The organism is Sphaerisporangium sp. B11E5, from assembly GCF_039871875.1.
Classification (GTDB): Bacteria; Actinomycetota; Actinomycetes; order Streptosporangiales; family Streptosporangiaceae; genus Sphaerisporangium.
This window is the reverse complement of record NZ_JBDPMD010000006.1, coordinates 57672-115342: the sequence shown is the minus strand read 5'-3', so window position 1 is coordinate 115342 and position 57671 is coordinate 57672. Positions and strand designations below refer to the sequence as shown.

Below are 57671 nucleotides of genomic sequence, written 5' to 3'. Positions count from 1 at the left end.
TCCGAGGTGCCCACCGACGACGATCCCGGCCACTACACCTCGCTGGACGCGGCGGCGTTCAGCCCAGACGGCCGCCTGCTCGTCACCGCCAAGGACGGCGCGATCCTGCTGTGGGACGTCACCGACGCCGCCCGCCCCGCCCGGCTGAAGCGCGAGCTGCCCCACGGCGACATCGTGCACTCGCTGGCGTTCACCCCCGGCGGCCGTGTCCTCGCCGCCGCGGGCAACGACGGGCGGATCCCGCTGTGGGACCTCACCGACCCGGCGAGGCCCGTGCGCCTCGGCCGCCCGCTGCGGCACACCGGCGCCGTCTACTCGGTGGCGTTCCGCCCGGACGGCCGCCTGCTGGCGGGCGCCGGCAACGACGGCGCGGTGCTGCTGTGGGACACCACCGACGCCCGCCGCCCGGTCAGGACAGGACCCCGGCTCACGCAGAACGGCTCGGTCCTGTCGGTCGCGTTCAGCCCCGACGGCCACACGCTGGCCGGCGGTGGGCTGGAACGCACGGTGGCCCTGTGGGACGTCACCCGGCCCGCGGAGGCCGACCTCACCGCCCAGCCGCTCACCGGTCACACCGACGACGTCCGCACCGTGGTCTTCAGCCCCGACGGGCGCACGCTGGCCACCGCGGGCGACGACCGCACCCTACGGCTGTGGAACGTCACCGATCCCTACTCGCCCGCCGCCCTCGGACGGCCGCTCACCGGTCACACCGACGATGTGGTCTCGATCGCGTTCGGCTCCGGGGGGCACGATGTCGTCAGCGGCAGCGCGGACAAGACGGTGCGGCTGTGGGACCTCCCGGACCAGCGGCAGCCCGGCGCCGCCGCATCGGACCTGGCCTTCGCGTCGGGCGGACGTGTGGTCGTCGTCGCGGCCGGCGACGTGGTGGAGCTGTGGGACGCCGCGGGCCCCGGCCGCGGGAGACCGCTCGGCCGGGTGAAGGCGCCGGACCACATCGCCGCCCTGTCGCTCGGTCCGGACGGCCGGCTGCTGGCCGGCACCGGGGGCGGCTCCCTCACCGGCGAGGACTCGCTGTGGCTCTGGGACGTGTCGGATCCGGCGCGCCCGCGACCACTCAACCGGCCGCGTCCCGAGCGTCACACGAGCAGCTCGGCGTACTACACGGTGGCGATGCGGCCGGACGGCCGCTTCGCGGCCAACGCCGACTCAGGCGGCTTCATTCGCCTGTGGGACGTCGGCGATCCCGTCCGCCCCTCCGTACCGGGCCGTGCGCTCGGGAACGGCGGCACCACCATCGACGAGGTGGCCTTCCGCCCCGACGGCCGTGTCCTCGCCGCCGCGGACAACGAAGTGGCGCTCTGGGACGTGCGCGATCCGGCGAAGGGACGGCGCGTCGCCCGGATCGACCGCGGCATCGTGAACGCGGTGGCGTTCAGCCCTGACGGCCGCACCCTCGCCGGAGGCGGCGGGGAACGCACGGTGCTGCTGTGGGACGTCGCCGATCCGGCCAGGCCGCGTGCGCTCGGCACGCCGCTCCCCGGGCACACCGACAGCGTCGGCACGGTCGCGTTCAGCCCGGACGGGCGCACGCTCGCCACCGGCGCCGCCGACGCCACGATCCGGCTCTGGGACCTCACCGACCGGTCCCGGCCCGTCCCGCTCGGCGGCCCGCTCACCGGGCACACCGGCCTGGTCCACGCGGTGGCGTTCAGCCCTGACGGGCGCACCTTGGCCAGCACCAGCACGGACGGGACGCTGCGGCTCTGGCCGCTGGACGAGCGGGTGTCCGCCGGCCGGATCTGCGCCGTCAACGGGAACGCCTACACCCGGGCGGAGTGGCGGCGGCACGTCGGGGACGAGATCCCGTACCGGCCGCCGTGCCCGTGACCGGTGCCGTCACGGGGTCAGGCCGACTCCCTGACCACCAGGCGGTGCGGCATGATCACCGGGGTGCCCGGGGCGCCGGTGAACAGGCTGAGCAGCAGCTCGGCCGTGGCGGCGGCCTGGTCCTCCATGGGGCTGCGGATCGTGGTCAGGGGTGGGGCGGTGTACAGGGCGGCCTCGATGTCGTCGAAGCCGACGACCGCCACGTCGTCGGGGACGCGGCGGCCGGCTTCGCGCAGGGCCCTCAGGGCGCCGATGGCCATGAGGTCGTTGGCGGCGAAGACGGCGTCCAGGGCGGGGTCGTCCTCCAGGAGCTGGCGCATGCCCTCGTAGCCGGAGACGCGGGTGAAGTCGCCGATCGCCACGATGGAGCGGCGGCCGGTGTCGCGCAGGGTCTCGCGGTAGCCGGTGAGGCGGTCCTGGGAGGCGATCATGTCCAGGGGGCCGGTGATGGTGGCGATGCGGCGGCGGCCCTGGTCCAGCAGGTACCGCACGGCCACGGAGGCGCCGCCGGTGTTGTCGTTGTCGACGTAGGGCAGGCCGCCGCTGGAGCGGCCGAAGGCCACCATGGGGAAGCCCATGCGGGCCAGGGAGGCGGGCAGCGGGTCGGCGCCGTGCATCGAGACGAGCATGACGCCGGCGACGTGGCCGGCGGCGACGAACTGCTCCACCCGCAGGCGGCTCTCCGCCGAGCCGGCGAGCATGAGGGTGACCTGCATGCCCGCCGACTCCAGCACCCGGCTCACCGTGCGGACCACCGCAGAGAACATGGGGTCGTCGGAGCTGAGCCCTTTCGGTGGGTCCGACACGATGACGGCGACCGCGTTGGTGCGCTGGGTGGCGAGGCTGCGGGCCGCGCCGTTCGGCACGTAGCCGAGCTCGCGGACCGCCCTGATCACCAGCTCGCGGATGGCGGGGGTGACCGTGGTCTCCCCGTTCACCACCCGCGACACGCTGGACTTCGACACCCCCGCCCGCGCGGCGACCGCCGCCAAGGTGGGTCGTTTCATACCAATCCGTTCTCCCGCACGACGTCGCGGTACCACAGGGCGCTGTCCTTCAGGATCCGCCGCTGCGTGGCGAAGTCGATGTGCACGATACCGAACCTGCGGTGGTACCCCTCGGCCCACTCGAAATTGTCCAGCAGGGACCACACCAGGTACCCCCTGACGTCCGCCCCCGCCTCCACGGCGGCGTGCACGGCCCGCAGGTGCGAGTCGAGGTACGCGGTGCGCTCGGCGTCGTGCACCCGGGGACCCGTCTCGCCCGGGGTGACGACGTCGTCGAACGCGGCGCCGTTCTCGGTGACCATCAGGCCGGCCTCGGGGTAGTCCGCGGACAGCCGCACCAGCAGCCGGGACAGCCCGGAGGGCACGATGGGCCAGCCCATGGCGGTGGTGGCGGCGTCGGCGGAGGCGAACTCGATGTCCTCGGTGCCGGGGAAGGCCGGGTTGGACGGCTGCCCGGGGCCGGACCGCACGACGCACGGGTTGTAGTAGTTGACGCCGATCACGTCCGCGGGCTGGTGGATGTCGCGCAGGTCGGTGTCGTGGATGTGGCCGAGCCCGGCGTACCGCTCGACGATGCGCAGCACCTCCTCGGGATAGGCGCCGCGCTGCACGGGGTCGAGGATCTGCCGGTTGAGCAGGCAGTCCACGCGGTGCACGGCCTCGGCGTCGGCCTCCGACACCTCGGCGGCGGGGTCGGTCACCTGCTCGGGGGTGATCACCGGCGAGGAGTTGATCACGAGCATGACCTCGCGGGCGCCCGCCGGGCGCAGCACCTGGGTGGCGAGGCCGTGGCCGAGCAGGAAGTGGTGCGCGGCGCGCAGGGCCTGCGCCGGGTCGGTGCGGCCGGGCGCGTGCACGCCGGTGCCGTACCCGAGGAACGCCGTCACCCACGGCTCGTTCAGCGTGGTCCAGTGCGCCACCCGGTCACCGAGGCGGGCGTGCACGGCCGCGGCGTACTCGGCGAAGCGGTACGCGGTGTCGCGGGAGGTCCAGCCGCCCCGGTCCTCCAGCGCCTGCGGCAGGTCCCAGTGGTACAGGGTGGCGTACGGCGTGATGCTCTCGTCGAGCAGGCTGTCGACCAGCCGGTCGTAGAAGTCCAGCCCGCGGGGGTTGATCGGCCCGGCGCCGTCCGGCTGGATCCGGGGCCACGCGACGGAGAACCGGTAGGCGGCCAGGCCGAGGTCCGCCATCAGCAGCACGTCGTCGGCGTAGCGGTGGTAGTGGTCGCAGGCGACGTCGCCGGTGTGGCCGAAGGCGACCTTCCCCGGAGTGTGCGAGAAGCTGTCCCAGATGGAGACGCCGCGGCCGTCGTCCCTGGCCGCGCCCTCGATCTGGTAGGACGCCGTGGCGGCGCCCCAGACGAAACCTTGGGGGAAGACCGCCGGCCCCTCCGTCAGATATGAAGGCAGGGTCCCCCGAGTGGTGACGGTCATGGTCATCCCTTCACAGCTCCTTGCATGATTCCTCCGATGACCTGCTTTCCCAGCAGGGCGAACACGAGCACCAGCGGCAGGGTGCCGAGGGCGGTGCCCGCCAGGCTGAGCGCGTAGTCGCTCACATATCCTGCCGCGAGCGTCGAGAGCGCCACCTGCACGGTCGGGTTCTCCGGGGTCAGCGCGACGAGCGGCCAGAAATAGTCGTTCCACGCCGACATGAACGTCAGCATGCCGAGTACCGCGGCGGCCGGCCGCGCGGTGGGCAGCACCACGTGCCAGAACAGGCCCCAGGTCGAGCAGCCGTCCACCCGGCCGGCCTCCAGCAGCTCGGTCGGCAGGGCCCGCGACAGGTACTGCGTCATGAAGAACACGCCGAAGGCGTTGATCAGCGCGGGCACGATGAGCGCGTACATCGAGCCGGTCCACTCCAGCTTCACCATGAGCATGTACAGCGGGATGATGCCGAGCTGGGTCGGCACCATCATCGTGGCCACGGTGACCACCAGCAGGATCTTGTTGCCGCGGAAACGCAGCTTGGCGAACGCGAACCCCGCCATGGTGGAGAAGAACATCACCGACAGCGCGACGCTGCCGGCGACGAACACCGAGTTGAGCAGCGCGAGCGCGAACGGCACGGTGTCGAACACCCGGCCGATGTTGGCGATCAGGTTGCCGCCGGGGATCAGCGGGGGCGGCACCTCGGCGAGCGCCGCGTTGTCGCGGGAGGCGACCACCACGCTGTAGTAGAGGGGCAGGGCCGAGAAGAACGCCACCGCGAGCAGTGTCAGGTACGTGAGCGTGCGGGCCAGGCCGGGGTGGGTGCGCGGCATCACGTCAGGCTTCCTCTCGCTCGGCGGGTGAGCAGGTAGTTGACGCCGGCCGCGACCACGATGAACACGAACATCATCCAGGAGATCGCCGAGGCGTAGCCGAAGTCGAGCTTGGTGAAGTTCTCGTAGATGAACAGCGAGAGCGTCTGGTACTGCCGGTCGGGGCCGCCGGTGAGGCTGTAGACGCCGAACAGCAGGGGCTCGGCGAGCACCTGCATGGCCCCGATGGTCGAGGTGATGACCACGAACACGACGGTGGGGCGGATCATCGGGATGGTGATCTTGCGGAGCTGGGTGAAGCCGGTCGCGCCGTCGATGGTGGCGGCCTCGTACAGCTCGCGTGGCACCGCCTGCATCGCCGCGAGGAAGATGAGCGCGTTGTACCCGGTCCACCGCCACATGATCATGACGGAGATGGCGACGTGCGACGACGCGGTGCCGGCGTTCCAGTCGATGGTGCCCACGCCGAACCACGACAACACCCAGTTGATGAGGCCGAAGTCGCGGCCGAAGAGCTGGCTGAAGATGACGACCACCGCGACGACGCTCGTGACGTTGGGCAGCAGCAGGGTGACCCGGAAGATCGTCTGCGCCCTCAGCGGCCGGTTCAGCAGGTGGGCCAGCCAGATGGCCAGCGCGAGCTGGGGTGCCGTGGACAGGACGCCGATGGACAGGGTGTTGAACGTGGCGTTCCAGAAGTAGTCGTCACCGAGCAGGGCGGTGAAGTTGTCCAGCCCGATGAAGGTGTGCACGTCGGACAGCAGCGTCCAGTCGTGCAGGCTCACCCACGCGGTGTACAGCAGGGGGAACAGGCCGAATGCGCAGAACAGCAGCAGGTACGGCGTGACGTAGGCGTACGGGGACGCCTTGACGTCGAGCCGGTGCGCGAGGTGGCGCCACCTCGCGCGGTCCCGGTGCCGGGGGGCCGGGGGGCGGGACGGGGTCACCGCCAGGGGGGCGCGGGTCGCCATGGCGACCTCCTTTCCGCGAGTCCGCGCGCCAGGGCTACTTGATCCGGCCCAGATCCTTGAGCACCTGCTGCCACGCTTCCTCGGGCGCCTGACTGCCCTGCTCGATGCGCTGCAGGCCGTTGCCGAACGCGGTGAGCACGTCACCGGCCTTCGGGCCGACGTGCTGCGGCTTGAGGGCCTTGGCGGCGTCGGTGAAGATCTTGCCGGTGGGGGCGTCGTTGAAGAACGGGTTGACGAACGACGTGATGGTCGGGTCGTCGTACAGCGCCGGGATGGACGGCAGGGCGCCGGCGTCGGTGAACAGCTTGAGCTGGGTGTCCTTGTTGGTGAGCAGGTCGATCAGCTCGGCGGCCTCCTTGGGGTGCTTGCCCTGCTTGGGGGCCATCAGGTGCGTGCCGCCCTGGTTGCCGCCACCGCCGCCGGGCACCGCCGCGACGTCCCACTTGCCGGAGGTCGTGGGCGCGGCGTCCTTGATGCTGCCGGTCTTCCACGAGGGGCAGATGATGGTGGCGAACGAGCCCTTGGTGAGGCCGGTGTTCCACGGCGGGCTGAACGCGGCGAGCTTCGCCGACTGGTCGGCCTGGATCATCGCGACCGACAGGTCCCACGCCTTGCGCACGTCGGGGTTGGTGCCGGCGACGAGGTTGTTCTGCTGGTCGTAGAAGCCGACCGGCGCCTGGTCGACCATGGCGCGGAAGTTCTCCCCCGGGCCGTCGAACCACTTGGCGCCGGAGACCTTGGCGGCGGTGAACTTCTTGCCCGCCTCCATGTACGCCTCCCACGTGGGCCACAGCGCGGAGACCTCGCCGCGCTCGGTCGGCAGGCCGGCCTTCTTGAACAGGTCGGTGCGGTAGCACATGGCGAGGCCGCCGATGTCGGTGCCGAGGCCGAGCAGCTTGGAGCCGTCGGAGGACAGGCCCTGCCGCCACTTCCAGTCCAGGTAGTCGGGTTGCCGCTTGGCGAGGCCGAACTGGTGGAGGTCGTGGAACTTGTCGGCGAGCGGGGTGAAGGTGGCGATGTATCCGGCCTCCACCGCGATCACGTCGGCGGCGCCGGAACCGGTGGCGAGCTGCGTGGTGAGGTTGGTGTGGTGGTCGTTGAACTGCGCGCGGCGTTCGACGATGTCGACGTTGGGGTGCGTCTTCTTGAACTCCTGGTACAGCGGCGCGAAGTGGAAGTCGCTGAACAGCGCGACGGTGAGCTTGATCTTCTCGGCCGGCTGGGAAGCACCCGGCGAGGCGCCGGCGTCCGTACCGCCTCCGCAGGCCGACGCACCAAGAACCAGAACGGTGGCGAGCAGAGGGGTGACCAGCCCGGGGCGAAGCTTGCCCATAGACCCTCCCTGGGGGGCAATCACTATGATCTTGGAGGGAGCGCTCCCCGAGAAGGGTCTTCCTCGGTCCGCGGGCGTGTCAACAGCCGATGGGGTAACGATCGCCGTTACCTGATCTTCGGAACGCGACGTCACCAGGGAGCGGTCCCTCCGCTTCGCTGCGGTTTCACCTGGTAATACACGGGATCTGATCGCACCCGAGAGACACTGAGAGCGCTCTCAAAAAGTTTCGTGAATTGCGCGCCGATGTGCTGCCTGTTTCCGCCGGATGAACCGAGGGCTTGACAGGAGGCCGCAAGGAGGCGCACTCTCAAGGCTCCGGGAGCGCTCTCTCACCTCTCCCGCATCCCGGACGGGAGGCGCCGCGGTCCGCCCTCACACCCTGTCGGCGGCCCGCGCCGCGCCTGCGGGCTGAGATTCGCGGCCGTCCGCGTACAACGACAGCGCGCACTTTTAGAGTCACCTGCCCGGCCTCACGGAGGACTTCCGCCGACACCTCCAGATGCCGCACCCCCGTTCGGGAGTGTGGCTCCAGCCGTCGGGACACTGACCGGGAAAAATCTTCTCGCGCCCATGAACGGGTCTCGCTCCGCTCTCTGACCGCACTCCAGGCGTTTGTGCGTGAGCGCTGGAAGCCATCTGGCTCGCCGCCCCACACGACCATCCGAAAAGCGCCAATCAACCATGAACTTCACCTTCCACGCTTTTCGTGGTAGCGACACCTCATTCTCATGACTGCGCTCCCTTCACTCCCGGGATCCACCTTTCGCAGCCGACTCATCGAGCGCGTCACCGTGACGCTCCGATGACCCGCAACGAGGAGCACCTCCCACACTGCCAATGAGATTTTGGCTTTCCCTGCCGATCAACGGAGCGGTCGGGCATCATGAAGGCCCGAAGTGTGAGGATTTTCCATGGACGCCACGACCCTTTCTCTCCTTCCCGAGCGCCCCGTGGTCCGCGATGACGCCATCAGCGAAGTCGATCTAGTGGTAGAGGTCTCCTGTCAGTCGGCGGAAACGCGAGAAGAGCCCGCCGGGCCGATGAATCTCTGCCTGGTCATCGACCGCAGCGGAAGCATGTCGGGAGACAAACTCGACACGGCGAAAGCAAGCTGCGCCAACATCTTCCGCCGCCTCGGCGCGAACGATCAACTGACGGTGGTGACCTTCGACGACGTCGCCGAGGTGATCGTCAATCCGCAGACGCCAAGAGACCAGGTCACGCAGAGAATCTCCGCCATCTTTGCCCGCGGTATGACGAACCTGTCGTTGGGCTGGTATCAGGGTCTGCTTGAACTGCAGACCCACGTGGGCACAACGCACTACAGCCGGCTCTTCCTGCTGTCCGACGGGCAGGCCAACAGAGGTGAGTCCAAACGGGCCGTGTTCGCCGACACGGCGGCCAAGGCTCGCGACGTCGGGATCACCGCCTCCACGATCGGTATCGGCGCCGACTACCAGGAAGATCTTCTCGAGGCGATCGCCTCGGCCTCCGGCGGCCGCTTCTGGAACATCTCGGAAGCCGATATCGAAGACATCATCGAGGAGGAATTCAAAGGAGCCCTCACCGTCCTGCTCGATCGACCGCGGGTGACCCTGTCATTGCCTGACGGGGTTCGGGTCAGTAGGGAACTCAACAATCTGCAGAAGGTGGGTGGCCAGCGCTATCAGCTCCGGCCGCTCCAGGGCAATGACATCTTCAACTTCGCCCTCCGGGTGGAGATCGACCCCGAACGATTCCCGGCGCGGGAGTTCACCCTCACGTGCACACTCCACGACGGGCAACGCGAGATCTGTTCGACCACGACGCAGCTCACGTTCGGCTCCAGCGATGAGGTCGCGGCCAGCCCGGTCCATCCGCTTGTCCGCAGCACCATCGAGCAGTTCGAGGTGACGACGGCCGATGAGACCATGCTCGCCGAGATGGAGGCGGGAAACATCACGAAGCTGCGGCAGATGCTCACCGCCGAGATCGCCAGAATGCAACCTCTTCAACAAACCTGGCGGAATATGCACGACGCCGATGAGGCCGACCAATGGGGAATAGGACACACGCGTGCAGGCTGGGAAGTCATGAACATCAGGCACCATTATAGGAGCAAGTCGGTGTTGGGCGAGATCATAGCGATGATCGAGCCTTATGCCGATGAGCCCGAGGTGCGCTTATACCTGTCCATGGCCCGCAAGAACGCGATGCGGGAAGGCCAGCGGATGAAATCACGGCGCCTGGAACCGCTCCAATGGGACGCCGAAACACCGCTCATCCTCGAAGCCATCGCCCTCGCCGACACGCTTATCGCCAAGCATCCGGATGACCACGTCCGGCTTGAAGAATTCCGTGAGCGACTCCGTGAGCACCTGGAAAACTCCTGAGTCCCGCGGCTGGTCGTTCACCGAACGCCTGATCACCGGCTACGGAGCCGGCATCGGTGAGTTCGGCTCGTCCTACGCGCTGGACACGGGCACGGGGCCATTGCTCAACGGCCGTATCAGCGCCAACCTGCGGCTCATCCGAAACCGGGGCGTCGGTGCCGGGCTTGTGTGCCGCGCTGACGACAGCTGGAACTTCGTCGCCTTCTACACCGCCCCCGAGGAGGCCGACTCCCCGGCAACCTTCGCGCGCTTCGGCGTCTACAACGAAGGTGCGCTGACCTCGGTCGTGAATCTGGACGAGCCGATCGTACTGGGGACCGGCTACAACCGTTTTTCCCTGGAGTTCTTCTCCGGGCAACTGCGCGGCGAGATCAAGACCAAGGACGGCCACTACGAACTTCTCACCACGTGTGTGGCCCAGCCCTTCCCGGGTCATGCGGGGCTGCTCCGGCTGTACGGCACCGGGCTCATGGCCACCGATGTGATCGTACAGCGCACCACGATTCCCCTGACACAGGAGGCCGTCGCAGCGGAACCTGTCGCCACGCAGTACGACTTCGACGTCTTCCTCTGCCACTCAGGCACCGACAAGGACCTCGTCCGCCTGATCGCCAAGGCTTTCGCGGCCAACGACATCAGGTACTGGCTGGACGAAGAGCAGTTGACGTACGGAGACGGGGTGGCCACGAAGATCGCTGATGGCTTGCAACGCACACGTTACGTCGTGCCTTGCATCAGCGCGAACTTGGCGAAGTCCGGTTGGGCCAGGGCCGAGTACAACGCGATACTCAACGCCGAATTCAGTGGCGACACGGCACGGATCGTCATTCCTCTGGTACTAGACGAGTCGGACGCCGAGAATGTCCCCATCCTTCTGCGGGACAAGAAACGCGCCTTCTACGCGAACAAAACGGAGTTCGAACACTTCCTGCGCTTTCTGACCCAGAGAACGCCGGCATAGCGCTCGACGGACGGCCTCACCCTCCGGTACCTCGTCCTCCGAGAAGCATCGGAACGGTGTACAGCGGCCCGGGGAGGCAGGTTGAAGCCTGCGGGAGAGGGATGCCATTGACATACCGGGCCCGATACGGTGAACCTAAGCGAGGACGGAGAGCGCTCTCCGAGGTTCGGGAGGATGACCGGGTGATCGACGACGAGCTCGACGACATGGTACGCAAGCTGGACCTCGATCAGAAGGTTCGGCTGCTGACCGGGGCGACCGCCTGGCGGACCCACGCCGAGCCGGACATCGGGCTGCGGCCCGTCGTGACGTCCGACGGGCCGGTCGGGGTGCGGGGGCAGGGGTGGGACGAGCGGAGTACCTCGTTGAACCTGCCGTCCCCCAGTGGGGTGGCGGCCACCTGGGATCTTCATCTGGTGCGGCGGCTCGGTGAGCTGCTGGCGGGGGAGGCGCGGCGCAAGGGGGTGGACGTGCTGCTGGCGCCCACCGTCAACCTGCATCGGTCTCCGCTCGGGGGGCGGCACTTCGAGTGTTTCTCCGAGGATCCGGTGCTCACGGCGCTCGTCGGGGCCGCGTACGTCCAGGGGGTGCAGTCGCGTGGGGTCGCGGCCACCGCCAAGCACTACGTCGCCAACGACTCCGAGACCGAGCGCATGACGCTGGACGCGCGGGTGGACGAGCGCACGCTCCGCGAGCTCTACCTGCCGCCGTTCGAGGCCGCCGTCGCGGCCGGGGTCTGGGTCGTGATGGCGGCTTACAACGGGGTCAACGGGGCCACCATGACCGAGAACCCGCTGCTCGCCGAGCCGCTGAAGGGTGAGTGGGGGTTCGACGGGCTCGTGGTGTCCGACTGGGGGGCGCTGCGCTCCGCCGTCGCGGCGGGGCGTGCGCCGCAGGACCTCGCCATGCCGGGGCCGGACGGGGCCTGGGGTGCCGCGCTCGCCGAGGCCGTGCGGTCCGGGGAGGTGCCCGAGGAGGCCGTGGACGAGAAGGTGCGCCGCCTGCTCAGGCTCGCCGCCCGCGTCGGCGCCCTCTCCCCCGCTCAGCAGACCGCCGGGGACGACAGCCGCGCTCCCCTTCTCCCCGCCACCGCTACCGGCGCGCTGGCGGGGGTGACGCCGATCAGCGACGAGGAGGCCGAGCGTGGCAGGGTGCTGCTGCGCGAGGCCGTGGCCGCGAGCGCGGTGCTGCTGCGCAACGAGAGTGGCCTGTTGCCGCTGGACCCGGGGCGGCTGCGCCGGGTCGCGGTGATCGGGCCGAACGCCGCGTCGCCGCGGGTGCAGGGCGGCGGCAGCGCGGGGGTGTACCCCGTGTCGGTGACGTCACCGCTGGACGGGGTCACCGCGGCGCTCGCGGGGCGGGCCGAGGTGACGCACGCGGCGGGGGTCCACACCAGCGGCCATCCGGCGCCGCTGGACCTCGGCAACGCCAGGAACCCCGAGAACGGCGAGCCGGGTGTGCTGGTGCGCCTGCTCGACGGGGACGGCGCCGAGGTGCACGCCGAGCACCGGTTCACCGGCAACGTGCTGGAGCCCGCCCTGGTGCGGGGCATGCGCACCGTCGAGGTCCGCGCGCTGCTGTGCCCGTCCGTCACGGGGCGGTGGCGGGTCGGCGCGGCCGGCTGGGGGCGGGTGTTCCTTTCGGCGGACGGCGTGACGCTGGTGGACGAGGACGTGCCGCTGGACACCGACGACCCGGCGACCATCCACCTGCACCCGCCCTACCGCTTCGCCGAGCTGGAGCTCACCGAGGGGCGGGAGGTCGAGCTGGTGGCACGGCGCGCGCTGAGCCGCGAGAGCGGCCTGGCGAGCGCGCTCACCGCCGACCCGCCCCGGCGCGGCGACGCCGAGGAGCTGGCCGCCGCGGTCGCGCTGGCCGCGGAGGCCGACGTCGCGATCGTCGTCGTCGGCTCCACCGACGAGAGCGAGAGCGAGGGCTACGACCGCACGGACCTCGCGCTGCCCGGCGGGCAGGACGCGCTGGTCCGCGCCGTGGTGGCCGCCAACCCGTCCACCGTGGTGGTGGTCAACACCGGCGGGCCGGTGGCGCTGCCCTGGCGGGAGGAGGTGCCCGCGGTGCTGCTGAGCTGGTTCCCCGGCCAGGAGTTCGGCGACGGCCTCGCCGACGTGCTGTTCGGCGCCGCCGAGCCCGGCGGGCGCCTGCCCACCACCTGGGCGGACCGCTCCCTCACCTCCACGACCCCGGTGGACGGCGTGCTGGAGTACGGCGAGGGCCTGCACATCGGCTACCGGGCGTGGCTGCGCGAGCCGGAGCCGCCGGCGTACTGGTTCGGCCACGGCCTCGGCTACACCACCTGGTCGTACGAGGGGCTCACCGTCGAGCACTCCCGGGACTCGGTCACGGTCCGCACGGGGCTGCGCAACACCGGCGCGCGGACGGGGGCCGAGGTCGTGCAGGTGCACCTGGCCCGGCCGGACTCCGCGGTCGACCGCCCGGTGCGCTGGCTGGCCGGGTTCGCCCGGGTCACGGCGGGGCCGGGCGAGACCGTGGAGGCCGTGGTGGAGGTGCCCGCGCGGGCCTTCCAGCACTGGACGGCGGGCGGCTGGGCGACCGAGCCGGGCGCGTTCACCGTACTGGCGGGACGCACGGCCGCTGACCTACCATTGGCGGCCACCGTCACGGTGACCGGCTGAGTAGAGGACCTGTGAGGCCAGAGCGTTGGAGAGCGCTCTCCAAGCGTGCTATAAAGGCCCCATGAGCGACGGCCGCCCCCCGGTCCCGGCGTCCCCGACACTGGAGGACGTGGCCCGTGCCGCGGGCGTGTCCCGCGCCACCGTCTCCCGCGTCATCAACGGCATACGCAACGTGGACCCGGCGATCCAGGAGACGGTGCGCCGGGCCATCGCCGAGACCGGGTACGTGCCGAACCGCGCGGCCCGGTCCCTCGTCACCCGCCGCGCCGGCGCCGTCGCCCTGGTGGTGTCCGGCGCGGACGGGGAGAGCCGCGAGGGCCCCTTCCACAGCAAGGTGTTCGCCGACCCGTTCTTCGGCCGGGTGGCGAGCGGCGTCGTCGGCTTCCTGCGCCCGCGCGGCGTGCACCCGATCCTGATGTTCGCCGAGGACGACGAGGCGCGGGCCCAGTGCATCGCCTACCTGCGCCAGGGCAACGCCGACGGCGCCGTGCTGGTGTCCACCAACGCCACCGACCCGTTGCCTGGCCTGCTCACCGGCATGGGCCTGCCCGCCGTGCTGTTCGCCCGGCCGTCCCCGCCCATCCCCATCAGCTACGTCGACGTCGACCACCGCACCGGCGCCAGGCTGGCCGCGGACCACCTGGTCGCCGCCGGCCGCCGCCGGTCCGCCACCATCACCGGCCCGCTGGCCGTGCCCGCCGCGCAGGACCGCCTGAGCGGCTTCCGGGACGCGATGGCGGCGCACGGCCACCCGTACGTGCCGTGCGCCGAGGGCGACTTCACGCAGGACAGCGGCGAGCACGCCATGGAGAGGCTGCTGGCCGAGCACCCGGACCTGGACGGGGTGTTCGCCGCCAACGACCTGATGGCCAAGGGCGCGCTGCTGACGCTGCGCCACCACGGCCGCCGGGTGCCGGAGGACGTCGCGGTGGTCGGCTTCGACGACAGCAGCGCCGCCACCGCGAGCCGCCCCCCGCTCACCACGGTCCGCCACCCGGTGGAGGACATGGCGGCCGAGATGACCCGCCTGCTGCTCGAGCACGTGGAGGACCCGCACCGCCCGGTGACGTCCGTCATCTTCGAGGCGTCCCTGGTGGTGCGGGAGTCCGCCTGACACAGGCGGTCTCCCCGGGCCCGGCGACCGCCCTACTTCACCGCACCCGCGGTGAGCCCCTGCACCAGGTAGCGCTGCAGCAGCAGGAACCCCGCCACCACCGGCACGCTGACCACCAGCGACGCCGCCATGACCTGGTTCCAGTACACGTCGTTCTCGGTGGCGTACCCGCGCAGCCCCACCGCGAGCGTGCGGGTGGACTCGTCCGTCATCACCGACGCGAACAGCACCTCGCCCCACGCGGTCATGAACGCGTAGATGAGCACCGCGACGATGCCCGGGACCGCGGCCGGGATGACCACCCGGAACAGCGCCCCGATGGGCCCGTTGCCGTCCACCTTGGCCGCCTCGTCCAGCGCGACCGGGATCGAGTCGAAGTACCCGACGAGCATCCAGATGGAGAACGGCAGCGAGAACGTCAGATACGTGATGATCAGGCCGAGGCGGCTGGCGTACAGCTCGACCCCGATGACGTTCCCCAGGTTCACGAAGATCATGAACAGCGGCAGCAGGAACAGGATGCCGGGGAACATCTGGGTGGACAGCACGGTCACCGAGAACACCCGCCGCCCGGGGAACCGGTACCGGCTGATCGCGTACGCCGCGAAGACCGCCACGGTGACCGACGCCACGGCCGCCACCGTGGACACCACCAGGCTGTTGGCGAAGTAGCGGGCCAGCGGCACCGTGCGCCAGATGTCGGCGAACGGCCGCAGCGTGAACGTCGTCGGGATCCAGCCGAACCCGTTCTGCACGTCGCGCAGCGGCTTGACCGACGACGACGCCATCACGAACAGCGGGGTGAGGGTGAAGAGAGTGAGGAAGCCGAGGCCGATCCACCGGGCCCACGGCAGCCAGCGCGCCTCACGCATGGTTCCTCCTTCGCGAGGTCGCCGTCAGGTAGACCGCGGTCACCAGCAGCAGGAACAGCAGGAGCAGCACGGACATCGCCGAGCCCGAGCCGAAGTTCCAGGTGACGAACGAGCTCTGGTAGATGTGCACCGAGATCAGGTCGGCCTCCGGCGGGGCGGCCCTGCCGAACATCACGTACGGCGTGTTGAAGTCGTTGAACGTCCACAGGAACAGCACCAGCACCAGCACCTGGTTGACCGGCCGCAGCATCGGCAGCGTGACGGACCTGAGCTGCCGCCAGAAGCCCGCGCCGTCGATGGCCGACGCCTCGTACAGGTCGCCGGGGATGTTCTGCAGCCCGGCCATGAGCACGAGGAACGCGAACGGCCAGGTGCGCCACACGCACACCACCACGACGGCGGCGAAGCTGTTGGGGCCGATCAGCCAGAACGGGCGCTCGCCGAACAGGCCGAGCTGGTCCACCAGCACGTGGTTCACCATGCCGGTGTCCCGCTGGAACATGAAGCTCCAGGTGATCACCCCGGCGTACACCGGCAGCGCGTACGGCACCAGGAACAACGTGCGCAGCAGGCCCCGGCCCCTGAACGAGCCCTGCATGAGCACCGCGCCCATGGTGCCGAGCAGCCAGGACACCCCGACCGCGATGGCGGTGAACACGACGGTGACGGTGAACGAGTGGAGCAGCGAGCGCCCCACCGCCGAGTCGAAGTCGACGGCGACGCGGTAGTTGTCCAGCCCGGCGAACGGCGCCGCCGACCAGTTCCTGATGAAGAACTGCGTGAGCCTCAGGAAGCTCATGCCGACCCCCACCAGCATCGGCACCACGTGGATGAGCAGCTCCAGCAGCACCGCGGGCAGGATCAGCAGGTACGGCAGCCCGCCCCGGCGCAGGCGGGCCCATATGCCCGGCGCCCGCGGGCGCGGCGGGTCGTCCTCGGGTGGCGCGGCGTCGTGCCGCGCGGGATGGGCGGTGCGAGCGACCATTCGTCCCTCTCGGTGTGTGGATCCGGCCGGAAGCCGGGACGCGCGGCGCCGGGCGGGCGGCGGAGAGGCCGCCCGGCGCCGCGCGGTGAACGGTCAGCTCCCGGGCTGGACCTGCTGGTTGGCCTGGGTGAGCTTCGACTTGACGTAGTCGTCGGTGATGGGCTTGCCGTTGGCGGCGTCCGCCCACATCTGGTTCATGGCGGTGCCGACGAGAGTCTCGTACTGGCTCTCCTCCGGGACCTGCGGCAGCGGCGCGGCGGTGTTGGCGAGGATCTCCTGGAAGGTCTTGATGGTGGGGGTCTGGAACGCGGGGTCGTCATAGGCGTCCTTGACGGTCGGCAGCGAGCCGTACGCCTTGTTGAGGACCTTCTGCTCCTCGGGGCTGGTCATGAACTTCACGAACCGCAGGGCCGCGTCCTGGTTCTCGGTGAAGTTGAAGATCGCCAGGTTGATGCCGGCGACCATGCCGTTGACCTGCTTGCCCCCGGAGGACGGGTCGGGCAGCGGGATCGGCGCGAGGCCGTACTCGTCCTCGGTCATGCCCCCGGCCTTGAACGACGCGGCGGCCGACTGCCACATCAGCATGGCGGCCTTGCGGTTGACGAAGTCCTGCACCGCCTCGGTGCCGTTGGAGTACTCGGCGTTGCTCGGGTTGACGATCTTGTGGACCGCCATCAGGTCGAGGTACTGCTTGATGCCCGCGACCGCCTGAGGGGTGTCGAACTGCGGCTTGCCGCTCGCGTCGAACGGGTCGGCGCCGTGCTGCTGGCCGAAGATGAACGCGTGGTGGGAGTTCTCGCTCACGCTGGCGCCCTCGACGGCGAGCCCCCACGTGCCGTCCTTGGTGAGCTTCTTGCCGGCGGCGATCAGCTCGTCCCAGGTGGCCGGCGGCTCGCCGATGCCGGCCTCGGCGAACATCTTCTTGTTGTAGTAGAGGCCGTAGGTCATGCCGTAGATGGGGACGGCCGCCGGCGGCTTGCCCTGCGCGCCGGTGGCGGCGAGGCTCGGCCCGAGGAACCGGTCCCTGCCGCCGAGCTGACCGAGCAGCGCGTCGTCGAACGGCACGAACGCGCCGGTGGCCTGCAGCGACGCCGACCACGTGTTGCCGATGTTGACCACGTCCGGGCCCTTGCCGGAGGTGGTGGCCGCGAGGATGCGGTTGAGCAGGTCGGCCCACGGCACCACCTCGACGTTGACTTTTATGCCGGTCTGCTTCTCGAACTTGTCCAGCTCGGGCTGCAGGACCTGCTTGTCGTTGTCCAGGCTGGTGCCCTGGTTGGACGCCCAGTACGTCAGCGTCCTGGGCGCGGCGGAACCGCCGGCGTCCCCGCCGTCCCCGCCGCCGCAGGCCACGGCCGCGGCCAGCAACGCGCCTGCTACTGCGAGGTGTCCGAGCTTTGGTGTACGCACAATCTTCCCCTCACCGGGTTCTCGTTGAGGTAGCCGACCCGGAGAGCGCTCTCCGTAGAGAGAGTGTCCGCTGAGCACGGACTTGTCAACACTCATCCCTCAGCGAGATAGGAACCCGCTGCTCACCAGGGCGAAGCGCACCAGGACCGGCGGGAAATCGCTCTCCCTCAGCCGGCCATCCGCTCGGAACGGTGCCAGACGGCCCGCCGCCAGAAGGCCTGGGAGATCTGCCCGAAGTTCTCCCGATCGTTCAGCCGGGGGAACGGCTCCTGCGGCACCGGTACGCCGAGGAAGCGGCACAGCGGCTCCCAGCCCTCCGACACCTCGTACACCAGCAGGCGTTCCGCGGGAATGGCCTCGCGCACCTCGTCGATGTGGTCGTTGAAGGCCCGGATGAGCCGGTCCCTGCCGTGCATCGAGCCGTGGAACGACCTGCCCGTGACCGCGCGGTCGGCCATCCGGTTGAAGGCGTCCAGGTCCGACCGCCGCCACCGGCTCACCGCCGTGGCCAGCCGTCGCACCGGCGTGCGCGGCGGGTCCACCCGCTTGAGGATCGTGGCCACCATGCTCTCGTACCACTGCTCGGGGTCGCGCACCGTGAGCACCATCTTGGCGCCGGGGTAGTACGCGGCCAGCTCGCGCCAGTACGAGGCGGCGGGCCAGTCGACGGTGGCCTCGTAGCCGCCGAGCACCGCGTCGAAATCGCGGGACCGGCCCTCGGCGATGTCCAGCCACCGGTAGATGTCGGCCGGATGGGTCAGCACCTCGACCATGTGATAGCACGGCGCGAAACCGAGCCGTTCCAATGCTCCTTTGAGGGATAGCGTGCCTGTACGGCCGAATCCCGCGCCGATGACCCGCATGAGGCGCCCCCGTCCACCGATTCCCTGGAAGATCACTGCTCCGAACCACGTTCTGTGCGGCGCGCCGCCCGCCCCTGGGTTGTGCCGCCCCCGCGGCAGGGGCCACACTGGCGGTAAGAGGGGCTCCGCCACCCCTTGGAGGTGCCTATGCCGTTGACGGTGCGCCGGGAGCACCGCGAGCCGTTCACTGTGATCACCATGATCGGTGAACTGGACGCCAACGGCCTCGGCCGCCTTGGCGAGAACCTCGACATGGCCCTCGGCCACCACTGCCCGAGGCTCCTGTTCGATCTGTCCCAGCTCAACTTCCTCGACTCCAGCGGCCTGCGCCTGCTGGTCCGCGCCTGCGCCCAGGCGACCCGCCACGGCGGCTCCTGCGCCATGTGCGGCCTGCGCCCCATGCCCCGCACCATCATGAACGTCACCGGCCTCGGCGCCGTCTTCGACATCTACCCCACCATGGACGCCGCCCTGGCCGGCGGCCCCCTGGAAAGCCAGGCCTCCCGCCGCCTCCCCTGACCCCGGTCACGGCGGCTCACTCCCCCGTCCCGCCTCCCGGGCGCAGACCTCGTCCAGGTCGTCCAGCCGCCGCATCCCGTGCACCACCCGCGCCATGCGCGCGTTGCGCCCGAGCCGTTCGGCGTTGCGCGCCACGAACCACCAGTACCCCGCCGTGAACGGGCACGCGTCCACCCCGGTGCGCCGCGACGGCCGGTACCGGCAGTCCCCGCAGAAGTCGCTCATCCGATCGATGTAGGCCCCGCCCGCCGCGTACGGCTTGGTGGCAAGCAGCCCGCCGTCCGCGTGCTGCGACATCCCGACGACGTTGGGCAGCATCACCCAGTCGTACCCGTCCACGAAGCACCGATGGAACCAGTCCGTGAGCGCGGCGGGATCGAAGCCCCGCTGCAACGCGTAGTTGCCGAGCACCATCAACCGCACGATGTGGTGGGTGAACCCGGTGTCCCGCACCTGCGCCAGCGCCCACGAGAGGCACCGCGCCTCGACCGCGCCGGCGTCCAGCCCGGCGAACCAGTCCGGCAGCGGCCTACGCGCCCCCAGCCGGTTCATCTCCCGGTAGTGCTCCCCGAAGTGCCAGTACAGGTGCCACACGTAGTCACGCCACCCGATGACCTGCCGGACGTACCCCTCCGCGCTCGCCGGCGGCACCCGCCCCTCCCGGTACGCCGCCTCCGCCGCCCGCACGCACTCCATCGGGTCGAGCAGCCCGAGGTTCATCGCCGCCGACAACATGCTGTGCGCCATCACCGGATCGCCGCTCAGCATCGCGTCCTGATAGGGCCCGAACACCGGGAGCCGGTGCTCCACGAACGTCCGCAACGCCGCAAGCGCCTCGTCCCGCGTGGCCGGGAACACCCGGGGCCCGTCCCGCCCCACGAACGCGACCTCCCCGTCCCGTTCCCACCGATCGAGATCGTGCCGCACCCGTTCGTCGATCTCGTCCTCCCGTGCCCGCCACGGCGGCGCGACACCCAGCCCCGCCTCCGGCGGCGGGCACCGGTTCTCTGCGTCGAAGTTCCACCGCCCACCGGCGGGCTCGTCGCCGTCCATCAGCACGTCCAGCCGCCGCCGGGCCGTACGGTAGAAGTCCTCCATCACCAGCCCCCGCCGCCCGCCGGCCCCGCCCCGCACGACCTCCGCCCCGTCCTCCGGCTCCCCCCGGCTGCGCACCCACTCCGCGAACTCCTCCTGGGAGGACGCGAAACCCCGCGCCGCCAGCACCTCCACGTCCCGCCGCCCGCGCACGAACCTCAACGCCGCGTGGCTCGTCGGCCGGCACACCGAGACCCGCTCCCCCACCTCGTCCAGCGCCGCCCCGTACCCGTCCGCCCGCACGAACCGTCCCCGCTCCCCCAGCTCGGCGGCCCGGTGCCGCAGCGCCGAGAGCACCAGGTGCGCCTTCTGCCGGTGGAACCGCCTCCGCCGCAACACCCCCCGGGCCTCGACCAGCAGCACCTGCTGCTCCGTGGAGTCCAGGAAGTGAGGCCCAAGCTGATCAGCGAACACCCACCGCCGCCGTCTCTCCCCCATCTCTCCATGCTCATACAGCCCCGCCGGCCACTTGACCCGGCGGGGGTACCGGTCCAAGGAGGCCCCCGTGGATGAGCTCCTGGACGCCGCCCGGCTGGCCGCCGCCCACCTGTCCGCCGTGCCCGGCGGCCCGGTCTGGCGGCCGGTGCCCGGCGAGGCGGCGGCGTGGCTGACCGGGCAGCCACTGCCGGAGCGCGGCGCCCCGCTCGGCGACCTGCTGGGCGTCATACGCGACCGGGTGCTGCCCTACCCCATGGGCAACGGGCACCCCAGGTTCTTCGGCTGGGTCAACTCGCCGCCGTCCCCCGCCGGGGTCCTGGCCGCCCCGCTAGCCGCCGCGATGAACCCGTCCTGCGCCGGGGGCGAGCACGCCGGCGCGCTGCTGGAACGCACCGCCGTCCGCTGGCTGGCCGAGCTGACCGGCTTCCCGCACCCGCCGGGCGGCGGGCTGCTGACCAGCGGAGCGTCCATGGCCACCGTGATCGCGCTCGCCACCGCCCGGCACCGGGTGACCGGCGTGCGCGAGAACGGCCTGTACGGCGAACGGCCGCTGACCCTCTACCTTTCCGCCGAGGGCCACAGCTGCCTGCGCAAGGCGGCCGAACTGCTCGGCCTGGGCGGCCGGTACGTCAGGACCGTCCCGGTGGACGCGGCGTTCCGCATGGATGTGGCCGCGTTGCGCCGCCACATCGAGGACGATCTGCGCGCCGGGCTGCGGCCGTTCCTGGTCGCGGCGAGCGCGGGCACGGTCGGCACCGGGGCGGTGGACCCGCTGACGGAGATCGCCTCGGCCGCCCGCGAGCACGGCCTGTGGTTCCACGTCGACGGCGCGTACGGCGCCCTCGGCGTCCTGGACGAGGACGTCCGCCCGGTGTACCGGGGCATGGACCTCGCCGACTCCCTGGCCCTCGACCCGCACAAATGGCTCGGGGTGCCCGTGGACTGCGGCTGCGTCCTGTTCCGCGACCCCGCCGGCCCACGCGACGCCTTCAGTCTCGTCCCGCCGTACCTGCGCGACGACGGCGCGGGCGAGCTGGGCTGGTTCTCCGAGTACGGTCCCGAGCAGACCCGGCCCTTCCGTGCCCTGCGGGTGTGGGCCACCGTCGCCCACCTCGGCAGGGACGGGATCACCCGGCTGGTCCGGCACACCCGCGAACGCGCCGCGGACCTCGCGGCCATGGTCGAGGCGTCGGCCGATTTCGCCCTGGCCGCCCCCGTCGTCACCTCGGTGGTCGCGTTCCGCTACCTTCCCCGCCCCGTCGACGGCGCGCTCCCCGCCGCCGTCCAGCGGCGCGGCCGCGCCTTCCTCACCGGAACCGTGCTGGACGGGCGGGAGACGCTGCGTGCCTGCGTGCTGCACCCTGACACGACCCGCGACGACCTGGCCGTCCTCCTCGACGAGATCCGCGCCGCGGCGAGGGAGCTGCCCACGTGACCGCATGGTGCCGCCGGGGTGCGGGCTCGGCGTCCCGTCCGTCGCCGCCGAGCCCGCGGCCGGGTCAGTCGAGGCAGAACTCGTTGCCCTCGGGGTCGGCCATGATGATGTGACCGGCGCCGAGCGGAGGAGCGGGCTCGTGGCGCTGCATCCGGGTGGCGCCGTGGGAGACCAGCCGCTCGGCCTCCACCTCCAGGGCCGCCATCCGCGCGTCGCCCTGGAGCCCGGGGGCGGCCCGCACATCGACGTGCACGCGGTTCTTGGCCTGCTTGGGCTCGGGCACCTTCTGGAAGAACAGCCGTGGCCCCGAGCCCTCGGGGTCGACCACCGCGGAGGCGTCGTTGCGGTGCTCAGGCGGCACGCCCAGCGCCTCCAGTGCCTGGTCCCACGACTCGAAGTCCCCGGGCGGGTCCTGTATCCGGTACCCGAGGACCTCGGCCCAGAAGGCGGCCAGGCCGGCCGGGTCGGCGCAGTCGAAGGTGATCTGAACGTCGCGGGCCATCTTCTAGCTCGCCTCCCGCCGGGTGTGCAGATGAAGGTCACGGAGCAGGCACACCTCGGACAGGTGGTGGATCAGCTCCCGGTTGATGTGCAGCACCAGCGCCGCCATGGGGTGTTCGGCGTACGCCCCTTCCGCCTCCCCGCAGGGGCGGGCGAGGCCGGTCTCGCCGAGGGACTCGACCCCGGCCAGCCACGTGGCGTACTCGGTGTCGAGCTGGTCCAGCGCCGCGGCCGCGGTCGGGGCGTACTCGAACGACTCGTAGCCGGTGGACGCGCGGCCGAAGTGCGAGGCGTTGCGCATCGCGAGCACGCCGACGATCACGTGCCCGAGCCGCCAGGCGATCGTCGTGAACGGCGGCGGGCTGGGCGTCGGCATCGCGAAATCTATGGTCATCGCGCCGGCCCCGGCTTGTACGGGTGCGGTGCCTGTGCCGCGCGGGCGCACGTTCCAGCAGCCGGGCACCGGCTCCCAGAAATACTCCTCATCGGTGAGCCCCTCCAGGCGGTCACGCAGTTGCGTGGTCCAGTGCCAGGCGAGCTGGTCCCGAAGCAGTGGATTCCATGTCAGGTCGATCATGGTGTCCAGCCTGCCGCAAATAGCGGACAGATACCTTCCGCGATCTGTGAAACGATGACCATGTGACCGTCGAGGCGACGACAGAACGGGTCCTGCGGCTGCTGGCGCTGCTCCAGCGCCGGCCGTCCTGGACCGCCGCCGAGCTGGCCGCCGAGCTGGGGGTCACCGACCGCTCGGTGCGCCGCGACGTGGAGCGCCTTCGCGCCCTCGGCTACCCCGTGCACGCGACCGCGGGCGTCGGCGGCGGCTACCGCCTCGCCGCGGGCACCCGCCTGCCGCCCCTGCTCCTCGACGACGAGGAGGCCACCGCGACCGCGGTGTCCCTGCGCCTGGCCTCAGGCGGCACGGTCGCCGGCGCGGGCGAAGCGGCACTGCGCGCGCTCGCGAAACTCGACCAGGTGATGCCCCCCCGGCTGCGCGCCGAGGTCCGCGCCGTGTACGGCGCCACCGAGACCCTCACGGCCCCCGGCATCGAGATCGACGCCGACCTGCTGGTGACCCTCGCCCGCGCCTGCCGCGACGCCGTACGGGTGCGCTTCCACTACGCCACCCGCGACGGCGAGGACCGCGAACGCACGGTGGAACCGGTCCGCATGGTCGCCACCGGCCGCCGCTGGTACCTGATGGCCTGGGACACCGACCGCACCGACTGGCGCACCTTCCGCCTGGACCGCATGCGCGACGTGACCCCCACCACATGGCGCTTCCGCCCGAGACCCCACCCCGACCCCGCCGCCTACGTACAACGCGCCGTGACCGAGTCCCCGTACCGCTACCTCGCCCGCATCCGAGTACACGCCCCACCCGACCAGGTACGGGAGCTGGTACCCCCCCAGGTGGGCCGCGTCGACGACGACCACGACGGCTGGTGCCTCCTCACCGTCGGCGGCGACGACCTGAACTGGCTCGCCGCCCACGCGGCCCGCCTCGACTTCGAGGCACAGATCCTGGACCCCCCGGAACTCCGCGAGGCCGCCGCCCGCCTGGCCCGCCGCCTCGCGTCGATGTCCGGCACCGGCTGAGGACCTGGCCCGGCCCACAGGGCAGGGCTAGGCGTGCCTGCGCATGGAGGCGGCGGGTTGCAGGAGGCTGATCAGGTCGCGTAGCGCGGTGTCGAGATGGCGGCGGGTCACCAGTGTCTGACCCATGCGTTCCGCCGCTCTGATCGAGTCGCGGGCCAGTTGCGCCGCGGTCGAGGGGAAGCCCGCGGAGATCGTCACCAGGGAGGGCAGCAGGTCCGGCTCGAATTCGACGTCCAGGCCGAGCTCGCGTAGGCGCACGGCGCCGCGGTCCAGCATGCGGAGCAGATCCGTGTCCGGCATGCGGCCGAGCTCGATCAGGATGACGAACCGGCCGAGCTGCCAGTGGTCCGCCAGTACCTCGCCCAGCCAGACGGCGGTCCCGGTGAGCATGAAACGCAGATCCGTCGGGCTGATCCCGGAGACCATGCGCAGGAACGCGGAGAAGGCCTGGGTGTCGGCGATCATGTCCAGGTCGTCGATGACGAACAGCAGCGGACTGCCTTCCGCCACCAGTTCCGTGGCGAGTTCGAGGATCTCCTCCTCGATCGACGGCGGTTGCTCACCTGTGTCGGCCGGAGTCCCGTACTTGCGGCTGACCTCGACCTTCGGCGTGAGTCCCACGGTCATGTTGACGGACTGCTCCACCGCGACCAGCCGGCTGGTCACCATCTGCTTGTGCCTGCGCCGGAGCTGCTCGGCGATGGCACCGAGCAGACCGGGCCCGTCCGCCGGGACGACCTGACCGCAGGACACCCAGAACGTCTCGTAGTACTCCTCGTCGCCCTGCCCGTACCGCGCGGCGTCCACCGCGTCGAGCACGTCGGCGCTGCCCTTGGCCGCGAGCTCGGCCAGCCAGGCGAGGGTCGTCTTCCCGACGCCCTTGGGACCGAGGATGATCGGGCACAGCCCGGGGGTCTGCAACGTGCGCACGATGTCAACCAGTTCGTTCTCACGGCCGACGGCGAGCGAGGGATCACCCAGGCGGGACCCGGCCGGGAACACCTCGGCCAGCGTCCGCAGGTGACCGGCGCCCGTCACGCGTGCTCTCCCAGCGGCACGCTGCCGGCGATCTCCCGGGTGAACGCGGCGAGCCTTACGTCCGCGGCCTCCAGCTCCGCCGTGGCCGCGGTGTGGCCGTCCGGGCGCCCGGCCTGTTCCACGGCCTCACGAAGCAGGCGGTCGTGCTCGTCGAAGCTTTCCCTGACGCTCTGCAGGATCGTCCTGTAGTGCGCGTTCACGGTTTCCGCGACCGCGTCCGCGAACTCCTCCGCGTTCCTCTCGATGGACAGCTTGGCTTCCTCCACGACCTTGCGGCGAAGCTCGCCCATCGCGCTCTTGGACCACAGCTGGTTGAGCACACCGCCGGCCACCACCCCGGCGAGCAGGCCGAGGGGGGACGTGCCACCGATCGCGGCGATCAGCGTGGCGACGGTCAGCCCCTGGCTGAGGACGGCTCCCGTCGAGTGCCCCGAAGGCAGCCGTACATCGAACAAGGCCAGAGGGGGTTCGAACACGAGGTCTCCCACCGGCGGCGCGACCTCGGCCGTCCGCGCCCGCACCGCGGCCACCGTGCGTTCGACGCGCGGCAGCAGGAACTCCGGCAGCGTGTACCGTGCCCAGTGGGACACCTCGCGTTCCAGGTTCTCGCTCAGCCGTGCGGTCATCTCGCGGACCGCGGACTCGGTGTGCTGCCTGGTCCTCATCGGGTTGATCCTCGCCATGGGCTGGACGCCGGCGCCCTCCGCCCACCCGTCGATGCGCCCGGCGAGCCCGATGAAGAACGACCTGCTGAACACGGCGACGTCGCGACTCGTGGCGGCCCGGTCGGCCTCGACGATGCGCTCGACGTCCAGGGTCACGGAGAGCACGCGTTCGCGCTGCGCCAGGAGTTTCCCGGCCTCCCGCGACTGCTCGCCGAGCAGCCGCCGCCCGAGCTCGATCTGGCCCGCGAGCTCGCCGGCGAACCGCAGCAGGCGTGGCCGCGCCACCCGCCCGGTCAGCAGCGCCCCGAGCGCCTCCTCGAACTCCGGCAGGCCCGAATCGGCCGACATCGCGGCGTCACCGGCGGCCAGGCCCGCGAGGGCCGTCCGCGCCGAGAGGGGGAAGACCCGCGGTGACTCCCCGGGCAGATGCTCCGCGATCCGTTCCCGGAAACGGGTGACCACCTCTCCACGTTCATCGGGAGTGAGCGTGTCGATCTTGTTGAGGACGAACAGGCTCTGTTCGCCGGCGAGGAGCTGGGCACGTTCGGCGAGGGCGAGTTCCTCACCGCCGAGCGGGAAGAGCGCGTTGGTGACGTACACCACCGCGTCCGCGGACGCGAAGGACTGCAGGAGGACTTCCTGGAGCCGGACGTCCTCGGACGGGCCTGGCGTGTCGACGATCTCCAGCCCGTACCGGCACAGCTCGCTGTCCACGCCGAGCAGGACGGTCATGACTCCTCGCGAGTGGTCGCCCGACCTCAGGTGGTGGTCGAGGGCGTCAAGGGGGATCTTCCGCGCGGCTTCGCCGTCCAGGTCGCTCACCTCGGCGAACGGCTGCGGGGACCACCGGATCACGGTGAAGGCCGCCGTGGTCGGCGAGGCGGCCGTCGTCAGGACCTTCGTGCCGAGCAGCGCGTTGATCAGGGAACTCTTGCCGCTCTTGAAACCACCGACGAACACGACCCGCAGCCGTTCGGAACGCAGGCGTTCGGCCGTGTGCCCCGCCTGGCCCGCCAGGCTGCGCAGGAACGCCTCCGCGAGGACGCCGCTCACGCTCTCACCCATCGCGGCCAGGTCCTCGCACCGGCGGCGCCAGACCTTGTAGGGGTTGCGGGCGAGTTCCCCACGGGCGGTCGTGTGCCGGGCGTTCAGCCGCCGTATCAGCGGTTGCGCGAAGCCGGCGTCGGCCACCTCGGGCAGAGGGCTTCCCCGCCAGAGCGCCAGCGCCTGGGCGAGCGACTCCTCGGCGGCGGAGGGCTCGGCGTCCGCCGCGCGGCCCACCAGATCCTCGTACTGATAGGCGTCGAGCTGATCGCGGCCGAGAACCAGACGGTAACCCGCACCGGGAACCGTGACGACCACCCCGGTCCCGAGGGCCCTGCGTAACTCGGCCACGCGTTTCTGCAGCTCGCTGCGCTCGATGCGGCCGAACTCACCCGTGCCGCCCCACAGCTCGCCGGCCGGGACAGGCCGGCCCTCGGCGGCGACCAGCCGCAGGAGCACCCGGACGGACGCGGGGGACAGCCGTACGTCCTCACCGTCACGTTGGACCGTGACAGGCCCGAGAACCCCTACGTGGATCCGCCCCACCGATGTCTCCGTCCGCCGGTGGCTCGAGCGTACTCAGAAAGCACCTCTGGCCGTAGCCGTATTTCGACGTGATGCCACTCGCATAAGGGGCCGGCACCGGTTGACCGCCTCACACCGGCTTGCGAATCTTGACAGCACGTTTTTCGCCAGTAAATCCCCGCATTCGGAGGTCTGAGATGAGAGCAGGAAAGAAGCTCGCCGCCGTGCTCGCGTCAGCCGTCGCGACGGTCATCGCGGCCCCGGCGCAGCCGGCCGCGGCGGCCGCGTACAACTGCTTCCTGAGCCAGAACCTGTGTCTCTTCTACGGGACCTTCAATCAGGGCAGCTACGTCTTCTTCACCCCCGGCGTCAACGACGCCAACCTGAACGACAACACCTTCGCCGAAAGCGGTTCCGGCCAGGGCCAGACGGTGGGGAACAACACGCGCAGCGCCTCGAACTACAACTCCTCCCACGCCGTCGTCCTGTGCACAGGCGTCAACTACAGCGGCATCTGCAGAATCCTCGCCGCCTCCGACGACTGGAACCTCCCGAGCGACCTCACGAGAAACGTCGAGTCGTTCTACTGGGTCGCTTGACGCTCAGCGAAGACAGCGGCTCAGCCGGCGGGGACAGTGGGGCGGCGGCCTGTTGCGCGGCGGGCGGTTGCGGGCAGGTGAGGGTCGCCACAGAAAGAACTGCGCCGAAGGCACCATTCACCAGCGTGAACGCGACCTTTCCAAGCACGTGAACGCGACCTTTCACCGTTTCCGAGCGCGTGAGCGCGACCGGTGTCAGGGCGCCGTCATGGCTCGTGGGGCGCGGGGTCGTGCGGCGTGGCTGGGGTGTCGTGTCGCATGGGTGACCCGCCGGGCCGGGCTGGGAAGGAGCGCGGCGCGGCGGGTCGGGTTCGCCTAGGTACGGCGGGGGGAGCCGGTGTGCCGTGGCGGGGGTTGGGTCAAACGGCGGGTTCGGGGGTGCGGGTGTTGGTGAACTGGGTGCGGTGGAGTTCTTCGTAGCGGCCTTCTGCGGCCAGGAGGTCGGTGTGGGTGCCTTGTTCTATCACCCGGCCGTTCTCTATTACCAGGATCTGGTCGGCGGAGCGGATGGTGCTCAGGCGGTGGGCGATCACCAGGGCGGTGCGGCCTTCCAGGGCTTCGCCCAGGGCCTCCTGGACGGCGGCTTCGGAAGTCGAGTCGAGGTGAGCCGTGGCTTCGTCGAGGATGACCACTCTCGGGCGGGCCAGGAGGAGTCTCGCGATGGTGAGGCGTTGGCGTTCGCCGCCGGAGAGGCGGTAACCCCGTTCGCCGACAATGGTGTCGAGGCCGTCGGGGAGGGAGCGGATCAGGGTGTCCAGGCGGGCGCGGGTGAGGGCGTCCCAGAGGTCGTCCTCGGTGGCTTCGGGGGCGGCCAGCAGGAGGTTGTCGCGGACGGACTCGTGGAACAGGTGGCCGTCCTGGGTGACCATGCCGACGGTCTCGCGGATGCTGTCGGCGGTGAGGTCTCTGATGTCCACGCCGTTGAGGCGGACCGAGCCGGCGTCCACGTCGTAAAGGCGGACGGCCAACTGGGCGAGGGTGGACTTGCCGGCGCCGGAGGACCCCACGAGGGCGATCATCTGTCCGGGTTCGGCGTGGAAGGTGACGTCGTGGATGACCTCGGCGCCGCCCCGGGTGTCCAGGGTGGCGACCTCCTCCAGGGACGCCAGGGAGACCTTGTCGGCGGACGGGTAGGCGAAGCGGACGTGCTCGAAGGTGAGGGAGACCGGGCCGTCGGGGACGGGACGGGCGCCGGGGCGTTCGGTGATGAGGGGCTTGAGGTCGAGGACCTCGAAGACGCGCTCGAAGCTGACCAGGGCGCTCATCACCTCGACGCGGGCGCTGGCCAGGGCGGTCAGCGGGGCGTACAGGCGGGTGAGCAGCAGCGCCAGCGCCACGACGTTGCCCGGCTCGAGCTGACCGCTCAGGGAGTAGAAGCCGCCGAGGCCGTACACCAGGGCCAGCGCGAGCGCGGACACCAGGGTGAGGGCGGTGACGAACACCGACTGCACCATCGCGGTGCGCACCCCGATGTCGGCGACCCGCCGGGCCCGCGAGGCGAACTCGGCCGACTCGTGGGCGGGGCGGCCGAACAGCTTGATGAGGGTGGCGCCGGGGGCGGAGAACCGCTCGGTCATCTGGGTGCCCATGTGGGCGTTGTGGTTGGCCGCCTCGCGCTCCATGCGGGCCAGTCGGGTGCCCATGCGCCGGGCGGGCAGCACGAACACCGGCAGGAGCAGCAACGCGAGCAGCGTGATCTGCCAGGACAGGCTGATCATCACGAACAGCGTGAGCGTGAGCGTCACGACGTTCCCCGCCACCCCGGACAGGATGTTGCTGAACGTGTGGTGGGCGCCGATCACGTCGTTGTTGAGCCTGCTCACCAGCGCGCCGGTGCGGGTGCGGGTGAAGAACGCGACCGGCATGCGCTGCACGTGGTCGAACACCGCGGTGCGCAGGTCGAGGATCAGCCCCTCACCGATGCGCGCCGACAACCATCGCGACACCAGGCCGAGCCCCGCGTCGGCCAGCGCCAGCACGGCGATGAGCACGGCGAGCCACACCACCACCCGCAGCTCGGCGCCGCGCACGATGGCGTCCACCACCCGGCCCGCCATCACCGGCGTGGCGACCGCGAGCACGGCCGTGACCACGCTGAGCAGCAGGAACCATGTCAGCGTCACGCGATGCGGCCGGGCGAAGCCTCCGATGCGCCGTAACGTGGCCATGGAGAACGGCCGTTTGTCCTGTTGGGCGTGCATCGCGTTGTACAGCGAGTGCCACGCCGTCACTTCCATGTCCATCCCGCGAAACCCCCGGGTCGTCACCGTGTCGGGACCTCCGACCGGCTTCACAATGTAGGCGCCGGGTACGACATTTTCGGCCCGGTACAACCGAGCCTAGAACCTCAACCATTGTTGAGGTCAATGGGCCGGCCACTCCCCCGGCCAGGATCGCGGGTTTGCCGGAACGAATGCCCTGGGTTTGCCTCCCGCCGGGTGACCCACCCGGGAAGGCGTGATTAGTGTGGTTCCGTATCGCGCCGTACTGGCGCATCCCGGGAGGCCATTGCGACGCTCCGTAGGCACCGGGCGAGCCGCCCGAGGCCGCTCACGAAGCACGGAGTGATTCCCATGCTCAAACGACTCACCGCGCTCGGCATCCTGCTGACCGCCGCCATGGTGGCCGCCGCCGCGCCGAACCTCTTCTTCGGGAACGGCGATGACGACGACTGGGACGACGATGACGACGACGAGGAATAGCGACGGCGAGAACCGCTAGGGCCCCGGGGCCCGGCGGCACGGCGACGCCCCGCGAGGAGGCTCTCGCGGGGCGTCGCGCTGTGCGGAGTGCGGCAGTACCTCCTTTCAGGTGCCTGCGGGTGGCGCCGCGTGCGTGGCCGGGAGTGTCAGCCGCAGCGCCTGCCGCTGTTGATGCAGTCGACGGCCCGCTTCATGAGGGCGTCGGACATGACGTTGATGAAGTCGCCGTGGTCGGTCACCGGCTTGTGCAACTGCTCGGGGAAGCTGTCCAGCGCGAAACCCGGGCCCGGCGGCACGTTGTAGGTGATCCGCTGCTCGAGGGCGGGAATCGCCTTGAAGCCGTTCGGGCAGGTCCCGTCCGCCGCGGCGAAGGCCACGTGCGTGCGGTGGTTGGCGCTGTCGATGTTGCTGCCGTCCCAGCAGCTCTGGAACTGCAGCAAGCGGACGACCTGGCTGCCGCGCGGGCAGATCGGGTACTTGTCGCGCAACTGGCGGTTCTCGAAGCCGGTGCAGGTCCAGCGGGCGTTGGCGTTGGTCGTGCCGTTGGTGAACGACTTGGCGTCACCGGTGATGATGCGCAGGAACAGCGGCATGGCGACCACCTTGCTGGTGGGGTTGCCGCGCAGGGTCAGCGTCACCGACGCCGGGCGCACGATCTGGCCGACGTTGCCGTCCAGGCCGCCGCCGGGCTTGTCGGCGTCGGGGCCCGGGCGGTTCTGCAGGCGCAGCACCGGCCAGTAGTGCGTGGACTTGTCGCCGTTGGTGCAGGTGGTCCCGGCCGCCTGGAGGCTCTCGTTGGTGGAGAAGCCGTTGGCGTCCAGGTTGCCGACGTAGTCGTGCACGTGGTGGGCTCCGTTGGTCACGCCGGGCGCCACGATGACGTTGTCGCTGTTGTGGTGGCCGTTCTCGTTGCGGCCGCAGTTGGAGACGAACGTACCGCGCGAGCCGTTCTGCTGCACGGCCGGCCGGTTCACGTTCGGCTGGACGTCGCGGATGTTCACGAAGTCGTCAGGTGAAGGGCCGTTGGCGCCGCCGCTCCCGCTCGGGGACGGCGTGGCCGAGCCGGTCGGGCTGGCCGTGGGGCTCGCGCTCGGGTCGCCGGTGCCGGTGGGCGACGGCGACGCGGTCGGGTCCTCCGTGCCGGTCGGGCTGGGCGACGGGCTCTGCCCGCCATCGCCGGCGTTGCCGAGGGAGCAGTTGGCGAGGCCCTGCAGGTTGCCGGTGCGGACGCCGGCGCGGCGCAGGGTCTGCGTGATGCGGTTGATGACGACGGCCCGGGCGAGGCGCAGCGGGGTCAGGACCGCGGCGCGCACCTGGTTCGTGCTCGCCCGGTTGCCGAGCCTGCTGAGCCGCTGGTTGGCCTGGGCGATCTGCCGGTCGAGCGTGGTGAGGTCACGCTGGACGGCCTGCTGCGCCGCGGCGGGGACGTCCGGCAGTTCGTCGGCCACCGAGGGGCAGACGACCGTGCGGGCCGCGCCGTTGCCGGCCCCGGACGAGGAGGTGGGGGACGCCGACGGCTGGGCCGACGCGGTGGGCTCGTCGGCGGGTTCGTCGGTCGGCTCCGCGGAGGCGGTGGGCGAGGCGGACGCGGTGGGGTTCTGGCCGCTCGCCGAGCCGGTGCTGAGCGAGCAGGCGGCGAGGTCCTGCAGGCCCTCGGGCTGCTGGCCCGTGCGGCTGAGGGCTATCGTTATGCGGTCGAGGGTGGCGCGGCGCTTGTCGCGCAGGGGGTTCAGTACGGCGTCGCGGATGAAGGACGAGCTCTGCCCGCGCGTCTGGGCCAGGCGGCGGTTCGCCTCGGCGATCTGGGCGTCCAGCAGGTCCAGGTTCCGTTCCACCTCGGCGGCCACCGCGGTGGGCACGTCGCCCAGTTGGTCGGCGACCGAGGGACAGTCGACGGCCTTTGCCCCGCCTGCGGAAACGACACGCGAGGCGGCGGCGGGAGCGGCCGACAAGGACAGGTCCGCGCTTATCGGCCGCCCAGCCGGGGTCAGGCTCGCCAGGACCATGCTGAGGCCTGCCCCACCCAGGGCGATGCTCAGGACGGGCCTGAACCGCCGTCTGTGCTGGATTCGGATCATTCGAACTCCTCCCGGAGTCTGTTCTCAGGGCGGCGTGGTTGGTGCCCCATCGGCGTGAGGTACGCGGCCTCCGGAGGTTCGGTTCGACGGGATCACGAAATCTTTCGAATTCATCACGAATCACTCTGTCCTCAGTTCTCCCGAACTCGGGTGAACCGCAGGGGCGCCGGCGCCGTACCCGGTGGCGGTGACCTCGTGAAGGCACGGATGGGAGAACTTGCCATGGGAAGCCTCGGCCTCACCACGAACGCGGCACGGGCGGCCGCTCTGGCGGGCGCGGTCCTCGCGCTGGGACTGCTCAGCGCCTGCGGCGGCGGTGACGTCCCGAGCACGCCGGCCGCCGCGGGGGACGCCGCCGCGCCCGTCAACCCCGGGCCGCCCGCGACCCTCAAGCAGCTCGCCAACCGCACCGGCTGCAAGAAGCCGGAGGTGCAGACCGACGCGGACGAGCTGCGCCAGGGGGTGTGCAAGACCAGTAAGGGCCAGTACACCGTGACGACGTTCTCCACCGACGACGGCAAGCAGAAGTGGCTGGACGAGGCCAGGAAGTGGGGCGGCTCCTACCTGGTCGGCACCCGCTGGGTCATCGCCGGCAACGACACCGGCCTGCTGCAGACCTTCAGCGAGAAGGTGGGCGGCAACCTGGTCACCGCCGCCCCATGACGTCCCCGCACCGGACCGTCTCCCCGCCTGAAGGCGCTGCCGGGGAGACAGACCAGGTACGGGGAACCGTGACCGCCGGGTCCCCGGGGACGGTGAAAGCCACTGCTCCGGCGACCGTACCCCCCGGGGACACCGGCACCACGGACACCCCCGCCTCGGAGAACGCTCTCCAGGCGGAGGTCCCCGATCCGCCCGCGCAGGCGGTCCTCCACCCGCCTGCGCGGGCCGTCCCCCCGCGGCGGGGTGTGACGGCCGGCCTCCTGGCGCTCGCCGTGGCGGCGGCACTGGCCGGGACGCTGATCGTCACCGGCTTCGGCACCTCCCGCGGCCCCGCGGGCGGCCCCGCCACCCTGGAGGAGCTCGCCGCCCGCACCGGCTGCGCGAAGCCGGCCATGCAGGTGGACGCGGCCGAACTCCGCCAGGGCATGTGCAAGACGCCGCAGGGCCAGTACTCCATCACGACCTTCGCCACCGACCAGGGCAAGGACCAGTGGCTCGCCGACGCCGTCGACTACGGCGGCGCCTACCTGGTCGGCACCCGCTGGATCCTCGTCGGCAACACCCAGCAGATGCTGGAACACTTCCGCGCCCAACTCGGCGGCACCATCCGCCTCGGCGGCCACCAGGGCTCCGATGGCGCTCCGGCGATGCCGGGCCACTCCATGCCGGGAGGGTAGCCACTCCCCCGCGAGGACGCCGGCTCGCCGTCGGCCGTGGACACGCGGCCGTCACGGCACTCCGGGCCGGGCACGGTGCCGCCGGCGTGGCTTCAGCCCCTCGCCCGGCCTTCCTCGCCGGGGCCGAGGGCATTCGGACCGGAGGCACGCTGCGGGTGTGCTCGCAGGGTACCCATCCCCTGGAACTCGGGACGTTCCGCCAGGAATCCCTGGCCGTAGAGAATGAATGCCAGTGCGACCGCGAACCACGGCGCGGCCGGCCCGGTCAGCCGTAAAGGATCTATGCCGGAAAACACCAAAACCACCGCGAATTCCCGGGGTGCGGCCCATAACTCCATGACGGACTGGTGCGCCCAGGTCAGCCACCGGCCGCCCGCGAAAGCTAATATGCGGTGATTGGTGAGAATTGTCTGATTCTCGCCGTGAAACCGCCACTGCTCCGCCGCCATCCGCGCGGCGTTGCTCCTCGCCCTGGCGTTGCCCACCGCGCTGGCCAGGAGGCCGGCCGCGAACAGCACCGGCCCCCCGAAGGCCACCACGGACTGCGAGTACGTCACGTCCATGCCGTACCACACCTCGTGCCGCATCGGCGCGCTGGCGTGGACCACCTCACCGGGAAACAACCGAATCGTATTCGGTGGGGCGAGCAGCGGAACACTGCTTCCCGTCAGCAATCTTTCGCGGAGAAGGCATGCCTGGCGCCACCCTTCCGCCATGACGTCATCGGACCATTCAGCCATGAATCATCAACCGCCCAGAATCGTAGATTTGTCAAATCTCTCATCTCGCGGCCGAGGAAGACGGCTTTCTCAATCGTCCGATATCGACAGGGCACCGGACGGGCAGGAGCGGACGGCGCGCCGGGCGGTGTCGCGGGAGGTGGGTGAGGGGGTTTCCTCGAGGAGGATGACGGTGCCGTCGTCGTCGTTCTGGTCGAACAGCTCGGGGGCCGTCAGGACGCACATGCCTGCGCCGATGCAGCGGGACGTGTCCGCCGTGATCCGCATGTCGTGGCCGCCTCCTTTCACTACCAGGTGACGGGGAGTTGGTGGACTCCGTAGATGGCCATCTTGGAGCGGAGCGGGATCTCGTCGGCGGGGACGGCGAGCTGGAGGGCGGGGAAGCGGCGGAACAGGGCCGGGTAGGCGATGCGCATCTCTATGCGGGCCAGCTGCTGGCCGAGGCACTGGTGGATGCCGTGGCCGAAGGAGACGTGGCCGAGGGCGTCGCGGGTGATGTCGAGGGTGTCGGGGGCGTCGTAGCGGGCGGGGTCGCGGTTGGCGGCGGCGAGGGACAGGGCCACGTTCTGGCCCGCCTTGATCGGGTGGCCTTCGAGTTCCAGGTCCTCCACTGCGGCGCGGACGGGGCCGAGGTGGACGATGGAGAGGAAACGGAGCAGTTCCTCCACCGTGGTGTCGATGAGGGCGGGGTTGTCGCGGAGGGCGGCCAACTGGTCGGGGTGGCGCAGCAGCGTGTAGGTGCCGAGAGCGAGCATGTTGGCGGTGGTCTCGTGGCCGGCGATCAGGAGGAGCAGGGAGGCGCCGGTGATCTCCTCGACGGTCAGGCCGCCGGCGGCGATCAGGCCGCTGATCAGGTCGTCGCCGGGGTCGTCGTGCTTACGGAGCACCAGATCGCCGAGGTAGGCGGCCAGGCCGTCCAGGGCATCGCGGACGCGTTCGGGGCTGGACTCCAGATTGAGCAGGGCGCTGGAGTCGCGCTGGAAGCGCTCGTGGTCGGAGTACGGCACGCCGAGCAGTTCGCAGATGACCAGGGACGGGATGGGGAGCGCGAAGTCCTTCACCAGGTCGGCGGGGGCGCCGCCGCTCTCCATGGCGTCCAGGCGGTCACCGGTGATCTTCTCGATACGGGGTTCGAGCTGCTTCATGCGGCGCACGGTGAACTGCCCGGTGAGCAACTTGCGGAAGCGGGTGTGCTCGGGCGGGTCGAGACGGATGAAGAAACCGGGCATCACGCGGCGCGTCACCTGGCTGAGCCGCTGCCCCACCGGCGGGTGCAACAGTTCCACGCGGGTGCTGAAACGGGGGTCGGCCAGGACGGCACGCACCGCCGCGTGGCTCACCGCCAGCCAGCCGATGTGGCCGTCGGCGAAGACCATGGGCCGCACCGGGTCCTCCTCGCGCCAGCGGCCTAGCTCGGCGGGCGGGTCGAGCGGGCTCTCCCGGAACATGGGGTAGGTGACCGGGTGGGACTCAGCGTGGGTCATGGCGCGCTCCTTGACACGGACGGTTTTCCTGTCGTGGCCTCGTTCCTGACCTATCCCACGAAACAGTACTAGCTCTGAAATTGCAATGGATGAAAAAAAGCATCCGATGCAGTAAAGTTCCGGCATGGCCGAGCAGCAGCCACCAGGACTCAGAGAGCGCAAGAAGCTGCGCACCCGCCGCACGCTGTGCGAGGCCGCCCTGCGCCTGTTCCACGTCAAGGGGTACGAGGAGACCACCGTCGCCGAGATCGCGGCGGAGGCCGACGTCTCCCCCCGCACCTTCTTCAGCTACTTCGCCAGCAAGGAGGACGTGGTCTTCCACGACACCCGCGCCCGCGCCGATCGCGCACTGTCGGTGATCGCGTCTCGCGAGCCGGGCGAGTCCGCCGCCGCGCTGCTGGCCCGGGTGGCGGACGCGGTCCTGACCCTGGAGGGCGGGGAGGACGACCTGGTGCTGCGCATGACGCCCGAGCGCAGCGGCATCATCATGTCGGCGCCGTCCCTGCAGGCCCGCGCGCTGCACCTGCTGTTCGAGTTCCAGCGGGAGCTGACCGGCGCGCTGCGCGAGGCGTTCCGCGGCGAGATGGACGAGGTGGAGGCGGCCGCGGCCATCGGCGCGTTCATCGGGGCGGCGAAGCTGGCGGCGACGACGGTCATGGACCGCGGCGGCTCGCCCGAGGAGATCGTGGCCGCCGCGCACCGGGCCGCCGAACTGGTCGTTCAGGGCCTACAACGCCTAGGACATCAAGATTCGCCATAAAAGGGTAGCGGACCGGGCTTGGTCTTGCTCATCCTGGGCTTAATGGGTCTGATCCGGTCGATCAACACGCTACCCGCCAGTATTACGACAAAATCATGCCCCATGGGACGCCGGCACGGCGCCCCATGGCAGCATGCGCGCGGTGGGCTCAGGCACCGCGCGGGAAACTCCCTGGCACAAATGGATTGCGGCGTGGCTCTTCCTGGTGTTCCGTCACGCTGTGGGGTACAGACATGAACGGTCGTGAGGCTCTACCGGACGGCGACGGCGCCGGGACGGTCCACTCCGGCGGCCCCCTCGTCGGACGGCGTGACGCGCTGCGTGCCTTCACCCAGAGTGTGGACGCGACCGTGGCCCGCGGTTTCCAGTTCCGCGCCATGGTCGGCGAGCCGGGCGCGGGCAAGACACGGCTGCTGGCGGAGCTGGCGGCCATGGCCGGCGGGCGCGGCCTGACCACGTTATGGGGCAGGGCAGCCGAGTTCGAGCAGATCATGCCGTTCAGCGCGCTGGTGGACGCGCTGGACGACCACCTGGAGGCCCGCCGCGACGACCTGTCGGGGCGCCTCGGCGCCGGGCAGGCGCGCCTGCTGGCCACGGTGTTCCCGGCGCTGGCGGCCAAGATGCCCGACGAGGCCACCGACCCGGGTGAGGACGCCGGCCAGTCCGGCATGGTGCGCTACCGGCTGTACCGGGCGCTGCGGCAGCTCATCGACGAGCTGGCCTCCCCGGCCGGGCTGGCGCTGATCCTGGACGACGTGCACTGGGCCGACGACAGCTCGGCGGAGTTCCTCGACCACCTGGTGCGCCACCCGCCGCGCGGGCGGGTGCTGGTCGCGGTGGCCTACCGCCCGGCGCAGGTGACGCCGCGGCTGGCGGCGCTGGCCCGCAGCGCCGGCGCCCGGGGCGGCGAGGTGATGGTCGGGCCGCTGAACGAGGCCGAGGTCGAGCAGTTCCTCGGCCCTGAGGTGAACCGCAGCCGCCGCGCCGCGCTGTTCGAGGCCAGCGGCGGCAACCCGTTCTACCTGGAGGCCCTGGCCAGGATGAGCCGCCTGACGGTCGGCGAGCTGCCCGCCACCGTGCGGGCCGCGCTGCAGGTCGAGCTCGGGGACCTGTCGCCGGGCTCGCTGCTGGTCGCCCAGGCCGCCGCGGTCACCGCCGACGAGTTCGAGCCCGCGCTGGCCGCGGTCGCGGCCGAGGTCGGGGAGGCGGGCGCGCTGGACGCCCTGGACGAGCTGGTGGCCCGGGACATCGTGCGTCCCGGCGCCGGCGGCAGGTTCCGTTTCCGCCACCCGCTGGTGCGCCAGGCCGCGTACGAGTCGGCCGCCGCGGGCTGGCGGCTGGCCGCGCACGCCCGGCTGGCCGCGCACCTGACCGGGCTCGGCGCGCCGGCCACGGTGCGGGCCCACCACATCGAGCGGTCGGGCAGCTTCGGGGACCAGCGGGCCATCGCCACCCTGGTGGAGGCCGCCCGCGCCGTCACCGCCCAGGCCCCGGTGACCGCCGCGCACTGGCTGCGCAAAGCGCTGGACCTGATGCCCGAGGAGCCCGGCACCCTGGAGGAACGGCTGGAGCTGCTCATGGAGCTCAGCCGCGCCCTCGGCGTCAGCGGCAAGCTCGCCGACAGCCGCGACACCGCGCGCGAGCTGCTGCGCCTGCTCCCCGAGGACGACTACGACCGCCGGGCGCGGGCCGCCCGCCTGTGCGCGCTGATGGAGCGTCAGCTCGACCGCCCGCACGAGGCCCGCGCCCTGCTGCTGGACGAGCTGCGCCGCATGCCCGACCCGCGCGCCGCCGTCGCCATCCCGCTGCGCATGCGCCTGGTCGCCGAGGCCATGATGCGCGCCGACTTCCGCGCCGCCCAGGCGGTGCTCGACCTGATGCCCGAGTCCGAGGACGACTGGGCCCCGGGCCTGGCCATGGCGGTCGCGGCGCTGCGCCCCATGCCGGCGTACGCGGCGGGGCGGCTCACCGACGCGCTGGCCGCCGCCGACGCGGCCGACCACCTGATCACCGAGGCGCTGGACGAGCACCTGGCCGAGTGGCTGGACGCGGTGGCGTGGACCTGCTGGGCCGAGACCCACATGGGCCGGTACCCGGTGGCGCTGCGCCACTTCGACCGCGCCGCCGCGGTGGCCCGCTCCACCGGCCAGGACTACATCCTGACCAACCTGCTCGCCGGCCGGGCCCGCGTGCTGACCTTCCTCGGGAAGCTGCCCGAGGCGCTCGACAGCGCCGAGGAGTCGGTGGAGGGCGCGCGGCTGCTGGAGTCGGGCCAGCAGATGGTGTTCGCGCTCACCGCCCTGTGCCTCGCGCTGACCTGGTCGGGCGACCACGACGCCGCCGTCCAGGCCGGTGACGAGGCGCTGCGCGCCGGGGTCAACCTCAGCGAGGTGTCGGGCGACATGGCCCGCCAGGCCCGGGGCATCGCCCTAATCTGCGCCGGCCGCCTGGACGAGGGCATCGAGGCGCTGCTGGACGCCTGCGACGGTTTCGTCGACCCGCGCCCGGACAAGGGTGCCCTGCTGACCTTCTGCGAGTACCTGGCCTACGCCGAGGCCGCCCGCGGCCGCCCGGAGGCCGCCGCGGCGTACGCCCAGCGCGCCGCCGTCCTCGCCCAGCCCGAGCTGCCGATGTTCTCCGGTCTGGTCCCCCTCGCCGAGGCGCACGCCGTGCGGGCCGCCGACCCCAAGGCCGCCGCCGAGCTGGCCGACCAGGCCGCCGGGCTGCTCACCGCCGGGGAACGCCGGCTGGACGCCGGGCGTGCGCTGCTCACCGCCGGCGTCGCCTACGGCGACGCGGGCGAGCGCGCCCTGGCCCGCGCCAAGCTGCGCGACGCGAGTGAGATCTTCACCTCCTGCGGCGCCCGGGGCCTCGCCGCCCAGGCCGCCCGCGCCCAGCGCCGCCTCGGGGTGCGGGTGTCGTCGGCCGGGACCGGGAACCAGGCCGCCGGGCCGCACGGGTTGTCCCCCCGGGAGACCGAGATCGCGCTGCTGGTCGCCGAGGGACTGACCAACCAGCTCATCGCCGAGCAGCTCTTCCTCAGCGTGCGCACCGTGGAGACCCACCTGTCCCACGTGTTCGCCAAACTCGGCGTCACCTCACGCGTGGGCGTCGCCACCAAACTCAACCGGGGCGGACCCTGAGTCCGTACGACCGCGTCACGTACGTATGTACGGGGTTTCCACGATGCCGTACGGGTTCCCCTGTTGGCATTGTTTGAGGCGGGTCAAGACCAGGAGGACGGTCAGATGGAACACCGCATTTCGCGCTTCACGCTTGACGGCGTGCCGGGGGCCGAGATCTCGGTGCATCCCTTCTCGACCGAGGACGAGCTCGGCCTGACGCTCACTCGCTTCCGTACGGGGGAAAGCGATGACGTCGTGCTGCTCGTCCACGGCCTGACCTCGTCCAGCGACATGTTCATCATGCCGGAGCACCACAACCTGGTGAGCTTCTTGCTGGACAGCGGCTTCTGCGACGTCTGGACGCTCGACTTCCGCATGAGCAGCCGGTTCCCCTACAACATGGAGACCCGGCGGTTCACCCTGGACGACATCGCGGCCTTCGATCATCCGGCAGCCATGGCAGAGCTCCGCCGTCACGTTGGGGCACGGCGGATCCATGTCATCGCGCACTGCCTGGGGTCGGTGTCGTTCATGATGAGCCTGTTCGGTGGAGCCGTCACCGGCGTCACGAGCATGGTCGCCAACAGTGTGGGGCTGACCCCGCGGGTCCCCGCCTGGGCCCGCGTCAAGCTTCGGTTCGGCCCGCCGCTGCTGGAGTACGGCTTGGGTCTGCCGTACCTGGACCCGCGTTTCGCGGACGCGCCGCCGCTCAGCAGGCGCCGCCTGCTCGCCCGCGCGGTGTCGTTCTTCCATCCCGAGTGCCGCGAGCCCGCCTGCCACATGCAGAGCTTCATGTGGGGCAGCGGACGCCCGGCGATGTACCGTCACGGCAACCTGGCGCCGGAGACCCATCTGCACGAGCGGCTCGCCGACCTGAACGCGGCGTCCGACGTGAACTACTACCGGCACATCTACAAGATGGTGCGGGCAGGGCGCGCGGTGAAGTGCGAGCCTGGGGAGCCACGGCACGCGGCCCTGCCCGACGACTATCTGGCCGGCACGGGGCGGAACGAGACCCCGGTGCTCTTCCTGACCGGTGACCACAACGACGTGTTCACCGACTCGAACATCGTGTGCCACCGTGTCCTGTCCAAGCGCGCACCCGGGCGGCACGAGCTGCAGGTGCTGCCGGGCTACGGGCACATCGACCCGCTGATCGGGAAGAACGCGCACGTGGACGTGTTCCCGCGCGTCCTCGACTTCCTCAAGCGCCACGCGGGCTGAGGCACCAAGATGATCACTAATATTCCGGGCGCGCCCTCGGGCGCGGAACACGCGGACGTCGTGGTGGTGGGATCCGGGTTCGGGGGCTCGGTCGCGGCGTACCGCATGGCCTCGGCGGGGCTGTCGGTGGTGGTGCTGGAGCGGGGCCGTGCCTACGCTCCTGGCATGTTCCCGCGCAGCCCCGCCGAGATGGGGAAGGCGTTCTGGGACCCGGCCGAGGGCCTGTACGGCATGTTCGACGTGTGGAGCTTCGACGGCTGCGACTCGGTGGTCTCCAGCGGGCTCGGCGGCGGGTCGCTCATCTACGCCAACGTGCTGATGCGCAAGGACGAGCGGTGGTTCGTCAACGAGGATCCGCTGCCGAACGGCGGGTACGAGCACTGGCCGGTCACCCGGGCCGACCTCGACCCGCACTACGACGCCGTCGAGGAGATGATCGGCGTCGGTTCCTATCCTCTGGAGAACCCGGCTTACAGCGACACCCCGAAGACGCGGGCGCTGCAGGACGCCGCCACCGAGCTCGGCCTGGACTACCATCTGCCGCCGCTGGCGGTCAGCTTCGCGCCGTCGCGGGGCGCCGCGCCCGGCATCGGCCTGCCGCTGGTGGACGCGCCGTACGGCAACCTGCACGGGGTGCAGCGCCGCACGTGCCGGCTCTGCGGGGAGTGCAACCTCGGGTGCAACGACGGGGCCAAGAACAGCCTCGACCACACATACCTGGCGGCGGCCCGCCACCACGGCGCGGACCTGCGCACCTTGCACGAGGTGCGCACGATCCGGCCGAGGCGGGGTGGCGGGTACGCCGTCGACTACGTCACGCACCACCCGGCCGGGGGGCCGAAGACCATCACCTGCGACCGGCTGGTGCTGGCCGCGGGCACGCTCGGCACGACGTACCTGCTGCTGCGCAGCCGCGCGGAGCTGCCCGGCCTGAGCGACCGCCTCGGCACGCGGTTCTCCGGCAACGGCGACCTGCTGACGTTCCTGCTGCGCGCCAAGGACCGCACCGGCAGCCGCACCATCACCGGCAGCCGCGGGCCGGTCATCACGAGCGCGATCCGGCTGGCCGACACCGCCGACGGCACCCGTGAGACGGGCCGGGGCGGCTACATCGAGGACGGCGGCTTCCCTGCGTTCGTCGACTGGCTGGTGGAGGGCGCCGACGTGCGCAGCGAGCTCGGCCGCGCCGCCCGGTTCCTCATCGACCGGCTGCGGGCCATGCTCACCGGGGACACCAACATGTCCGCCGAGTTCGCCGACCTGATCGGCCGCGGCGAGTTGTCCACCTCGTCCCTGCCCCTGCTCGGCATGGGCCGCGACGTTCCGGACGGCGTGCTGCGGCTCAGGGACGGCCGGCTGGACGTCGAGTGGCACACCGAGACCGGTGAGGAGTACTTCGAGCGGGTGCGGGCCACGATGCGCCGCATCTCCGACGTGCTCGGCGCCGAGTACGCCGACATGCCCGCGTGGCTCAGCAAGCGCATCATCACGGTGCATCCGCTCGGCGGCGCGCCGATGGGCCGCCACCCCGGTGAGGGCGTGTGCGACGCCTACGGGGAGGTGTTCGACCACCCGGGCCTGTACATCGCCGACGGCGCCGCGCTGCCGGGACCGGTGGGCGCCAACCCGTCGCTGACCATCGCGGCGCTGTCCGACCGCATGTGCACCCGGATTCTGGAGCAGCGTCCGATCCCGCCCAAGCGATCCACTCAGGCGACGAAAGAGGTTGAGTTCCACATGACCATGGGTGCCGGCCTGGTCAGCGAACCGCCGGCCGAGACGCCGCCCGTCCCGATGCCCGGGCCCGGCGAGCGCACGTCCCTTTCGTTCACCGAGGAGATGCGGGGGTTCCTGTCCCTCGGCGTGAGCGACCCGCGTTCGGGCGACATCTCGGCCCGCTCGCACGGTGACCGGTTCTCCTTCGAGCTCACCATCACCATCGACGACGTCAACGGCTTCCTCGCCGAGCCCACCCACCTGGCCCACGCGGCCGGATGGGTCGACTCCCCCATCTGCGGCGGGCGCCGCAAGGTGGAGCGCGGCTGGTTTAACCTGTTCGCCCCCGGCATGAGCCCCGACCGGCGCGAGATGCGCTACCGGTTGTGGTTCACCGACGACGACGGCGAGCGGCGCACCCTGTCGGGCTGGAAGGACGTCCATCACGGGCCCGCCACCAGGCTGTGGCTCGACACCTCGACCCTCTTCACGCGCCTGCTGGAGGGTCACGTCCCGGAGGACGAGGACGAGAGCGCCGAGGTGCTCGGCGCGGGCACGCTGCACATCAAGCCCATGGACCTCGCCGCCACGCTGAAGAGCTTCGACACCGAGGGGCCGCGGGGCCTGACGGCCGTCGCCCGCTTCGGGAGGTTCTTCGTCGGGGAGCTCTGGGACGTCTACGGACCGGGGTGAGGCGGAAACCCCGAGGCGGCCGACCGGTGAGGGGGAGGTGGATCCCCCCGCCGATCGGCCGCCGGCTCCGGAGGTCGGCAGCGGCACAGGTCGCGGTCGCGGTGGTCCGGTGAACCAGGGCGGGCTTCGCGCCTTCGTCCCCTACTTGGAGGGGATAGGGGAGGGAGGCGGGGGTGTCGGCAGGGCGGCGTAGTCCACCTTGCCGGTGCTCTCGAGAAGCGTCATGTGCTTCATCACCACATCGACCGCGACCTGGGCGAACGCCCGGATCTCGTCGTTCTTGGTGCCGGCGCGCACCAGGGCGACGGCGGCGAACACCTTGCCGTGCGCCGCGCGGAGCCGGTCGGCGAACACCTTGTCGTACGCCTCGCCCTCGAGTTGCGACAGCTCGGCCATCCACGCCTGCTGGTCGGCGCTCGGCGTGCTCGGGATCTTGACCCGGAGCTTGGCCGCGACCGCGCGCACCTGCTCGTCCAGCTTGGTGTGGTCGGCGGCGAGTTGCAGGCCGACCTCCTTGACGCGCTGGCTGCCGGCCCGTTCCTGCGCCTGCTGGCCGGTCGGGATCTCCCACAGACCGGCCTGCCGGACCTTGGCGAGGAAGTCGCGGTCGGCCGGCCCGATGGGGCCGGAGTCGGTGGTGGTCCAGTCCGCCGGTGAGGCGCCGCTCGCCGACCTGATGGCGTTCGGGGCGATGGTCAGCACCGTGATGGTGGCCACGACCAGGAACGTCAGTGCGCCGAGCACCTCGATGAGCCGCATGGGCCTGAACTGAAGCCGGTTCACCGAATGCCCTCTCCTTCCATGTGTCCCGCTGTCCCGTTCGCGCGCGCTTGTTCGGGCAGAGGTACGGGGCCTGCGGGGATCCGGTTCACCCTTGAGGCGAGATTTCCTAATTTTGTGGAAGTTGTGCGATTTACTTACCGAGACAGGTGGTCCACTGCCACCATGTGCCTGTGCAGCGTCATCGCAGTGTCCGGTCCGGGCCGGAAGAAGCACACGACGACTCCGACGAGCAACTGGTCACGACGCTCTACCGCGAGTTCGGCGGGCCCCTTCTGCGCAATGTGCGCAGGTTGACGGGAGGTGACCAGCAATGGGCAGAGGACGTCGTCCAGGAGACGGTGTTCCGCGCGTGGCGCAACGCGGGGAAACTGAACCGGGAACCCGGTCTGCTGTGGGCGTGGCTGATGACGGTGGCGCGACGGATCGTCATCGACACCCATCGCCAGCGTTCGGTCCGCCCCCAGGAGGTGGAACCCGACAAGTTAGACACCGTCGCCATCCCGGACGGGTCTGAGCCCATGTTGTCCGCGATGGTGGTGTCCGAGGCCCTGTACAGCCTTTCCGAGGAGCATCGGGAAGCACTCGTGCAGACGTACCTTCACGACCGTACGATCAATGAGGCGGCGGAAGTGCTGGGGGTGCCGCCCGGGACGGTGAAGTCCCGGGTGTACTACGCGCTCCGCGCCCTGCAGAAGACGATGAAGGAGAGGGGGTGACCGGCTGATGGATTCACCCCCTCACGTCGAGGTGGCCGCCTACGTCCTCGGGATCCTCAACGAGGAGGACTCCGCGAAGTTCGACCGCCACCTGCTCGACTGCGCGAGCTGCCAGGACGAGCTACGGGACATGTACGACCTCCCCGACGCGCTGGACCTGATCAAGCGCGACGTGAAGCGCACGGTGAACGACACGGGACTCGGCACGTCCGGCGGCGCGACGGCCGGATATCGCGTGAACGGGGCGGCGCGCGACGCCGTGAACGGCTCGGCGCCCGAGCCGCGCGACCTGTGGGGGCTTCGTGAGGCCCGCGACGGCGTGGTCCGCGACCTGCCCACCGGCCCGCGCGACCTGCGGGACCTGCGCGAGGCGCGCGACGGGGTGGTCCGCGAGCTGCCCGGCGCCCGCGACCTTCATGGCGCGGGCCGCGACCTGCCCTCCTCCCTCGACGAGGCGGGCCGTGACCTGTGGACGCCGAGCGGCCGGCCGCCGCACCGCCACCCCGGCAACGGGCACCGGCGGCGCGACGACGACTACGACTACCTGCCCGGGCACTCCGACGACGAGTTGTCGCGGGTGCGGGACCGCCGCCGCAACGCGTTGTGGCTCGGGGTGGCCGCGGCCATGGTGGTCGCGGTGGCCGGGGTCACCACGGCCCAGGTGTGGCCGCGCGACGAAACCCCGCCGGTCGCCGCGCCGTCCGTCTCGGGCTCGCCGCTCGTGCGGGAGGGCACCAGCCCCGACACCGGCGTCAGCGGCTCGGTCGCCATGACCCCGCGCACCTGGGGCACCGAGGTGAACTTCCAGCTCAGCGGGGTCACAGGACCCGAGCGGTGCAGCCTCATCGCGATCTCCCGCAACGGCGACCGCGACGTGGTGTCGGGCTGGCGGGTGCCCCCCGGTGGCGGCTTCGGCGTGCCGGGACACCCCGAGCCGATGCGCCTCACCGGCGGCACGGCCCTCGCCGCGAACGAGATCGCCCATTTCGAGGTGCGCCGCGACGACGGCGTGCGCCTGCTGGACATCCCGGTGGCCTGACGGCCCGGTCCTGGGGGAGGAACCATCCGCCACGTGGCGGGCGGCACGGCACACGCCTGGGGAGAGGCACGGCCGTGCAGCGGCCGGCGCACGTCCGGCCGCGGTCGGGCGGGGGGCGGTGATGCCGTTCTCCTCCTCACACCTGCTCTGACGGTGGGACGGACACCCGCGGGCGTCCGTCCCAGGGGGGTCACCGCCTGCTCTCGGTGGGCGCCGGGGTGAGGCGCAGGGCGAGCGCGGGGCACATCTCGATGGCTCTGCGCGCCTCTCCCTCCAGCCGGGCCGGCACCGACGCGGTGCTCACCACGGGGTAGCCGTGGGTGTCGAGTTTGATGAGCTCGGGCACCACGAGCGAGCACAGGCCGTGGCCCTCGCAGCGCGACCAGTCGAGGATGAGCTGCGCCTCGGCGGCCCGCGACAACGGCTCGTCGGGCAGCGGCAGCACACCCCGGGTGGGCAGGCCGCACGTGCCGTACGCCGAATGGGTCATGACGTCCTCGGCGAAGACGTCGATGGCCGACAACACGAAACGCGAGGTGCCGTCGGGGTGCCCGCAGGCGCCCCGGCCGCGCATCGTGGCCGCGGCCCGCTGGACGGCGTCGATGTGCCCGTGGCCGTCGGCGAGCGCGCCGAACGCCTGCGCGAGGTCCGGCAGGCCCATGTAGCACGGGCCGCACTGCCCGGCGCTCTGGCCCGCCATGTACCGGGCCACCCGCGCGGTCTCGCCGAGCGGGCAGGACTCCCAGCCGAGCGGGATCACGATGCCCGCGCCGAGCGCTCCGCCGAGGGCCTCGAAACCCGCGCGCGACACCTCGGCCCGCTCGGCGGCCTCGGCGGACATCCACTTGCCGTGGTAGCCGCCGACCAGCACACCCTGGCCGACGGTGGCGTCGCACAGGTCGAGGATCTCGCGCAGCCGCACCCCGGTCGGCGTCTCCACCACCGCGGGACGGCGGGCCGAGCCGGTGACGCTGAGCATGACCGTGCCCGGTTCGGACGGCATCCCGACCGAGGAGTACATGTCCACGCCGAGCATCGCGAGCAGCGCGAGCTGGGCGTAGGTCTCGGCGTTGGACAGCAGGGTCGGCATGCCGCCGACGCCGCGGTCCGCGGCCCGCACCTTGCGGCCGGGCGGGATGGGCCGCTCACCGTTGATGCCGCGCACCAGCGCGCCGCCCTCGCCGGAGATGAAACGGTCCGGCATGCGCACCACGCGCACGGCGTCGGTGATGCCGCGCTCGTGGATGGCGTTGAGCAGGGACCGCTCCCCCGGGCCGCCGTGCGCGACCCCCACCACGATCTCGACCGCGGACAGGGCGCGGGCCACCAGGTCCGCGCCGTCCAGGATCAGGTGGGGTGCCCGGCTGAGCAGCACCTTGTCCTTGTGCGCCGCGGGCTCGCCCTCGGTGGCGTTCACCACCACCGTGATGGGGGCGCCGCGGCGGCCCGCCGAGTCCACCACGGCCCTGAGCTTGCGGGCGAACGGGAAGCCCGCCCCGCCCCGGCCGCGCAGGTCGCCGAGCTCGGCGAGCGCGATGAGGTCGTCGATCGGCAGGCGGGGCATGTGCCCGTGCACCCGCCGGTGGGTGTCGTAGTCGAGGCGCGGCGAGGCGTCCAGGCCGGCGGTGAGCCGGCCCGGGCCGATGCGGTAGACGTCCAGCACGCCGTACGTCGTCATCTGCGCACCTCTTTGCGCAACGTCACCCAGAACTCCTCGTCGAAGACGTCGTCCACCCGGATGGTCTCGGCCTTGCGCCCGCCACCGGCCTTGCCGCTGCCGCGGAACCTGGCGGGCGCCCGGTCCCGGGGGCCGACCGTCACGACCAGGCGTACCAGCAGCACGAACCCGACCGCGACGATGGCGGCGACGTAGCTCAAGGTCACCCAGTCGGCGGCGGCGCGGCCGGCGGTGAGGCCGTGCACGATGGCGACCGGCCAGCACAGGTAGGCGGTGACGTGCAACGCCCGCCATAACCAGGGCCACCTGATGCCGACGAAACGGCCGCGGAACGCGCCGGTGGCGGCCGCCAGGATGAGCAGATCGGCGGCGATCGTGCCGAGGGACACCGCGAAGCCGGAGTCGCCGAACGGCAGGAACGCGTCGGCCGGGGCGATCCGCCCCCGCATGATCTGCAGGACCACGTGGGTGATGAGGAACCCGACCGCCGTGACGGCGAACGCGCGGTGCAGCGCCTGCATGAAGACGCGCTGCCGCACCCGCAGGACGAGCCGGTCCGTGGCCGCCAGACCGACGACCACCGTGCCTGTCAGTCCAAGGAGCGTGAACACCCCCGAATAGAAAATGAGAAAGTCCTGCACCTGCACCAGGACCGAAGCTCCAAGAAGAGCGGTCCCAGCAAGTAGCGACGTGGTGGTGACCAATCTGACCACGATTGGAGGTCGTGACCGAGACCTTTGCGGTGCCCGCCGGTGTCGCGTTTCCTTCATCCCGTCCTCCGCCAGAGCCGGTCTGAAACCGGGCATCGTGCCGCTGGGTGCCTACCGGGATCGATCGGGACATTTGCGCGCGTCGATCACACTAGCGCCTCTGGCGCCTCGCTGGTACCAGAATGTTACAGAAATTCGGGCACTTGAGAATTGCACCACTAGTGGTCCCGACCACTCCCCCGCCCCACCTGTAAACAACACGCGCAAACATGCCCTGACCACCGGAAAAGCAGTGGCCGGGTTCGCCGGGGGCGCTCTAACGTTGGGCGTCGTGAACAGAGGTGGGGCGCAGACGATCAATGACGATACCGGACGTCCGGTGCTCAGCTTCGTGGAAGGCACCCGCGCGGGGCGCCCCTGCGCCGACCTCGCGACGGTGCTCGGGCCCGGCGCCGAAGAGGCGGTGCTGCGGCGCCTGCCCGGCTGGGTGGTGGCCGGCGACGAGGACCTCGGCCGGCGCCTGCTCGCCGCCGGGGCGCGGCCGCTGCGGCACGCGCACTCCTACTCACGCGACCTGCGCGCCGAGCCGGCGCCGGCCTGGTGGGCCGAGACCGGGTACGGCGTCGTGGCCTGCGACGCGGTGCCGCCCGCCGAGGTGTTCCCCGCCTGGCGTGCCGCCTACGCCTCCGGGCACCCCGACCGGCGCGACACCGGCGACGCCGAGGCGCTGAACGGCGAGCTGGCCCCGCTGCTGAGCGGCCGGTCCTACGGGCCGCTGCTGCCGTGCGGCGGGCTGCTGCTGCGCCACGACCGCGTGGTGGCCGGCGTGATGGTGGGCACGCTCAGCGGCGAGCCGCCGTACGGCGGGCCGTGGGTCATGGAGGTGTTCCGCGACCCCGACCCGCGGTACGCCGGGCTCGGCGCGGTGATGCTGCGCCGCGCGCTCGCCCTGGCGACCATGCACGGACTGCCCTCCCTGGGGCTCGCCGTCACCGACGGCAACCCCGCCCGGCGCGTGTACGAGCGCCTGGGCTTCCGCCCCACCGGGTCCTGGCTGACCGTGATCGTGCCGGGCGAGGCGCCGGATCAGGCCGCGCCGGGCTCCAGCCACACGTAGCCGGCGAACCTGCCGCCGGTCCTGTCCCTGCGGTGGGAGTACAGGTCGGGTGTCTCGATGGTGCAGCGGCCGTCGTGGCGGACGTCGGTGACGCCCGCACGGGCGAGCTGGGCGGCGATGCCGGCGCGCAGGTCCAGCGCGGGGGTGCCCCCGCGGGTGGTGGACCACGTCTCGGGCACGGCCGCCGCGACCTCCTCGCGCAGCGCCTCGGGCACCTCGTAGCAGGCGCCGCAGGCCAGCGGGCCGATCAGCGCGACCAGCTCGCCGGCGCCGTGGGCGCGCATCGCCTCCACCAGGGCGGGCACCACGCCGGCCGCGGTGCCCACCCGGCCGGAGTGGGCGCCGCCGACCAGGCCGGCGGCGGGGTCGGCGACCAGCACGGGGGCGCAGTCGGCGGCGAGCACGGCGAGGGCGAGGCCCGGGCGGTCGGTGTAGACGCCGTCCAGCTCGGGCGGCTCCATGCCGAACGGCTCGGAGACGTAACCGACGTGCGGGCTGTGCACCTGCCGCATGAACACGACCCTGGCGGGGTCCAGGCCGAAGCCCCGGGCGGTGCGTGCGCGGTTCTCCGCGACCGCCACCGGGTCGTCGCCCACCGACCCGCCGAGGTTGCGGGTGCCGTACGGCCCCGCGCTGACCCCGCCGTGCCGGTCGGTGAACGCCATGCGCACCCGGTCGATCGCAAGCACGGCGCCAGCTTACCGACCGTCCCCCGCCCGGCGGCAGGTACCGGGCCGCCTAGTTCCCCGCGGCGGGGAGCAGGGAGGCGTACAGGTCGCGGGTGCGGGCGGCGACGGCCGCCCACGAGAAGTGCTCGACGGCGCGCTCCCGGCCGGCCCTGCCCATGGCGGCGGCGGTGGCCGGGTCGGCCAGCACGGCGCCGACGCGCTCGGCGATGGCGTCCGCGAACGCCCCGGGGTCGCAGGGCTCGCCGTCGGGCAGCGGGTCGATCGGCACGAGCAGACCGGTGGCGCCGTCCGCGACGACCTCGGGGATGCCGCCGGTGGCGGTGGCCACCACGGCGGTCTCGCAGGCCATGGCCTCCAGGTTGACGATGCCCATGGGCTCGTACACCGACGGGCAGACGAAGACGGTGGCGTGGGTGAGGAGCTGGATCACCTCGGGCTTGGGCAGCATCTCGGAGATCCAGACCACGCCGGAGCGGCCCGCCCGCAGCTCCTCGACCAGGGCGGTGATCTCGGCCGCGATCTCCGGGGTGTCGGGCGCGCCCGCGCACAGCACGAGCTGGGCGTCCGGCGGGAGGGCGCGGGCGGCGCGCAGCAGGTGGGCGAGGCCCTTCTGCCGGGTGACGCGGCCGACGAACAGCACGTACGGCCGCCCGGGGTCGATGCCGTGCCGGGTCAGCACGGCGGTGCCGGGGTCGGGGGCGTACTCGGCGGTGTCGATGCCGTTGTGGATCACGGCGACCTTGGCGGGCGAGACGTCCGGGTAGCAGGCCAGCACGTCGCGGCGCATGCCCTCGGAGACGGCGATCACCGCGTCGGCGGCGAGCAGCGCCTCGCGCTCGGCCCAGGAGGACAGGGTGTAGCCGCCGCCGAGCTGCTCGGCCTTCCAGGGGCGCAGCGGCTCCAGGCTGTGCGTGGTCACCACGTGCGGCACGCCGTACAGCATCTTGGCCGTGTGGCCGGCGAAGTTGGCGTACCAGGTGTGGCTGTGCACCAGGTCCGCCCCCTCGCAGCCGGCGGCCATCTCCAGGTCCACCCCGAGCACCTGGAGCGCCGCGTTGGCCGCCGACAGGCCGCCGGGCACGCGGTAGGCGTGCACGCCGGGTTCGTCGCGCGGGGCGCCGAAACAGCGGACCCGCACGTCGGCTAGGCGGCGGAGCTCGCGGGCGAGGTACTCGACATGGACACCGGCCCCGCCGTAGACCTCCGGCGGGTACTCGCGGCTCAGCAGATCGACACGCATGGGTAGACCTTAGCCGCGTGTGATGTTTGAGCGGATTTGGTGGAGAAAAGCCGGGTAACGTCGTGGCATGACGACGTCCAGAATCCTCGCGATCGTGCTGGCCGGTGGCGAGGGCAAGCGGCTGATGCCGCTCACCGCCGACCGCGCCAAGCCGGCGGTCCCCTTCGGTGGGATCTACCGCCTCGTCGACTTCGTGTTGTCCAATCTCGCCAACGGCGGCTTCCTCAAGATCGTCGTCCTCACGCAGTACAAGAGCCACAGCCTCGACCGGCACGTCTCGCGCACCTGGCGGCTGTCGGCCATGCTCGGCAACTACGTCGCGCCGGTGCCCGCCCAGCAGCGTCTCGGGCCCCGCTGGTTCGCCGGGTCGGCGGACGCGCTGTTCCAGAACCTCAACCTGATCTACGACGAGCTGCCCGAGCACTGCATCGTGTTCGGCGCCGACCACATCTACCGCATGGACCCCCGGCAGATGGTCGATCAGCACATCCAGTCCGGGGCGGACGTGACGGTCGCCGCGATCAGGCAGCCGCTGGCCATGGCCGACCAGTTCGGCGTGATCGAGACCGACCCGGCCGGGCGGCGCATCGTGGCGTTCCGCGAGAAGCCCACCGACGCCATCGGGCTGCCGGACGCGCCCGACCAGATCTACGCCTCCATGGGCAACTACGTCTTCAAGACCCAGGCCATGATCGACGCGCTGCGCGAGGACGCGCTCGACCCCGCCAGCAGGCACGACCTCGGCGGCAACATCATCCCGATGTTCGTCAAGTCCGGCGGCGCGGAGGTGTACGACTTCGCCGACAACGTCGTGCCGGGCTCCACCGAGCGCGACCGCGGCTACTGGCGGGACGTCGGGACGCTGGACGCCTACTACGAGGCCAACATGGACCTGGTCTCGGCGCACCCGGTGTTCAACCTGTACAACGCGCACTGGCCGATCTACACCGGGCACGACCCGCTGCCCCCGGCCAAGTTCGTCCACAAGGACGGCGACCGGGTGGGGCAGGCGCACGACTCGCTGGTCTCCCCCGGCGTGATCGTCTCCGGCGGCACCGCCTGCCGGTCGATCCTGTCGCCCGGCGTGGTGATGCACTCCCACTCCCAGGTGGAGGACTCGGTGCTCATGGGCGGCGTGAAGATCGGCAGGGGCGCCATCGTGCGGCGGGCCATCATCGACAAGAACGTGGTCGTGCCGGACGGCGCCAGGATCGGCCTGGACCTGGAGTACGACCGCTCCCGTTTCGCGGTGACGCGCTCGGGAGTGGTGGTCATCGCGAAGAACGAGATCATCGAACGATAGCCGCGCGCGTCCTTTTGCGGGGCGCCCGCGACTAGTGACCATATGTGGGTAGGCGAAGAACATGACGGATTACCGGCGAGGCCCTGACGACATGGGCGACGACGAGCAGGAGACCCAGATCGCGGAGTGGACCGGCGACGTCCGCCTCGGGCACCACTTCGAGGCGGAGGACCCCGAGTACTCCGGCGGCATCTCGCGCCGGGTGCGGCAGGAGGTCCCCGACCGCCCGCCGCGCGCCGTGCGGCAGAACATGCGGCTGGTCGCCCCGGACGAGGGCGCGCACCCGGACGTGGTCTCCGAGGAGTACGCCTCCTCGATCGGCCCGGACGACGACGACCTGTCCGCCGAGGAACGGGCGATGCGTGTGGATCCCGAGTAAATTCCGGGGCACGGCACGCTAAAGTCCCCATGTGCGAAGATCACGACCGTTCTGGCGGCTGACCCCGGCGGAACGCCGGGTGTGGGAGGCCTATCCCACCGGCGCGTGGGTCGACCTGCGCACCGGCGACGCCGAGCGGGACGACCCGGCGCACGGCGGCCGGTGGGGACGCGAGCGCACCGTGCGGGCCGAGGTGCTGACCGCGCTCCTGCTCGGCGCGCAGTCTCCCGAGGACGGGAGGGTCGCCGGGCTGCGGCTCGCGGGCGCGCGGATCACCGGCCTGGTCAACCTGTCCGACGCGACCCTCACCGCCAAGCTCCACCTCCTCAACTGCCACATCACCGACCCGATCGCGATGTCGGACGCCACCACCAAGGGGGTGCGGTTCCGCGGCTGCGACATCCACCGCATCCGCGCCGCCCGCTGCACCGTGGACGGGCTTTTCGAGCTCGACTCCTGCACCGTGCACTCCGGGGTGCGGCTGGACAACGCCCGCATCACCGGGCAGTTCCGCCTCGCCAAGTCCCGTCTGTACGCGCCGGCGACCGACACCTCGTACAGCGAGAGCTTCAAGGCCGACCAGCGGCGCCCCTACAGTGACACCGAGCGGGCCGAGCGCGGCTGGGACCAGCACCACTGGGCGCTGTGGGCGGGCGGGCTCACCGTGGAGGGCGGCGCGTTCTGCCGCGACATCCGCACCGAGGGCGGCCTGCGGCTGATCGGCGCCCACTTCAACAGCGGCCTCTACCTGCAGCGCGCGGTGATCAAGGGGACGGGCAGCCACGCGGTGTACGCCGACCACATGGAGGCGACCAGCGTCGAGTTCAGCCAGGGATTCACCGCCGAGGGCACGGTGCGGATGCGCGGCGCCCGCGTGACGGGGGTGTTGTCGTTCCACAGGGCCGAGCTCAAGGCCGGGCCCGGGCACGAGGCCGAGCCCGACGGCGGGTCCAAGCCCGCGGAGTGGAGCCTGCACCTGAGTCACATGCAGGTGGACGAGCTGATCCTGCGGCCGTCCTCGATGGAGGGCGCGGTCAACCTCGGGTACTCCCGCATCGGGGTGCTGCTCGACGGCACCGAGGCCTACCGGGGGAAGGTGCGCCTCAACGGGTTCGCCTTCGAGTCGCTGCGCGGCGGCATGCGCCTGGCCGAGCGGCTGGACTGGGTCTCCCGCGACCCCGACGAGTACCGGCCGCAGCCGTACGAGCAGCTCGCCGCGTGGTACCGGCGGATCGGGCACGACCAGGACGCGCGGCGGGTGCTGCTCGCCAAGCAGCGGGCCCGCCGGGCCACCCTGGGGCTGCCGAGCAAGGTGGCGGGATACCTGCTGGACTTCGCGGTCGGCTACGGCTACCGCCCGTGGCTGGCCGGAGCCTGGTTCGCGCTGCTGCTCGCCGCCGGGACGGCCGTCTTCACCTCCGTTCCGCCCGCGCAGGTGGGGCTGGACGAGCAGCGGACCTTCCACGCGTTCCCCTACACCCTGGACCTGCTGGTCCCGGTGAGCGTGTTCGAGCTGCGCGGGGCCTGGGAGCCGGTCGGCTGGACGCAGTGGGTGGCCAACCTCCTCATCGCCTCGGGCTGGATCCTCGCCACCGCGCTCATCGCCGGCGCCACCCGCGTGCTGCGCCCCCCGGCCGCCTGAACCCTAGGTGTCCCGGCCGTCCGAGCCCGCCCGCCCGACGTGGCCGCCTGCGGCGGAGCGCACGCCGCGGACGCCGACGATCCTGCGGGGCTCGGGGACGTCCTCCACGCGGAAGCGCGGCAGGGCCTCGGGGTGGTTGCGGCGGACGTAGTCGACCATGTGCTCGCGCATGTCGCACTTGAGGTCCCACACGCTCGGGGCGTCCGAGGCGCTCATCAGGGCGCGCAGCTCCACCAGGCCGTTGGGCAGCACGCCGGTGACCTGGAGCGTCCAGTCCTTCTGGTCCCACAAGGGGTGCTCGCGCAGGGCCCGGTACAGCTCGGCGCGCAGGTCGGCCACCGGCACCGACCAGTCCACGCTGAACGTCACGTGGCCGATGACGCGGCTGCCGTGCCGGGTCCAGTTCTCGAACGGGGTGCTGGTGAAGTACGACACCGGCAGGATCAGCCGCCGCTCGTCCCACAACCGCAGCACCACGTACGTCAGGGTGAGCTCCTCGATCCTGCCCCACTCGTTGTCCACCACGACCACGTCGTCCAGCCGTATGGCGTCGCTGAACACCAGTTGCAGCCCGGCGATCAGGTTGCTCAGCGTCGACTGGGCCGCGATGCCCGCGACGACGCCCACGATGCCGGCCGAGGCGATGAGACCCGCGCCGAGGGCCCGCACGGCGGGGAAGGTGAACATGATCGCGCCGAGGGCGATCAGGATGATGACCGCGGCGGCGACCCGCCGGACCAGGGTGATCTGGGTGCGGATGCGCCGGGCCCTGCGGTTGGCGTCGCCCTCGACGCCGTGGAGCCGCTCGAGCACCACGTCGGTGACCGCGTAGGCGGCCTGGATGATCAGCCAGGCCGAGCTGATGATCAGCAGCACCGCCGCGATCTGCTCGACCGCGGCGTTGGCGAACTGGCCGGACATGCCGGGGACGTAGACGGTCTCGAAGGCGACCAGCCCGGCGGTGGCGAACCCCGGCCAGGTGCAGCGCTCGACGATCGGGCCCGCCAGCGAGAAGCGGCCGTTGACCCGGCGCGACCTGAGCAGCCGCCTGAGCAGCTCCACCACCACCAGCGCCGCCAGTACGGCGACGACCAGCACCATCCACTTCACTGCCGACGACATCGGCCGTGCTCCTTCGTCAGTCCTCGTCCCGCGCTCCGGCGGCCGATCTGGACGGACCCTAACCGCTCGAGCGTGCTAAGAATCCCTCAAGAAGCGGTCAACTACGAGAGAAGCATCACAAACACCACGAATGAGGGTGATGTGGTGACGGACGGTGGTCAGGCGCGCAGGCCGAGGTCGCCGAAGGCCTTGCTGAGGCGGGCCGACTCGACGCCGAGCCACCGGCCGAAGTCGTCGCCGTCCAGGTACAGCGGCGCCCAGCCGTTGCGGCGGCAGTGCTCCCGCCAGGACGCCGTCTCGGTGACCGAGCGGCACATGCCGACGAGGGCGTCCCTGTCGTCGTCGGGCAGGTCGCCGGGGCCGAGCAGGGCCCGCCAGTCGGCGCAGTACAGGTGGGTGTCACACTCCAGCAGGGTGGGGGCGTCCAGGCCGGGTACGCGGTCGGGGGCGGAGACCGCGAGCACGCGCAGCTCCCCCGCCCGCAGCCGTTCACCGAGGCCGGCGGGGCTGCCGACGACGGCGGCGGCCAGCCCGCCCGCCGCCGCGCCTGCCGCGTCGTCGCCGGAGCGGCACGCCACGTAGTGCGGCAGCCGCGGGTCCACGCCGAGGCTCTGGGCGAGCATGCCGAACATGACGTGGTCCACGCCGCCCTCGGCGCGCCCGGCGACCGCCACCGCGGCCGGGTCGCGCCGCATGGCGTCGGCGAACGCGCCGAACGACCCGAAGGCTGAGGCCGCGGGCACCGCGATCAGCTCCCACTCGCCGCACAGGCGGGCCAGCGGGGTGGTGCCGGCGAAGGCGGCCGCCTGGCGGTCCGGCCGCACCATTCCCACGGTCCCCAGCTCGGCCATCAGCAGGCGCCGCGCGCCGGTGCGGGTCTCGGCGAACTCGGCGAGGGCCGTGGGCCCCGGCCGGTTGACCACCTGGACGCCGCGCACCAGGGACGCCCGCTCGGCCAGGCCGCGCAGCGACCGCGCGACCCGGTCGGCGCCGCAGCCCTGGGGGCCGGGGACGATCACCGAGACGGTGGAGGACGCCAGGGCGCGTTCACGGGGGCCGCGGCCGCTCCCGCATCCGGCGACCAGCGGGACGAGACCGGCGCCGAGCGCGAGCACCTGCCGTCGCCGCATGGATCATGCCCTTTCCCCCGATATCAGACTAAATGCCCAATATCGCCCGGCCCCACACGGCCACCGCACGGGCACGCGGCGTGACGACGGCAGGCCGCCCGCAGGCGGTGGCAGACCCGCGGGCTCCGAAGCCGGCACCTC

General features: G+C 71.4%; 48 protein-coding genes (1 of these 48 only partly in view). 22 read left to right on the top strand and 26 right to left on the bottom strand.

What is annotated here, in order from left to right; genetic code table 11:
• A protein-coding gene (locus ABGB17_RS08365; protein ID WP_347627240.1) for a WD40 repeat domain-containing protein crosses the window boundary here: on the top strand, positions 1-1851 show its end. The gene continues 1941 nt to the left of window position 1, outside the view; only the last 1851 of its 3792 coding nucleotides appear in the window; its start codon lies beyond the left edge, outside the window; its stop codon occupies positions 1849-1851.
• Positions 1852-1868: 17 nt separating this feature from the next.
• On the opposite strand, the gene ABGB17_RS08360 is transcribed toward ABGB17_RS08365, so the two are convergent.
• The 5 genes from ABGB17_RS08360 to ABGB17_RS08340 are packed head-to-tail and all read right to left on the bottom strand — an operon-like array spanning position 1869 to position 7428.
• Positions 1869-2858: a LacI family DNA-binding transcriptional regulator gene (locus ABGB17_RS08360; protein ID WP_347627239.1), complete on the bottom strand. Its 990-nt coding sequence runs from the start codon at positions 2856-2858 to the stop codon at positions 1869-1871.
• Positions 2855-4291, bottom strand: a complete 1437-nt coding sequence (locus ABGB17_RS08355) for a GH1 family beta-glucosidase (protein WP_347627406.1) — start codon at positions 4289-4291, stop codon at positions 2855-2857. Before ABGB17_RS08355 ends, ABGB17_RS08360 begins: the two co-directional genes overlap by 4 nt.
• Positions 4292-4293: 2 nt before the next feature.
• Positions 4294-5124 (bottom strand): carbohydrate ABC transporter permease, encoded by an 831-nt coding sequence (locus tag ABGB17_RS08350; protein ID WP_347627404.1) that lies wholly within the window; start codon positions 5122-5124, stop codon positions 4294-4296.
• Complete coding sequence (locus tag ABGB17_RS08345; RefSeq protein ID WP_347627238.1) at positions 5124-6095, bottom strand: sugar ABC transporter permease; 972 nt, start codon at positions 6093-6095, stop codon at positions 5124-5126. Before ABGB17_RS08345 ends, ABGB17_RS08350 begins: the two co-directional genes overlap by 1 nt.
• A 34-nt stretch (positions 6096-6129) precedes the next feature.
• A complete protein-coding gene (locus tag ABGB17_RS08340) occupies positions 6130-7428 on the bottom strand; it encodes an ABC transporter substrate-binding protein (protein WP_347627237.1) in 1299 nt (432 codons plus the stop codon).
• A gap of 914 nt (positions 7429-8342) precedes the next feature.
• Here ABGB17_RS08340 and ABGB17_RS08335 point away from each other — a divergent pair.
• The 4 genes from ABGB17_RS08335 (at position 8343) to ABGB17_RS08320 (ending at position 14532) form a co-directional block, all read left to right on the top strand.
• Positions 8343-9803: a VWA domain-containing protein gene (locus ABGB17_RS08335; RefSeq protein WP_347627236.1), complete on the top strand. Its 1461-nt coding sequence runs from the start codon at positions 8343-8345 to the stop codon at positions 9801-9803.
• Complete coding sequence (locus tag ABGB17_RS08330) at positions 9781-10764, top strand: toll/interleukin-1 receptor domain-containing protein (protein WP_347627235.1); 984 nt, start codon at positions 9781-9783, stop codon at positions 10762-10764. The genes ABGB17_RS08335 and ABGB17_RS08330 overlap by 23 nt, the downstream gene beginning before the upstream one ends.
• Positions 10765-10946: 182 nt before the next feature.
• On the top strand, positions 10947-13418 hold the full coding sequence (locus ABGB17_RS08325) for a glycoside hydrolase family 3 C-terminal domain-containing protein (RefSeq protein WP_347627234.1): 2472 nt from the start codon (positions 10947-10949) through the stop codon (positions 13416-13418).
• Positions 13419-13479: 61 nt separating this feature from the next.
• Entirely contained in the window at positions 13480-14532 is a 1053-nt protein-coding gene (locus ABGB17_RS08320; RefSeq protein WP_347627233.1) for a LacI family DNA-binding transcriptional regulator, read from the top strand.
• Positions 14533-14564: 32 nt separating this feature from the next.
• Here ABGB17_RS08320 and ABGB17_RS08315 read toward each other — a convergent pair whose 3' ends face one another.
• From ABGB17_RS08315 to ABGB17_RS08300, 4 genes are all read right to left on the bottom strand, one after another.
• Positions 14565-15404: a carbohydrate ABC transporter permease gene (locus ABGB17_RS08315; protein WP_347627232.1), complete on the bottom strand. Its 840-nt coding sequence runs from the start codon at positions 15402-15404 to the stop codon at positions 14565-14567.
• Positions 15397-16389: a sugar ABC transporter permease gene (locus ABGB17_RS08310; protein WP_347627231.1), complete on the bottom strand. Its 993-nt coding sequence runs from the start codon at positions 16387-16389 to the stop codon at positions 15397-15399. The genes ABGB17_RS08315 and ABGB17_RS08310 overlap by 8 nt, the downstream gene beginning before the upstream one ends.
• Before the next feature lie 93 nt (positions 16390-16482).
• Positions 16483-17799 (bottom strand): sugar ABC transporter substrate-binding protein, encoded by a 1317-nt coding sequence (locus ABGB17_RS08305; RefSeq protein ID WP_347627230.1) that lies wholly within the window; start codon positions 17797-17799, stop codon positions 16483-16485.
• A gap of 167 nt (positions 17800-17966) precedes the next feature.
• Entirely contained in the window at positions 17967-18662 is a 696-nt protein-coding gene (locus ABGB17_RS08300; RefSeq protein WP_347627229.1) for a sulfotransferase family protein, read from the bottom strand.
• 147 nt (positions 18663-18809) lie between these two features.
• On the opposite strand from ABGB17_RS08300, the gene ABGB17_RS08295 reads away from it, so the two are divergent.
• Positions 18810-19181, top strand: coding sequence for an STAS domain-containing protein (locus tag ABGB17_RS08295; RefSeq protein ID WP_347627228.1), 372 nt, complete (start codon positions 18810-18812; stop codon positions 19179-19181).
• Between the two features lie 6 nt (positions 19182-19187).
• On the opposite strand, the gene ABGB17_RS08290 is transcribed toward ABGB17_RS08295, so the two are convergent.
• A complete protein-coding gene (locus ABGB17_RS08290) occupies positions 19188-20714 on the bottom strand; it encodes a cryptochrome/photolyase family protein (RefSeq protein ID WP_347627227.1) in 1527 nt (508 codons plus the stop codon).
• 67 nt (positions 20715-20781) lie between these two features.
• Here ABGB17_RS08290 and ABGB17_RS08285 point away from each other — a divergent pair, with 67 nt between their 5' ends.
• Positions 20782-22149, top strand: a complete 1368-nt coding sequence (locus tag ABGB17_RS08285) for an aminotransferase class V-fold PLP-dependent enzyme (RefSeq protein WP_347627226.1) — start codon at positions 20782-20784, stop codon at positions 22147-22149.
• A gap of 64 nt (positions 22150-22213) precedes the next feature.
• Here the strand turns inward: ABGB17_RS08285 and ABGB17_RS08280 are convergent, their stop codons facing one another.
• Positions 22214-22651, bottom strand: a complete 438-nt coding sequence (locus tag ABGB17_RS08280) for a VOC family protein (RefSeq protein WP_347627225.1) — start codon at positions 22649-22651, stop codon at positions 22214-22216.
• Between the two features lie 3 nt (positions 22652-22654).
• Positions 22655-23227: a DinB family protein gene (locus tag ABGB17_RS08275; protein WP_347627224.1), complete on the bottom strand. Its 573-nt coding sequence runs from the start codon at positions 23225-23227 to the stop codon at positions 22655-22657.
• A 62-nt stretch (positions 23228-23289) separates the two neighbouring features.
• Here ABGB17_RS08275 and ABGB17_RS08270 point away from each other — a divergent pair, with 62 nt between their 5' ends.
• Positions 23290-24249, top strand: coding sequence for a YafY family protein (locus ABGB17_RS08270; protein WP_347627223.1), 960 nt, complete (start codon positions 23290-23292; stop codon positions 24247-24249).
• 27 nt (positions 24250-24276) lie between these two features.
• Here ABGB17_RS08270 and ABGB17_RS08265 read toward each other — a convergent pair whose 3' ends face one another.
• Both ABGB17_RS08265 and ABGB17_RS08260 read right to left on the bottom strand, forming a co-directional pair.
• Positions 24277-25287: an AAA family ATPase gene (locus ABGB17_RS08265; RefSeq protein WP_347627222.1), complete on the bottom strand. Its 1011-nt coding sequence runs from the start codon at positions 25285-25287 to the stop codon at positions 24277-24279.
• Positions 25284-27542 carry a dynamin family protein gene (locus tag ABGB17_RS08260; protein ID WP_347627221.1) on the bottom strand — a complete coding sequence of 753 codons (2259 nt, stop codon included), beginning with the start codon at positions 27540-27542 and terminating at the stop codon, positions 25284-25286. Before ABGB17_RS08260 ends, ABGB17_RS08265 begins: the two co-directional genes overlap by 4 nt.
• Positions 27543-27718: 176 nt before the next feature.
• Here ABGB17_RS08260 and ABGB17_RS08255 point away from each other — a divergent pair, with 176 nt between their 5' ends.
• Positions 27719-28120: a peptidase inhibitor family I36 protein gene (locus ABGB17_RS08255; protein WP_347627220.1), complete on the top strand. Its 402-nt coding sequence runs from the start codon at positions 27719-27721 to the stop codon at positions 28118-28120.
• Positions 28121-28479: 359 nt separating this feature from the next.
• On the opposite strand, the gene ABGB17_RS08250 is transcribed toward ABGB17_RS08255, so the two are convergent.
• Positions 28480-30363 carry an ABC transporter ATP-binding protein gene (locus ABGB17_RS08250; RefSeq protein ID WP_347627219.1) on the bottom strand — a complete coding sequence of 628 codons (1884 nt, stop codon included), beginning with the start codon at positions 30361-30363 and terminating at the stop codon, positions 28480-28482.
• Between the two features lie 330 nt (positions 30364-30693).
• Between ABGB17_RS08250 and ABGB17_RS08245 the strand changes: the two genes are divergently transcribed.
• Positions 30694-30822: a hypothetical protein gene (locus ABGB17_RS08245; protein WP_347627218.1), complete on the top strand. Its 129-nt coding sequence runs from the start codon at positions 30694-30696 to the stop codon at positions 30820-30822.
• 146 nt (positions 30823-30968) lie between these two features.
• Here ABGB17_RS08245 and ABGB17_RS08240 read toward each other — a convergent pair whose 3' ends face one another.
• Positions 30969-32900 (bottom strand): DUF1996 domain-containing protein, encoded by a 1932-nt coding sequence (locus ABGB17_RS08240; protein WP_347627217.1) that lies wholly within the window; start codon positions 32898-32900, stop codon positions 30969-30971.
• A gap of 222 nt (positions 32901-33122) precedes the next feature.
• Here ABGB17_RS08240 and ABGB17_RS08235 point away from each other — a divergent pair, with 222 nt between their 5' ends.
• Both ABGB17_RS08235 and ABGB17_RS08230 read left to right on the top strand, forming a co-directional pair.
• Positions 33123-33563, top strand: coding sequence for a hypothetical protein (locus ABGB17_RS08235; RefSeq protein ID WP_347627216.1), 441 nt, complete (start codon positions 33123-33125; stop codon positions 33561-33563).
• Between the two features lie 68 nt (positions 33564-33631).
• Positions 33632-34240, top strand: a complete 609-nt coding sequence (locus ABGB17_RS08230) for a hypothetical protein (protein ID WP_347627215.1) — start codon at positions 33632-33634, stop codon at positions 34238-34240.
• Positions 34241-34332: 92 nt separating this feature from the next.
• Here ABGB17_RS08230 and ABGB17_RS08225 read toward each other — a convergent pair whose 3' ends face one another.
• The 3 genes from ABGB17_RS08225 to ABGB17_RS08215 form a co-directional block, all read right to left on the bottom strand.
• Positions 34333-34956: a hypothetical protein gene (locus tag ABGB17_RS08225; RefSeq protein WP_347627214.1), complete on the bottom strand. Its 624-nt coding sequence runs from the start codon at positions 34954-34956 to the stop codon at positions 34333-34335.
• A 93-nt stretch (positions 34957-35049) separates the two neighbouring features.
• Complete coding sequence (locus tag ABGB17_RS08220; RefSeq protein ID WP_347627213.1) at positions 35050-35247, bottom strand: ferredoxin; 198 nt, start codon at positions 35245-35247, stop codon at positions 35050-35052.
• A 20-nt stretch (positions 35248-35267) separates the two neighbouring features.
• A complete protein-coding gene (locus ABGB17_RS08215) occupies positions 35268-36464 on the bottom strand; it encodes a cytochrome P450 (protein ID WP_347627212.1) in 1197 nt (398 codons plus the stop codon).
• 124 nt (positions 36465-36588) lie between these two features.
• On the opposite strand from ABGB17_RS08215, the gene ABGB17_RS08210 reads away from it, so the two are divergent.
• The 4 genes from ABGB17_RS08210 to ABGB17_RS08195 all read left to right on the top strand — a co-directional run bounded on the left by ABGB17_RS08210 (position 36589) and on the right by ABGB17_RS08195 (position 43982).
• Positions 36589-37224, top strand: coding sequence for a helix-turn-helix domain-containing protein (locus ABGB17_RS08210; protein WP_347627211.1), 636 nt, complete (start codon positions 36589-36591; stop codon positions 37222-37224).
• A 233-nt stretch (positions 37225-37457) separates the two neighbouring features.
• Positions 37458-40367, top strand: a complete 2910-nt coding sequence (locus ABGB17_RS08205; RefSeq protein WP_347627210.1) for an AAA family ATPase — start codon at positions 37458-37460, stop codon at positions 40365-40367.
• Positions 40368-40472: 105 nt separating this feature from the next.
• Entirely contained in the window at positions 40473-41573 is a 1101-nt protein-coding gene (locus tag ABGB17_RS08200; RefSeq protein WP_347627209.1) for an alpha/beta fold hydrolase, read from the top strand.
• A gap of 9 nt (positions 41574-41582) precedes the next feature.
• Complete coding sequence (locus tag ABGB17_RS08195; protein ID WP_347627208.1) at positions 41583-43982, top strand: GMC family oxidoreductase; 2400 nt, start codon at positions 41583-41585, stop codon at positions 43980-43982.
• A 141-nt stretch (positions 43983-44123) separates the two neighbouring features.
• Here the strand turns inward: ABGB17_RS08195 and ABGB17_RS08190 are convergent, their stop codons facing one another.
• Positions 44124-44765: a DUF4142 domain-containing protein gene (locus ABGB17_RS08190; protein ID WP_347627207.1), complete on the bottom strand. Its 642-nt coding sequence runs from the start codon at positions 44763-44765 to the stop codon at positions 44124-44126.
• Positions 44766-44935: 170 nt separating this feature from the next.
• Between ABGB17_RS08190 and ABGB17_RS08185 the strand changes: the two genes are divergently transcribed.
• Together ABGB17_RS08185 and ABGB17_RS08180 are read left to right on the top strand one after the other, a co-directional pair.
• Complete coding sequence (locus ABGB17_RS08185) at positions 44936-45481, top strand: sigma-70 family RNA polymerase sigma factor (RefSeq protein WP_347627206.1); 546 nt, start codon at positions 44936-44938, stop codon at positions 45479-45481.
• A 7-nt stretch (positions 45482-45488) separates the two neighbouring features.
• Positions 45489-46520, top strand: a complete 1032-nt coding sequence (locus tag ABGB17_RS08180) for a zf-HC2 domain-containing protein (protein WP_347627205.1) — start codon at positions 45489-45491, stop codon at positions 46518-46520.
• A gap of 190 nt (positions 46521-46710) precedes the next feature.
• Here the strand turns inward: ABGB17_RS08180 and ABGB17_RS08175 are convergent, their stop codons facing one another.
• Positions 46711-48198, bottom strand: a complete 1488-nt coding sequence (locus ABGB17_RS08175) for an NADH-ubiquinone oxidoreductase-F iron-sulfur binding region domain-containing protein (RefSeq protein WP_347627204.1) — start codon at positions 48196-48198, stop codon at positions 46711-46713.
• Positions 48195-48809, bottom strand: coding sequence for a hypothetical protein (locus tag ABGB17_RS08170; RefSeq protein ID WP_347627203.1), 615 nt, complete (start codon positions 48807-48809; stop codon positions 48195-48197). Before ABGB17_RS08170 ends, ABGB17_RS08175 begins: the two co-directional genes overlap by 4 nt.
• 430 nt (positions 48810-49239) lie before the next feature.
• On the opposite strand from ABGB17_RS08170, the gene ABGB17_RS08165 reads away from it, so the two are divergent.
• The gene (locus ABGB17_RS08165; protein WP_347627202.1) at positions 49240-50025 is read left to right on the top strand and encodes a GNAT family N-acetyltransferase; all 786 of its coding nucleotides are present in this window, start codon (positions 49240-49242) and stop codon (positions 50023-50025) included.
• On the opposite strand, the gene pgeF is transcribed toward ABGB17_RS08165, so the two are convergent.
• Both pgeF and glgA read right to left on the bottom strand, forming a co-directional pair.
• A complete protein-coding gene (gene pgeF / locus ABGB17_RS08160) occupies positions 49995-50690 on the bottom strand; it encodes a peptidoglycan editing factor PgeF (RefSeq protein ID WP_347627402.1) in 696 nt (231 codons plus the stop codon). The genes ABGB17_RS08165 and pgeF overlap by 31 nt on opposite strands.
• A 73-nt stretch (positions 50691-50763) precedes the next feature.
• The gene (gene glgA / locus ABGB17_RS08155) at positions 50764-51954 is read right to left on the bottom strand and encodes a glycogen synthase (RefSeq protein WP_347627201.1); all 1191 of its coding nucleotides are present in this window, start codon (positions 51952-51954) and stop codon (positions 50764-50766) included.
• A 67-nt stretch (positions 51955-52021) separates the two neighbouring features.
• Between glgA and glgC the strand changes: the two genes are divergently transcribed.
• From glgC to ABGB17_RS08140, 3 genes are all read left to right on the top strand, one after another.
• Complete coding sequence (gene glgC / locus ABGB17_RS08150; protein WP_347627200.1) at positions 52022-53257, top strand: glucose-1-phosphate adenylyltransferase; 1236 nt, start codon at positions 52022-52024, stop codon at positions 53255-53257.
• Between the two features lie 61 nt (positions 53258-53318).
• On the top strand, positions 53319-53636 hold the full coding sequence (locus tag ABGB17_RS08145; RefSeq protein WP_347627199.1) for a DUF5709 domain-containing protein: 318 nt from the start codon (positions 53319-53321) through the stop codon (positions 53634-53636).
• Positions 53637-53667: 31 nt separating this feature from the next.
• On the top strand, positions 53668-55278 hold the full coding sequence (locus tag ABGB17_RS08140) for a hypothetical protein (RefSeq protein ID WP_347627198.1): 1611 nt from the start codon (positions 53668-53670) through the stop codon (positions 55276-55278).
• A 3-nt stretch (positions 55279-55281) separates the two neighbouring features.
• On the opposite strand, the gene ABGB17_RS08135 is transcribed toward ABGB17_RS08140, so the two are convergent.
• Together ABGB17_RS08135 and ABGB17_RS08130 are read right to left on the bottom strand one after the other, a co-directional pair.
• Positions 55282-56400 (bottom strand): mechanosensitive ion channel domain-containing protein, encoded by a 1119-nt coding sequence (locus ABGB17_RS08135; RefSeq protein ID WP_347627197.1) that lies wholly within the window; start codon positions 56398-56400, stop codon positions 55282-55284.
• 158 nt (positions 56401-56558) lie between these two features.
• The gene (locus ABGB17_RS08130) at positions 56559-57530 is read right to left on the bottom strand and encodes a hypothetical protein (RefSeq protein WP_347627196.1); all 972 of its coding nucleotides are present in this window, start codon (positions 57528-57530) and stop codon (positions 56559-56561) included.
• Between the last annotated feature and the right edge of the window lie 141 nt (positions 57531-57671).

What these genes read in the sequence shown, in the direction of transcription:
- ABGB17_RS08360 (WP_347627239.1), bottom strand. Translation starts at nt 2,858, where the DNA reads ATGAAACGACCCACCTTGGCGGCGGTCGCCGCGCGGGCGGGGGTGTCG.
- ABGB17_RS08355 (WP_347627406.1), bottom strand. Translation starts at nt 4,291, where the DNA reads ATGACCGTCACCACTCGGGGGACCCTGCCTTCATATCTGACGGAGGGG.
- ABGB17_RS08350 (WP_347627404.1), bottom strand. Translation starts at nt 5,124, where the DNA reads ATGCCGCGCACCCACCCCGGCCTGGCCCGCACGCTCACGTACCTGACA.
- ABGB17_RS08345 (WP_347627238.1), bottom strand. Translation starts at nt 6,095, where the DNA reads ATGGCGACCCGCGCCCCCCTGGCGGTGACCCCGTCCCGCCCCCCGGCC.
- ABGB17_RS08340 (WP_347627237.1), bottom strand. Translation starts at nt 7,428, where the DNA reads ATGGGCAAGCTTCGCCCCGGGCTGGTCACCCCTCTGCTCGCCACCGTT.
- ABGB17_RS08335 (WP_347627236.1), top strand. Translation starts at nt 8,343, where the DNA reads ATGGACGCCACGACCCTTTCTCTCCTTCCCGAGCGCCCCGTGGTCCGC.
- ABGB17_RS08320 (WP_347627233.1), top strand. Translation starts at nt 13,480, where the DNA reads ATGAGCGACGGCCGCCCCCCGGTCCCGGCGTCCCCGACACTGGAGGAC.
- ABGB17_RS08315 (WP_347627232.1), bottom strand. Translation starts at nt 15,404, where the DNA reads ATGCGTGAGGCGCGCTGGCTGCCGTGGGCCCGGTGGATCGGCCTCGGC.
- ABGB17_RS08310 (WP_347627231.1), bottom strand. Translation starts at nt 16,389, where the DNA reads ATGGTCGCTCGCACCGCCCATCCCGCGCGGCACGACGCCGCGCCACCC.
- ABGB17_RS08300 (WP_347627229.1), bottom strand. Translation starts at nt 18,662, where the DNA reads ATGCGGGTCATCGGCGCGGGATTCGGCCGTACAGGCACGCTATCCCTC.
- ABGB17_RS08295 (WP_347627228.1), top strand. Translation starts at nt 18,810, where the DNA reads ATGCCGTTGACGGTGCGCCGGGAGCACCGCGAGCCGTTCACTGTGATC.
- ABGB17_RS08290 (WP_347627227.1), bottom strand. Translation starts at nt 20,714, where the DNA reads ATGGGGGAGAGACGGCGGCGGTGGGTGTTCGCTGATCAGCTTGGGCCT.
- ABGB17_RS08280 (WP_347627225.1), bottom strand. Translation starts at nt 22,651, where the DNA reads ATGGCCCGCGACGTTCAGATCACCTTCGACTGCGCCGACCCGGCCGGC.
- ABGB17_RS08275 (WP_347627224.1), bottom strand. Translation starts at nt 23,227, where the DNA reads ATGATCGACCTGACATGGAATCCACTGCTTCGGGACCAGCTCGCCTGG.
- ABGB17_RS08255 (WP_347627220.1), top strand. Translation starts at nt 27,719, where the DNA reads ATGAGAGCAGGAAAGAAGCTCGCCGCCGTGCTCGCGTCAGCCGTCGCG.
- ABGB17_RS08250 (WP_347627219.1), bottom strand. Translation starts at nt 30,363, where the DNA reads ATGGACATGGAAGTGACGGCGTGGCACTCGCTGTACAACGCGATGCAC.
- ABGB17_RS08245 (WP_347627218.1), top strand. Translation starts at nt 30,694, where the DNA reads ATGCTCAAACGACTCACCGCGCTCGGCATCCTGCTGACCGCCGCCATG.
- ABGB17_RS08240 (WP_347627217.1), bottom strand. Translation starts at nt 32,900, where the DNA reads ATGATCCGAATCCAGCACAGACGGCGGTTCAGGCCCGTCCTGAGCATC.
- ABGB17_RS08235 (WP_347627216.1), top strand. Translation starts at nt 33,123, where the DNA reads ATGGGAAGCCTCGGCCTCACCACGAACGCGGCACGGGCGGCCGCTCTG.
- ABGB17_RS08225 (WP_347627214.1), bottom strand. Translation starts at nt 34,956, where the DNA reads ATGGCGGAAGGGTGGCGCCAGGCATGCCTTCTCCGCGAAAGATTGCTG.
- ABGB17_RS08220 (WP_347627213.1), bottom strand. Translation starts at nt 35,247, where the DNA reads ATGCGGATCACGGCGGACACGTCCCGCTGCATCGGCGCAGGCATGTGC.
- ABGB17_RS08215 (WP_347627212.1), bottom strand. Translation starts at nt 36,464, where the DNA reads ATGACCCACGCTGAGTCCCACCCGGTCACCTACCCCATGTTCCGGGAG.
- ABGB17_RS08210 (WP_347627211.1), top strand. Translation starts at nt 36,589, where the DNA reads ATGGCCGAGCAGCAGCCACCAGGACTCAGAGAGCGCAAGAAGCTGCGC.
- ABGB17_RS08205 (WP_347627210.1), top strand. Translation starts at nt 37,458, where the DNA reads ATGAACGGTCGTGAGGCTCTACCGGACGGCGACGGCGCCGGGACGGTC.
- ABGB17_RS08200 (WP_347627209.1), top strand. Translation starts at nt 40,473, where the DNA reads ATGGAACACCGCATTTCGCGCTTCACGCTTGACGGCGTGCCGGGGGCC.
- ABGB17_RS08195 (WP_347627208.1), top strand. Translation starts at nt 41,583, where the DNA reads ATGATCACTAATATTCCGGGCGCGCCCTCGGGCGCGGAACACGCGGAC.
- ABGB17_RS08180 (WP_347627205.1), top strand. Translation starts at nt 45,489, where the DNA reads ATGGATTCACCCCCTCACGTCGAGGTGGCCGCCTACGTCCTCGGGATC.
- ABGB17_RS08175 (WP_347627204.1), bottom strand. Translation starts at nt 48,198, where the DNA reads ATGACGACGTACGGCGTGCTGGACGTCTACCGCATCGGCCCGGGCCGG.
- pgeF (WP_347627402.1), bottom strand. Translation starts at nt 50,690, where the DNA reads ATGGCGTTCACCGACCGGCACGGCGGGGTCAGCGCGGGGCCGTACGGC.
- glgA (WP_347627201.1), bottom strand. Translation starts at nt 51,954, where the DNA reads ATGCGTGTCGATCTGCTGAGCCGCGAGTACCCGCCGGAGGTCTACGGC.
- glgC (WP_347627200.1), top strand. Translation starts at nt 52,022, where the DNA reads ATGACGACGTCCAGAATCCTCGCGATCGTGCTGGCCGGTGGCGAGGGC.
- ABGB17_RS08145 (WP_347627199.1), top strand. Translation starts at nt 53,319, where the DNA reads ATGACGGATTACCGGCGAGGCCCTGACGACATGGGCGACGACGAGCAG.
- ABGB17_RS08135 (WP_347627197.1), bottom strand. Translation starts at nt 56,400, where the DNA reads ATGTCGTCGGCAGTGAAGTGGATGGTGCTGGTCGTCGCCGTACTGGCG.
- ABGB17_RS08130 (WP_347627196.1), bottom strand. Translation starts at nt 57,530, where the DNA reads ATGCGGCGACGGCAGGTGCTCGCGCTCGGCGCCGGTCTCGTCCCGCTG.